Annotated in this window: 50 protein-coding genes and 1 other annotated feature (1 of these 51 only partly in view); of the genes, 24 read left to right on the top strand and 26 right to left on the bottom strand. The window is 51.7% G+C overall.

Annotated elements, in window-relative coordinates:
* The 3 genes from JOD20_RS02815 to JOD20_RS02805 form a co-directional block, all read right to left on the bottom strand.
* Positions 1–787: the 5' portion of an alpha-hydroxy acid oxidase gene (locus JOD20_RS02815; protein ID WP_204753808.1), read on the bottom strand. 308 nt of this gene lie to the left of the window's left edge; 787 of the gene's 1,095 nt are visible here — the first part of the coding sequence; it begins with the start codon at positions 785–787; the stop codon falls past the left edge of the window.
* 87 nt (positions 788–874) lie between these two features.
* Positions 875–1,978, bottom strand: coding sequence for a hypothetical protein (locus JOD20_RS02810; protein ID WP_204753807.1), 1,104 nt, complete (start codon positions 1,976–1,978; stop codon positions 875–877).
* Between the two features lie 64 nt (positions 1,979–2,042).
* Positions 2,043–2,957 carry a DMT family transporter gene (locus tag JOD20_RS02805; protein ID WP_204753806.1) on the bottom strand — a complete coding sequence of 305 codons (915 nt, stop codon included), beginning with the start codon at positions 2,955–2,957 and terminating at the stop codon, positions 2,043–2,045.
* 357 nt (positions 2,958–3,314) lie between these two features.
* Here JOD20_RS02805 and rplS point away from each other — a divergent pair, with 357 nt between their 5' ends.
* The 6 genes from rplS (at position 3,315) to JOD20_RS02775 (ending at position 8,572) form a co-directional block, all read left to right on the top strand.
* Positions 3,315–3,671 (top strand): 50S ribosomal protein L19, encoded by a 357-nt coding sequence (rplS, locus tag JOD20_RS02800; RefSeq protein ID WP_012187786.1) that lies wholly within the window; start codon positions 3,315–3,317, stop codon positions 3,669–3,671.
* 81 nt (positions 3,672–3,752) lie between these two features.
* On the top strand, positions 3,753–4,400 hold the full coding sequence (locus tag JOD20_RS02795) for a class I SAM-dependent methyltransferase (RefSeq protein WP_204753805.1): 648 nt from the start codon (positions 3,753–3,755) through the stop codon (positions 4,398–4,400).
* A gap of 67 nt (positions 4,401–4,467) precedes the next feature.
* Entirely contained in the window at positions 4,468–5,091 is a 624-nt protein-coding gene (locus JOD20_RS02790; protein WP_204753804.1) for a ribonuclease HII, read from the top strand.
* Positions 5,092–5,141: 50 nt separating this feature from the next.
* Positions 5,142–5,684, top strand: a complete 543-nt coding sequence (locus JOD20_RS02785) for an SH3 domain-containing protein (RefSeq protein ID WP_054536814.1) — start codon at positions 5,142–5,144, stop codon at positions 5,682–5,684.
* A 10-nt stretch (positions 5,685–5,694) separates the two neighbouring features.
* Positions 5,695–6,894, top strand: a complete 1,200-nt coding sequence (trpB, locus tag JOD20_RS02780; RefSeq protein WP_204753803.1) for a tryptophan synthase subunit beta — start codon at positions 5,695–5,697, stop codon at positions 6,892–6,894.
* A 40-nt stretch (positions 6,895–6,934) separates the two neighbouring features.
* A complete protein-coding gene (locus tag JOD20_RS02775) occupies positions 6,935–8,572 on the top strand; it encodes a PD40 domain-containing protein (protein ID WP_204753802.1) in 1,638 nt (545 codons plus the stop codon).
* Positions 8,573–8,824: 252 nt separating this feature from the next.
* Here the strand turns inward: JOD20_RS02775 and trpS are convergent, their stop codons facing one another.
* Entirely contained in the window at positions 8,825–9,811 is a 987-nt protein-coding gene (gene trpS, locus JOD20_RS02770) for a tryptophan--tRNA ligase (protein WP_204753801.1), read from the bottom strand.
* 44 nt (positions 9,812–9,855) lie between these two features.
* Positions 9,856–10,098, bottom strand: a binding site (T-box leader).
* A gap of 631 nt (positions 10,099–10,729) precedes the next feature.
* Between trpS and JOD20_RS02765 the strand changes: the two genes are divergently transcribed.
* The 4 genes from JOD20_RS02765 to JOD20_RS02750 all read left to right on the top strand — a co-directional run bounded on the left by JOD20_RS02765 (position 10,730) and on the right by JOD20_RS02750 (position 16,490).
* Positions 10,730–12,478 (top strand): ABC transporter ATP-binding protein, encoded by a 1,749-nt coding sequence (locus JOD20_RS02765; RefSeq protein WP_204753800.1) that lies wholly within the window; start codon positions 10,730–10,732, stop codon positions 12,476–12,478.
* Between the two features lie 314 nt (positions 12,479–12,792).
* Entirely contained in the window at positions 12,793–14,604 is a 1,812-nt protein-coding gene (locus JOD20_RS02760) for an ABC transporter ATP-binding protein (RefSeq protein WP_204753799.1), read from the top strand.
* 300 nt (positions 14,605–14,904) lie between these two features.
* Positions 14,905–15,984 (top strand): adenylate/guanylate cyclase domain-containing protein, encoded by a 1,080-nt coding sequence (locus JOD20_RS02755; protein ID WP_204753798.1) that lies wholly within the window; start codon positions 14,905–14,907, stop codon positions 15,982–15,984.
* Between the two features lie 197 nt (positions 15,985–16,181).
* The gene (locus tag JOD20_RS02750; RefSeq protein ID WP_204753797.1) at positions 16,182–16,490 is read left to right on the top strand and encodes a TolB family protein; all 309 of its coding nucleotides are present in this window, start codon (positions 16,182–16,184) and stop codon (positions 16,488–16,490) included.
* A 24-nt stretch (positions 16,491–16,514) separates the two neighbouring features.
* Here the strand turns inward: JOD20_RS02750 and JOD20_RS02745 are convergent, their stop codons facing one another.
* The 6 genes from JOD20_RS02745 to JOD20_RS02720 all read right to left on the bottom strand — a co-directional run bounded on the left by JOD20_RS02745 (position 16,515) and on the right by JOD20_RS02720 (position 22,307).
* Positions 16,515–17,039 (bottom strand): hypothetical protein, encoded by a 525-nt coding sequence (locus tag JOD20_RS02745; protein WP_204753796.1) that lies wholly within the window; start codon positions 17,037–17,039, stop codon positions 16,515–16,517.
* A gap of 13 nt (positions 17,040–17,052) precedes the next feature.
* Positions 17,053–17,661: a hypothetical protein gene (locus tag JOD20_RS02740; RefSeq protein WP_054536806.1), complete on the bottom strand. Its 609-nt coding sequence runs from the start codon at positions 17,659–17,661 to the stop codon at positions 17,053–17,055.
* A 45-nt stretch (positions 17,662–17,706) separates the two neighbouring features.
* Positions 17,707–18,885, bottom strand: coding sequence for a DNA double-strand break repair nuclease NurA (locus tag JOD20_RS02735; protein WP_204753795.1), 1,179 nt, complete (start codon positions 18,883–18,885; stop codon positions 17,707–17,709).
* 633 nt (positions 18,886–19,518) lie between these two features.
* Positions 19,519–20,838, bottom strand: coding sequence for a gluconeogenesis factor YvcK family protein (locus tag JOD20_RS02730; protein ID WP_204753794.1), 1,320 nt, complete (start codon positions 20,836–20,838; stop codon positions 19,519–19,521).
* Positions 20,839–20,866: 28 nt separating this feature from the next.
* On the bottom strand, positions 20,867–21,538 hold the full coding sequence (locus JOD20_RS02725; protein WP_204753793.1) for a hypothetical protein: 672 nt from the start codon (positions 21,536–21,538) through the stop codon (positions 20,867–20,869).
* A gap of 13 nt (positions 21,539–21,551) precedes the next feature.
* Positions 21,552–22,307 (bottom strand): class F sortase, encoded by a 756-nt coding sequence (locus tag JOD20_RS02720; RefSeq protein ID WP_204753792.1) that lies wholly within the window; start codon positions 22,305–22,307, stop codon positions 21,552–21,554.
* Between the two features lie 137 nt (positions 22,308–22,444).
* On the opposite strand from JOD20_RS02720, the gene JOD20_RS02715 reads away from it, so the two are divergent.
* The 7 genes from JOD20_RS02715 (at position 22,445) to JOD20_RS02685 (ending at position 27,700) form a co-directional block, all read left to right on the top strand.
* On the top strand, positions 22,445–23,698 hold the full coding sequence (locus JOD20_RS02715; protein ID WP_204753791.1) for a DUF3095 domain-containing protein: 1,254 nt from the start codon (positions 22,445–22,447) through the stop codon (positions 23,696–23,698).
* 34 nt (positions 23,699–23,732) lie between these two features.
* Positions 23,733–24,104 carry a response regulator transcription factor gene (locus JOD20_RS02710; RefSeq protein ID WP_204753790.1) on the top strand — a complete coding sequence of 124 codons (372 nt, stop codon included), beginning with the start codon at positions 23,733–23,735 and terminating at the stop codon, positions 24,102–24,104.
* 146 nt (positions 24,105–24,250) lie between these two features.
* Entirely contained in the window at positions 24,251–25,573 is a 1,323-nt protein-coding gene (locus tag JOD20_RS02705) for an RtcB family protein (protein WP_204753789.1), read from the top strand.
* A 171-nt stretch (positions 25,574–25,744) separates the two neighbouring features.
* Positions 25,745–26,074 carry a hypothetical protein gene (locus JOD20_RS02700; RefSeq protein ID WP_204753788.1) on the top strand — a complete coding sequence of 110 codons (330 nt, stop codon included), beginning with the start codon at positions 25,745–25,747 and terminating at the stop codon, positions 26,072–26,074.
* Between the two features lie 284 nt (positions 26,075–26,358).
* Entirely contained in the window at positions 26,359–26,835 is a 477-nt protein-coding gene (locus tag JOD20_RS02695) for a hypothetical protein (protein WP_204753787.1), read from the top strand.
* A gap of 76 nt (positions 26,836–26,911) precedes the next feature.
* Positions 26,912–27,073: a hypothetical protein gene (locus JOD20_RS02690; protein ID WP_204753786.1), complete on the top strand. Its 162-nt coding sequence runs from the start codon at positions 26,912–26,914 to the stop codon at positions 27,071–27,073.
* A 123-nt stretch (positions 27,074–27,196) separates the two neighbouring features.
* Complete coding sequence (locus JOD20_RS02685; protein ID WP_204753785.1) at positions 27,197–27,700, top strand: DinB family protein; 504 nt, start codon at positions 27,197–27,199, stop codon at positions 27,698–27,700.
* 213 nt (positions 27,701–27,913) lie between these two features.
* Here the strand turns inward: JOD20_RS02685 and JOD20_RS02680 are convergent, their stop codons facing one another.
* The 13 genes from JOD20_RS02680 to radA form a co-directional block, all read right to left on the bottom strand.
* On the bottom strand, positions 27,914–29,329 hold the full coding sequence (locus JOD20_RS02680) for a lipopolysaccharide biosynthesis protein (RefSeq protein ID WP_204753784.1): 1,416 nt from the start codon (positions 29,327–29,329) through the stop codon (positions 27,914–27,916).
* Positions 29,326–32,157 carry a DUF4012 domain-containing protein gene (locus JOD20_RS02675; protein WP_204753783.1) on the bottom strand — a complete coding sequence of 944 codons (2,832 nt, stop codon included), beginning with the start codon at positions 32,155–32,157 and terminating at the stop codon, positions 29,326–29,328. Before JOD20_RS02675 ends, JOD20_RS02680 begins: the two co-directional genes overlap by 4 nt.
* Positions 32,141–33,868 (bottom strand): tyrosine-protein kinase domain-containing protein, encoded by a 1,728-nt coding sequence (locus tag JOD20_RS02670; protein ID WP_204753782.1) that lies wholly within the window; start codon positions 33,866–33,868, stop codon positions 32,141–32,143. Before JOD20_RS02670 ends, JOD20_RS02675 begins: the two co-directional genes overlap by 17 nt.
* Positions 33,869–33,871: 3 nt before the next feature.
* The gene (locus JOD20_RS02665; protein ID WP_204753781.1) at positions 33,872–34,921 is read right to left on the bottom strand and encodes a DUF11 domain-containing protein; all 1,050 of its coding nucleotides are present in this window, start codon (positions 34,919–34,921) and stop codon (positions 33,872–33,874) included.
* A gap of 258 nt (positions 34,922–35,179) precedes the next feature.
* Positions 35,180–37,360: a glutamate mutase L gene (locus JOD20_RS02660; RefSeq protein WP_204753780.1), complete on the bottom strand. Its 2,181-nt coding sequence runs from the start codon at positions 37,358–37,360 to the stop codon at positions 35,180–35,182.
* A 19-nt stretch (positions 37,361–37,379) separates the two neighbouring features.
* Positions 37,380–38,045: a hypothetical protein gene (locus JOD20_RS02655; RefSeq protein ID WP_204753779.1), complete on the bottom strand. Its 666-nt coding sequence runs from the start codon at positions 38,043–38,045 to the stop codon at positions 37,380–37,382.
* Positions 38,042–42,568, bottom strand: a complete 4,527-nt coding sequence (locus JOD20_RS02650; RefSeq protein WP_204753778.1) for a zinc ribbon domain-containing protein — start codon at positions 42,566–42,568, stop codon at positions 38,042–38,044. Before JOD20_RS02650 ends, JOD20_RS02655 begins: the two co-directional genes overlap by 4 nt.
* 12 nt (positions 42,569–42,580) lie before the next feature.
* On the bottom strand, positions 42,581–43,246 hold the full coding sequence (locus JOD20_RS02645) for a hypothetical protein (protein ID WP_204753777.1): 666 nt from the start codon (positions 43,244–43,246) through the stop codon (positions 42,581–42,583).
* Between the two features lie 12 nt (positions 43,247–43,258).
* Positions 43,259–44,029 carry a DUF6754 domain-containing protein gene (locus JOD20_RS02640; protein WP_054536786.1) on the bottom strand — a complete coding sequence of 257 codons (771 nt, stop codon included), beginning with the start codon at positions 44,027–44,029 and terminating at the stop codon, positions 43,259–43,261.
* A gap of 110 nt (positions 44,030–44,139) precedes the next feature.
* Positions 44,140–44,397, bottom strand: coding sequence for a hypothetical protein (locus tag JOD20_RS02635; protein ID WP_204753776.1), 258 nt, complete (start codon positions 44,395–44,397; stop codon positions 44,140–44,142).
* Complete coding sequence (dtd, locus tag JOD20_RS02630; protein WP_204753775.1) at positions 44,384–44,845, bottom strand: D-aminoacyl-tRNA deacylase; 462 nt, start codon at positions 44,843–44,845, stop codon at positions 44,384–44,386. Before dtd ends, JOD20_RS02635 begins: the two co-directional genes overlap by 14 nt.
* Positions 44,817–45,968 carry a PIN/TRAM domain-containing protein gene (locus tag JOD20_RS02625; RefSeq protein ID WP_204753774.1) on the bottom strand — a complete coding sequence of 384 codons (1,152 nt, stop codon included), beginning with the start codon at positions 45,966–45,968 and terminating at the stop codon, positions 44,817–44,819. The genes dtd and JOD20_RS02625 overlap by 29 nt, the downstream gene beginning before the upstream one ends.
* Before the next feature lie 33 nt (positions 45,969–46,001).
* A complete protein-coding gene (gene radA / locus JOD20_RS02620) occupies positions 46,002–47,429 on the bottom strand; it encodes a DNA repair protein RadA (protein ID WP_204753773.1) in 1,428 nt (475 codons plus the stop codon).
* 325 nt (positions 47,430–47,754) lie between these two features.
* Between radA and lipA the strand changes: the two genes are divergently transcribed.
* The 5 genes from lipA to JOD20_RS02595 all read left to right on the top strand — a co-directional run bounded on the left by lipA (position 47,755) and on the right by JOD20_RS02595 (position 51,834).
* Positions 47,755–48,675, top strand: a complete 921-nt coding sequence (lipA, locus tag JOD20_RS02615; protein WP_204753772.1) for a lipoyl synthase — start codon at positions 47,755–47,757, stop codon at positions 48,673–48,675.
* A 22-nt stretch (positions 48,676–48,697) separates the two neighbouring features.
* The gene (locus JOD20_RS02610; RefSeq protein ID WP_204753771.1) at positions 48,698–49,378 is read left to right on the top strand and encodes a tetratricopeptide repeat protein; all 681 of its coding nucleotides are present in this window, start codon (positions 48,698–48,700) and stop codon (positions 49,376–49,378) included.
* A gap of 101 nt (positions 49,379–49,479) precedes the next feature.
* Positions 49,480–50,367 carry a zinc ribbon domain-containing protein gene (locus JOD20_RS02605; RefSeq protein ID WP_204753770.1) on the top strand — a complete coding sequence of 296 codons (888 nt, stop codon included), beginning with the start codon at positions 49,480–49,482 and terminating at the stop codon, positions 50,365–50,367.
* Positions 50,364–51,074 (top strand): 16S rRNA (guanine(527)-N(7))-methyltransferase RsmG, encoded by a 711-nt coding sequence (rsmG, locus tag JOD20_RS02600; protein WP_204753769.1) that lies wholly within the window; start codon positions 50,364–50,366, stop codon positions 51,072–51,074. The genes JOD20_RS02605 and rsmG overlap by 4 nt, the downstream gene beginning before the upstream one ends.
* A gap of 97 nt (positions 51,075–51,171) precedes the next feature.
* Positions 51,172–51,834: a PspA/IM30 family protein gene (locus tag JOD20_RS02595; protein WP_054536778.1), complete on the top strand. Its 663-nt coding sequence runs from the start codon at positions 51,172–51,174 to the stop codon at positions 51,832–51,834.
* Between the two features lie 54 nt (positions 51,835–51,888).
* Here JOD20_RS02595 and JOD20_RS02590 read toward each other — a convergent pair whose 3' ends face one another.
* Entirely contained in the window at positions 51,889–52,482 is a 594-nt protein-coding gene (locus JOD20_RS02590) for a LysE family translocator (protein WP_204753845.1), read from the bottom strand.
* 142 nt (positions 52,483–52,624) lie between these two features.
* Here JOD20_RS02590 and uppS point away from each other — a divergent pair, with 142 nt between their 5' ends.
* Both uppS and JOD20_RS02580 read left to right on the top strand, forming a co-directional pair.
* Complete coding sequence (gene uppS, locus JOD20_RS02585) at positions 52,625–53,359, top strand: polyprenyl diphosphate synthase (RefSeq protein ID WP_204753768.1); 735 nt, start codon at positions 52,625–52,627, stop codon at positions 53,357–53,359.
* Positions 53,360–53,652: 293 nt separating this feature from the next.
* On the top strand, positions 53,653–53,940 hold the full coding sequence (locus tag JOD20_RS02580) for a hypothetical protein (RefSeq protein WP_110520442.1): 288 nt from the start codon (positions 53,653–53,655) through the stop codon (positions 53,938–53,940).
* Positions 53,941–53,976: 36 nt separating this feature from the next.
* On the opposite strand, the gene JOD20_RS02575 is transcribed toward JOD20_RS02580, so the two are convergent.
* The gene (locus tag JOD20_RS02575) at positions 53,977–55,875 is read right to left on the bottom strand and encodes a hypothetical protein (protein WP_204753767.1); all 1,899 of its coding nucleotides are present in this window, start codon (positions 55,873–55,875) and stop codon (positions 53,977–53,979) included.
* 263 nt (positions 55,876–56,138) lie between these two features.
* Positions 56,139–57,509 carry an alpha/beta fold hydrolase gene (locus JOD20_RS02570; protein ID WP_204753766.1) on the bottom strand — a complete coding sequence of 457 codons (1,371 nt, stop codon included), beginning with the start codon at positions 57,507–57,509 and terminating at the stop codon, positions 56,139–56,141.
* Positions 57,510–57,671: the final 162 nt, after the last annotated feature.

Here is a 57,671-nt window from a genome sequence, read left to right as displayed (position 1 = left end):
CATCAATTTGGCGGCCACCATGATTTGAAACCACCACCGCCACCGCGCCTGCTTGCGCCGCCAAGACTGCATCCTCAGCAGTCAAAATGCCTTTGACAATAATTGGCAAACTGGTAACTGAACGCAACCATGCGAGCGATTCCCACGTCAAGCCAGCATCAAACATATCGGCTTTGGGGTCGGGCAAGGCATTTGGGCCAGCGCGGCGATAGTTTTGGGCGGCAGGCACATCGCGAAAATTAGCCATGCTTAGATGGGCTGGCACGCCAAAACCGCTGCGCAACTCGCGCTCGCGTCGCCCAAGCCAAGGCCGATCGATCGTTAGCATCAAAGCTTGGTAGCCTGCGGCCTCAGCCCGGGCAATCAAACGCTCAGAAACGCTGCGGTCGCGATAGACATACAATTGAAACCACAGCGGACACTCGGCGGCAGCAGCCACTTCTTCCAGCGAACGCGTGGCCAAGGTGCTGACGGTAAATAACGAGCCAGCTTGGGCCACACCGCGCGCAGTTTCACATTCGCCCTCAGCATGGGCCAAGCCATGATAAGCCGATGGCGCGACGAGAATTGGTGAATCAAGTGGTTTGCCAAGGAGGGTTGTTGCGGTCGAAACTTCGCGCACATCGACCAAAAAGCGCGGACGCAAGCGCACCTGCTCAAACGATTGCAGATTCGCTCGCAGCGTCACTTCATCCTCGCAGCCGCCTGCATAATAATCGCAGGTTGGGCCTTCCAACAGCGTCATTGCCTGTCGCTCATACTCGTGGAGATTAATCGGCTTGCTCATAGCGATCCTTTCGCAGCCTGCAATAATCCAGTGAGCATAGTTTAGCAGATGGCTAAGCCAATTTGAGCAGCATAATGGAGCCAATACTTAGCGCTGCGAGCGGATAAACCATAGCATTGGAATTGCAAGGATTGATAAGGTCAACATTGCTCCGGCAAAATCATAGGAGCGAATAAAACTAATATTATTATCAAGATTATCTTTATGCAATGGTTTGATTATAATGGGAATAATGCTAACTTCATTATTTTGAGTAAATAAGTACATATCAATATGAATATCATTAAATTCTCGATTACAATTAGGGTAAGTAGGAACAGAATTTAGTGCTGGCATATGCTTGAAATAAAATCGATAAAAATATCTACTATCGTTATACATATAATTATTCTCGTCATCAGAAAGATCGGTATACAACGGATAAAAATTAAGATCAATATCTTGGCTTTGAATTCCATTTGGAAACATTTTTATACCTTCGCCTAACGGCTGATATTTTTCATTAGCAACTGTAATCATGGAATAGCAATAAAGGGTCGTTTTTTGATTAAAATTATAAAAGTCAATATGGAAGATAAATATCACTAAAATAAATTTGATTAACAAGATAGTTATTACCAATTTTTTAGTATATAATTTATTTCTAAATATTGAAATCCAAATTACACTATACATAGTTAATAAAAATATCAATCCAATAGCAATAATAGCAAACATTATTAATGTTACATTTATTGATTGAGTAAATCGCAGATCATAAAAATTAAAGTCATTAATATCAGCTTGGTAGCTAACATCAAATGGTTGAGTATACGTTTTGGTGTTGGAAATAATCTCTAACACAAAAGAATAGCTTTGGGGCACAAATGTATCTTGGCATTCAAGCGTTGCAACAGGCTTTATATGAAAAAAGTTTTCTAGATCGACAAACTTAACGTGGTTATTTTTTTGATTGAAATTGAAACTGAATCGCGTTAATGGATCATTCACTAAGGCAAATTGTAACGTGATTGGTTTGGTGGGTGCTGGTTCAATCGCCAAAATCCGATCAAGCATCACCAAACGTTCACCTGTTGCCAGTTGGGTAGTGGGTGTATTTATCAGCGGGCGAAAGCATGCAAGTTGCTGTGGTGGTTGCTGGCAACCAACGAACAAGAGCAACATTCCAATCCATAATAAGCGCCGTAGCATAACCTTGCTCCTTCTAAATAGTGATAGAAGCAGCATAACAAGCATAAATGGATGTTAAATGGCTTTAGTGGCTGAGCCAACTGTGCAAAACCATGCCAATGATAATTACGCCGATGCCGACCAAGGTTAGGGCGCTTGGCGCGGGGCTGTTCAATAATACGATTTCGCCAACCAAGGCAAAAACCACTTCGCCAGCTTGGGTTGCTTCAACCGCCGCCAATTGGCCTTGGTGATGCTGAGCCAAATCGGTAGCTTTGAAAAAGAGCACGGTGGCAATTACGCCCGCCAACAAGGCCACGAGCAACGATTGGCCAATTTGGCTTGCGCTTGGCCAACCAACCGTCGTTGCTGCCACGCCCGCTAGAATCAGCCAAAACGGCAAACTGGCAATCGTCATACCCAAAACACGTTCGAAGGTTGCCAAGCGCTGACCACAGAGCTGCATCATGGCCCGATTGCCAAGCGGATAGGCAAAAGCGGCGATCACGACTGGCACAAAGCCCAAAAGCACCTCGCGCCAGCCAATTGTGGCCGCATGTTGCAATTGAATCACCGCCACGCCCGCCAAAATTAGGCCCGAAATTGCCAAACTACGCCAATGCCAAGCTGCCTGATTGGGAGCTGATTTGGCTTGGAGCAAGGGCGCAACTAGCGCTCCAGCAATAATCGTAATCTGCCATGTGCTGGCAACCAGCCAAGCAGGCGCATATTTGGCGGCAAAACAGAGCGGCGCATAAAACAAACCAAAGCCAATTGTGCTCCACCACAGCCATTGCCACGGTTGTTGACGCAGCTCGTGCAGCACCAAGCCCAACTTGCCGCGCCAAGCCACAATCGCCAACAACGGAACCAGCATAAACAGATAGCGCAGGCTCGCGCTCCACAGCCAATGGCCGCCAGCCAGCTCCATCAAGCGATTGAGCACAAAGGTCGAGGCAAAAAACAGCGAGGCCAACAAGCCCAAAAACAATGCGCGCATAGCCGTGATCCTATTCAATTAAGTGCCAGCATTGGCCAAGTATAGCACGGGGATTGCTTGGATTTATGGATTATTTATGGGTGGGCATCGCTTAACCTTCGCGCCCTTCGTGAACTTCGCGGTTGCTAATCCCCAATCCCCAAAACCCGATCCCCAGTCTCTCACGCAGTTGCCATAACTAACCAGCTATGCTATAATCGCGCGGTCAATTGATTGGCACGAAAAGAAACGGCGTGTGAAGATTCACACGCTTGTTGTTTGTCCAGCGACCGTATCCGCTGTATGCCAATGAAATTTAGCTATTCAACCAGCGCCGAGAGATACGGCTCTACGCATTAGAAATGCAAAGGCAGAGCAATGCAACAGGCTCCCGTCATTCACGAAATTGAAAACGAATATCTGCGCAAAGATGTGCCAGAATTCCGCGTTGGCGATACGGTTCGCGTTAGCGTCAAGGTTGTTGAAGGTACCCGCGAACGGATTCAAGACTTTGAAGGTGTCGTAATTCGCCGCCGCCGCATGGGTGTGAACGAAAACTTCACCGTGCGCCGGATTGCCTCACACGGTATTGGCGTTGAACGGACGTTCTTGCTGCACTCACCCCGCATCGACGGCGTGAAGCTGGTGCGGACTGGTAAAGTTCGCCAAGCTAACCTGTACTACCTGCGCGGTCGTACCGGTAAAGCCGCTCGGATCAAAGAACGCCGCGGTTAATCGTTTTCGTTATAGCTGCAAAACCCTGCGCGGGTGTGGGCCAAGCCTGCACTCGCGTTTGTATTTTTGGGAGCTTTGGCAATGCTACAACGAATGCAACGCTTGGTCATTTGGGCCTTTGAGCGCTTTTATCACGAAGGCGCATTCAGCTACGATTTGGTAGCGTGGCTCATGTCGCAGGGCTATTGGAGCCAATGGGTACTGGCAGCCTTGCTCGAAATTGCCGATCAGCCATTGCTAGAGCTTGGTTGTGGCACAGGCTACGTGCAAAAAGCCCGCCAACATCAAGCAAGCTTAACGATTGGCCTCGATGAATCGCACCAAATGCTGGCTTTAAGCCGCCGCCGTGCAACCCAAGCCAACTTGGTGCGGGCAGTTGCCCAAGCCTTGCCCTACGCCGATGGCAGTTGGTCGGCAGTGCTTTCGACCTTTCCCGCGCCCTATTTATTTGATCGCCGCAGTTTGGCCGAGATTCAGCGCGTGCTAACCAACGATGGCAAGTTATATATTGTCGATGGCGGCAATATTCCCAATGGCCTGTATGCAGTCGTGATTGGCTTGATCTATCGGCTGGTCTTTGGGCGACAAAGCAACCCCGATCTGCCAACCAGCCAGCTCGACCCACGGATTCAGCGTTTGCACGAGGCTGGCTTTCGGGTCAGCACACAAATTAAGCAGGTTGGGCGCTCACAAGTTCAACTGTTTATCGCCGAGAAATCGAACCTATAAATTGATTCTTTGGCCATAGGTTCATGCAGATCAAGCCTGATCCCTGGCCCCTGACCCCTAAGTTATTATGACAATTGGAATTTACGAAGAACAACAACTTTGGAAGCAAGGCGCGCAGCTCGTGGCGGGCGTTGATGAGGTTGGCCGTGGCTGCTGGGCTGGACCTGTCGTGGCAGCAGCAGTGATGTTTCCGCAGCATTTGCTGCGTGATCCAAGCGCACTGGCAGGCATTAACGATTCCAAAACGCTCAGCGCCGAAGCCCGCCAAGCTATGGCCTTACGCATTCGCCAATTAGCTAGCGGAATTGGGCTAGGCGTGGTTTCAGCTCACCTGATCGATTTATTTGGGATTGCGGTTGCCACCAAATGGGCGATGATGCATGCGGTTTTGAGCCTACCAGCCTTGCCCGATGGCTTAGTGATCGATTGGGTTAAACTGCCAGAATTGCCCTTATTGCAACGCTCGCTGCCCAAGGGCGATGCAGTCAGCATCTCGGTGGCGGCGGCCTCGATTGTGGCCAAAGTTTATCGTGATAATTTGATGCACGAATATGATCAGCGTGATGCACGTTATGGCTGGGCAGCGCATAAAGGCTATGGCACGGCCCAACATCAACAAGCCTTGGCAGCTCATGGCCCAACCCAGCTCCATCGACGCTCGTTCAAGCCGCTTGCGGCCTTTGTTGATTGACAAAATCGCCAGAGAATGATACTAAACCATGGCTTTTATGGAGTGTTGCTATGCCCTCGCCATATTATGATCAGGGACGGCGTGATGCTGAAGAAGGCACGCTGAATCAATTGTTTTATCATACCTACCACGATTATAAGCGTGGCTACGACGAAATTGTCAATGGACCACCCAAACCAAAGCCAAATTTCCTCTATTTTTTGATTCCGGCGCTGTTGCTGGTTGGGCTTGCTGGCGGTTGGTTTTTACGTGATCGCGGCGTTTTGAGCACCCAACCAACGCCGTTAGTTGTGATGGTAACGGTAACGCCAGTCACTGCTTCGCCAACCTTCCCGCCATTTGCAATTGCCACTCCAGCTCCACCAACGCCAACCCAATTGGTGCTAGAAATTGGCGGCGAGGCGATTACACTCGAACAAGTGCGCATCCGGCCCGACCCAAGCATCCAAGGCGAACCGATTGGGGCGCTTGATCCAGGCGAAGTGATTACGATCGTCGATGGGCCACGCTCAGGCGATGATTACACCTGGTGGCTGATCGAATCGGCAATTGGCCAAGGCTGGGTCGCTGAAGATTTTATCCAAGCACGCTAAAGGAAGATCTATGACTGATCACGTTGTTCTTGATGAGTTAAATGGCCGCTACGGCGATTTTGGTGGACGCTATGTGCCTGAAACCTTAGTCGCGGCAATTGAGGAATTGACCGAGGCTTTCTTTCGGATTCGCACCGACCCTGAGTTCCAGGCCGAATTGGCGCATTTGCATCGTACCTATACGGGCCGTCCAACTGCGCTAACCTTTGCGCGCCGCTTAACTGAGGAGCTTGGCGGAGCACAAATTTGGCTCAAACGCGAAGATCTGACCCACACCGGCGCGCATAAAATCAACAATGCGCTTGGCCAAGGCCTTTTAGCCAAACGCATGGGCAAGCAACGAATTATCGCCGAAACCGGCGCAGGCCAACATGGCGTGGCCACAGCAGCAGTTTGTGCCTTGCTTGGGCTGCAATGTGTGGTCTATATGGGCACCGAAGATATGGAGCGCCAAAAACCCAATGTCTTTCGCATGCGCTTGTTAGGAGCCGATGTGCGCGGCGTGAACACTGGGGCCAAAACGCTCAAAGATGCAGTTAACGAGGCTATGCGCGATTGGGTCAGTAACCCCGATTCGTACTATTTGCTAGGCTCAGCGCTTGGCCCGCACCCGTATCCATTGATGGTACGCGAATTTCAAAGCATCATCGGCATCGAGGCCCGCGAACAAATTTTAGCCGCAACCGGCAAACTCCCAGATACGATTATTGCCTGTGTTGGCGGCGGCTCCAACGCGATTGGCATTTTCCACCCCTTTATCAACGATGAAAGCGTGGATCTGCGCGGGGTTGAAGCTGGTGGCCATGGCATCGAGCCAGGTCGCCATGCAGCGCGGTTTGCTGGCGGGCGCTTGGGCGTTTTCCAAGGCACACGTTCGTATGTATTGCAAAATAGCGATGGCCAAATTGCCAATACCCATAGCATTTCTGCTGGCCTCGATTATGCTGCTGTAGGCCCAGAGCACGCTTGGCTCCACGACGAAGAACGGGCTTTTTATACCTATGCCACCGACGAAGAAGCGTTAAACGGTTTTCAATTGCTCTGCCGCACCGAGGGCATTATTCCAGCCTTAGAATCGTCGCATGCGATTGCCGAAGCTGTACGTTTAGCGCCAACCATGAGCAAAGAAAGCATTATTTTGGTCAATCTGTCGGGGCGGGGCGATAAAGATATTTTCACCGTTGCAGATGTTTTGGGAGTGCAAATGTAGCGTAACGGCTTCTGATGAGGCCAGTGTGTAAGGAGTAGTTATGGCTCAAGCATGTGTGGTTTGTCGAGCGGCGCTGGCCGATGGCTCGGTCTATTGTTCCGAATGTGGCTCACGCCAACCAGAAACAGGGACATCGACCCAAGCCCTTGGCAGTGGCGTTTTTGGCTCGCAGCCCTTACCGAGCAGCGATACAAGCGATGATTCGCCGTATGCGCCACGGCGTAGTGGCACCCAACCATTGAACGATCCACCAACGCAAGTGGTTAACCTGCCAAATTACCAAACCGATAGCTCGACCAGCAAGCTTGGTGGGTTTGGCAAAGAGCCATCAACCCAGCCTAATTTTGCCTTGCCGCAATATCCACCCAATAACCAAGCAAATTATCAACAGCCGAATTATCAACAGCCGAATTACCAACAACCAGTTGCCAAACCCAACAAAACAGCCCGCTGGTTGATTGGCGGTGGTTTGGCGTTGTTTTTGGTGGCTGGCGGTGCTGGCGCATATTTCCTGAGCAATAAAGATTCGAATGGTGGCGAGGGTGGCAATCTGGCCAATGCGCCAACCTGGACACCCTTGCCAACCAATTTGGCCAAGCCAACCGAGGAAACTGCTGCCAATCCCCAAGTTGAAGCAACCGCCACCAGCGAGCCAACCCAAGCCAGCGGCAATGCCACCGCTGAGCCAGTACCAACCAATGAATCAAGCGATTTGCCAACCCAAGCGGCTGGTGGCAGCGTGCCAACCAATCTCAGCGGCAATCTGATTTATCTCGAAGACTTTAGCCTTGTGCGTCAAACCTTAAACGATGGCGTGGTCTTGCCCTTCGATCTTGGCGACTACAACTACTACAGCGATCTTCTGCGCTGGTCGCCTGATGGCAAAACGATGGCTTTTTATGTGCGTGACGGGGCGAAAACAACAATTTATCTGGCTAATAGCGATGGATCGAACGTGCGCAGCGCCATGGAATTGCAAAATGTTGCGCCTCAAAGTTTAAACTGGTCGCCTGATAGCAGCAAATTTGCCTTCGTCACCAGCGACATCGATTTTGAAACCAAAGACGACCAAAATATTTATGTCTATGATGTTGCAAACAATAGCGAAAAGCAATTAACAACCGCTGGCATGATCGATTTCGACCCATTAAGTTGGGCACCAGATAGTCAAACGCTCATGTTTATGACCGGTGCAGATGCAATTGAACTGAATACAATCAAGGCTGATGGCAGCGATCAAACCAAAATCGCGACGGTCTATACCGCCGATGCTTGGTGGACCAAAGATAGCAAGATCATTTACGATGATTTTTGTGATCCTGGCACCTTTGATCGGGGAGTTTGTTTGCTCGACCCAGCCACGGGCGAGGTAGAAACCTTGCAAAAAGTTGGCGATTTTTATCTCAGCGGCATTTCGCCCGATGCCAAGTGGTATATGCTCGATAATTACAGCGATGGATCGTTGCTGATTATCAATGCAGATACTGGCGATAAAGAATTGGTTGCACCACCAAGCAGTGCAAGCTCATACGAAGTGCGGGTGTGGGGCAAATGGTCGCCCGATGGTCGTTATGTCACCTACGAGGCAATTGGCAAAGGCTCGTTTATCTACGAAATTGGCTCAGGCAAAGCCGCAGCGCCCTTTGTGAATGGCTCAATCGTCGAGTGGCTACCGTAAAATATGAAGGATGAAGGATGAAGGATGAACCGCTGGTTAGTGGCTTTTGGCTCTAGCCAGCGGTTCCAATTTAAACTAAATTCGTTCACAAAAAAGATAGGCTTAGGAGCACGATAACCGCAAAGGACGCGAAGACCGCAAAGCTTAGTTAAGTGATTTCTTGGCATACGCAGATATTCCAAGTTTCCAACAGACTCAACATTCGTGCTCTTCGTGTCCTTCTTGGTTAAAAAAATGTTAGCCCCCTGCGAATTACCGCAACCCAAGTTGCTGATAGGCGCGCAACAAGGTAGCATTGGCAACTTCGGCGGCGCGCTCGGCTCCGCGTTTGAGAATCCCATCGAGTTCAGCGGGGTCAGCAGTTAGCTCGTTGTAACGTTGTTGCAACGGCTCCAAGGTTGCTAGCACCACATCGGCGACCGCACCTTTGAGCTTGCCATAGCCTTGGCCCTCGAACTCAGCCTCAATCGTCGCTTTATCCTTGCCCGTCAAGGCTTGGTAAATGCCCAACAGGTTATGCACCCCAGGGCGCTTTTCGTCGAATTTGATTTCGCTGCCCGAATCGGTAACAGCTCGCATAATCGCTTTGCGCGTCGCCTTCAAATCGCCCAGCAAGGGAATCGAATGGTTGGCGGCTTTGTTGCTCTTGCTCATCTTTTGGGTTGGCTCATCTAGGCCCATCACCCGCGCTGCCACAGGCCGAATCAGCGGCTCGGGAATCACAAAGGTCTCGCCATAAAGATGATTAAAGCGCTCGGCAACATCGCGGGTTAGCTCAATGTGCTGGCGTTGATCATCGCCGACCGGCACGATTTGGGTATCGTACAGCAAAATATCGGCGGCCATCAAAGTTGGATAATTCATCAAGCCAGCGGCGACAGTTTCTTGCTTTTGCGATTTATCCTTGAATTGAGTCATACGATTCAACCAGCCCAAGGGTGTTTGGCAATTTAAAATCCAGCCAAGCTCAACGTGGGCGGGCACATGCGATTGCACAAAGATTGTTGCATGCTCCAAGCTAATGCCTGATGCAAGATAGAGCGCGGCCAAATCGCGCACGTTTTTGCGCAACTCTGCTGGATCTTGGGGCACGGTAATCGCATGCAAATCAACAATACAAAAGAAATTATCGTATTGTTTTTGCTCTTGCACCCAGTTATGAATCGCCCCCAAATAATTGCCAAGGTGCAAATTGCCCGATGGTTGAATGCCCGAAAAGACCCGTGGTAAAGCAGCCATGATCATCCTCCGCTAAACTAAAACAAGGCCGTCTCTCGATCCACATACGGGACGAGAGACGGCTTGATTCTCGCGGTACCACCCGAATTCGCAACTAAAGCATAGTTACGCGCTCGTAGCCCGCTAACGGAGGCAATCACGGCTCAGCCTACTACCGGGCAGCAACCCAGATTCGGTGAGCAACTCAGCGGGCCATTCAGCAAAGTCAGCTTGATTATCCTCGCAGCCAAGGGACAACTCTCTGGACAAGTGCGCTTTTGCTTACTCTTCCGCGTCAACGTCGTTTTCAATTTGTGGCGCTTATTGTATGCAGCAGCAGCATGCTTGTCAATCAGTCGAACGATTGAGCGAGGGGTCAGGATTCAGGGTTAGTTTGAAACCACGAAGAGCGCGAAGAGCACGAAGGTTAAGTTTTTTGATCCACGAAGGACACGAAGGGCACGAAGTTAAGTTTTTAGCCACAGATTCCCACAGATTGTTATGATTCGGTTCTTGCATTGCCATAGCTCTCATCCTTCCTCCTTCATCCCTTATCCCTCATCCTTTTATCTTATCGCGCTGCACCGCTGCGTTAAAATCCTCGCCCTAATTTCTAACTTTTGCCTTCTGACTTTTGCTTTCTGACTTTTGCCTTCTGCCTTTTGCCTTCTGACTTTTGCTTTCTGACTTTTGCCTTCTGCCTTTTGCCTTCTGCCTTTTGCCTTTTGACTTTTGCTTTCTGACTTCTGACTTTTGCTTTTCTTGGGTTATGTTCTATGCTCTATGCTCTATGTTCTATCGTCCCAGTCCCTAACAACTGAACCCTAATCCCTCGTCCAAAATCTATCTGCTTATGTGCAATCGGTCATAAGGCGGGGATAGCAAACCTGTTTCAATGGTAGAATATTGAGCAGATGCTTCCAACTGGAAAGGGATTTCATGGCGCTTTCGAATAGTGAATTTGTAGTTGAACGATCGTGGAAGATCAATCGTTCAACGCCAGTACGCTGGGTTTGGTCGCATGCGCGGCGCAATCTTTGGTGGATTATCGGGCTGTTTATCGGGGCATTTGGCAACGCATTATTTGCCGCGCAAGTGCCAATCGTCACTGGCCAAGCCTTCGAGGCGGTTAAAGCTGGCGATAAAGACGGCTTGTGGTGGGCGGCGTTGCTGATTGTTGGCGGGCAATTCTTGCGGGCGTTTGTGCAGCTCTTGCGCAATTTCTCCTCGGAAGTGATTGGCCAACGGCTCGAACGCGATGTGCGCGATGAACTCTACACCAGTTTGTTGGGCAAAAGCATGGCCTTTCACGATAGCCAACCAACTGGCGATGTGATGGCCCGCGCCACCAATGACGTGCGCGAAATGAACTTAATGCTCAATCCCGGGGTCAATTTGGTTGTTGGCTCAGCGATGTTCTTAATTATGCCGCTGATCGCCTCGCCACACCCGCAACTGCTGGTCGTGCCGATTCTCTATTTGATCTTTTATGGGCTGCTGGTTTGGCACTATTTACGTCAACTCAAGCCTGTAACCACCGCTGTGCGCGGCAGTTTTGGCGAATTAAACGCCACTTTGGCCGAAGCAATCGACGGCGTGGAAACCGTCAAAGCGACCGCCCAAGAAGAACGCGAACGCACCCGTTTTCGAACTGCGGTCACCAAATGGCGCAATGCTTTTGTTGCCCAAGGCAATGTGGAAGCGGTCTTTTTGCCGGTGCTGTTGTTGGGCTTGGGCCAAGGTTTGGGCTTTATCCATAGCCTCATTCTTTTCCGCAACGGCCTGATTAGCGTTGGCGATGTGGTTTCGTTCAACGGCTTATTGTTGCTATTTGGCTTCCCCACTTTTACCGCCCAATTTGCCTACTCGCAGCTTTCGAGCGGCCTTGCTGGCGGGCGGCGGATTTTGGAATTAATTACCACCGAAACTGAGTTAGACGAAAATGCCCAAGGCTATGCCGAGCCAATGCGCGGCGAAATTGTCTTTGAAAATGTGGCGTTTGGCTATCACAGCGAGGTTGATGCAATCCAAAATGTGAATTTTCGGATTGAGCCAGGCCAAACCGTAGCCTTGGTTGGCCAAACTGGTGCTGGCAAAACCACGCTGACCAAACTGCTCAACCGCACCTACGATGCCCGATCTGGCCGAATTTTGATCGATGGCGTTGATCTGCGCGATTGGAATTTAGCAGCCTTGCGCCGCCAAATCTCAATCATCGAGCAAGATATTTTTCTCTTTTCGCGCTCAATCGCCGATAACATTGGCTTTGGCGTGCCCAACGCCACCCGCGAGCAAATTATCGAAGCCGCCAAGGCCGCCCAGGCCCACGATTTTATTGGGCGCTTGGCCGATGGCTACGATACGATTATTGGCGAGCGCGGCGTAACCCTCTCTGGTGGTCAACGCCAACGTTTGGCCTTGGCGCGGGCATTCTTGACCGATCCGACAATTTTGGTGCTTGACGATTCGACCAGCGCGATCGATAGCGCGACCGAAGATCGAATTCAACAAGCAATTGAACAAGCCTCGCAAGATCGCACCACGATTTTGATTACCCATCGGCTTTCGCAAATTCGCTGGGCCGACCTGATCATCGTGATTCGCAAAGGCACAATTAGCGCCGTTGGCACGCACGAAGATCTCATGCAGCAATCCGAAGCCTATCGGGCAATCTTCGCCAAATTATGAATTATGAAGGATGAAATATGAAGCAAGGGTTTGATTTTTCATGCCTCATCCTTCATCCTTTCAAAACAAGCCTATCGGGCAATCTTCGCCAAATTATGAATTATGAAGGATGAAGGATGAACGACGGATGACCAAGGATGTATGCAAATTAAGAATCCTAAGCTTTCATCCCTCATCCTTCATCCTTTATCCTTTCAAAACAAGCCTATCGGGCAATTTTCGCGAAATTATGAATTACGAAGAATGCAATATGAAGGAGGAATTTAATATTTCATCCCTCATACTTCATCCTTCATCCTTTCAAAAGGGTGCTTATGTTTGCAGGATTAGATACCGAAAATTATGATCGCCAGTATGGCGACCGCGAATTAATGGGGCGGATGCTGAGCTATTTTCGGGCGCATCGGCGCACCGCATTGTGGACAGTGCTGCTGATTTGTGGCTTGGGCTTGCTCAACACCGTGCCGCCATTTTTGGTGGCCCAAGCGGTACAACGGATTGGCGAGGCCAACCCAGATTGGAATTTTATCTGGTTGCTGGCGAGCGGCGGGGTCGTGTTTGGCGTGCTGCAATGGGCCATGGGCTGGGTGCGCCAACGCCTAACCGCCAAAATCGTGGCCGATGTGATTAGTGCTTTGCGCAACGATGCGTTTAATGCCGCTATCAGCCATGATCTTTCGTTCTTCGATGATCTGCGCTCTGGCCGAATTATCAGCCGCATCACCTCGGATACCCAAGAGTTTGCCCAAGTTTCCCGCTTGATCATCGAAATTGTGAGCCAAGTGCTGACCGTGATTGCCTTGCTGATTTATTTGCTCAGCGTTTCGGTGCCGCTCAGTTTGGGCATTATCGGCTTTACCCCAATCGTGATTGGCTTGGCTTTGGGCTTCCGACGCTTGGCCCGCTTCGTCACGCGCAAAGGTTTTCAGGTACTGGGCGAGGTCAATAGCTCAATTCAAGAGGCCGTAACCGGCATCAGCATTGCCAAGAATTTTCGCCAAGAAGCCCGCATTTACGGCGAATTTAGCGAGATCAACCATCAATCGTATGGGGTAAACCTGCGCCGCGGCTTTGTGCTCTCGAATGTGTTTCCAACCCTGAATGTCGTTTCGGGCTTTGGCACGGCGGCGCTGATTTATTGGGGCGGTTTGTCGGTTATCGATCTCTCGATAACCTTGGCTGCTTGGTATGTGTTTGTGCGTTCGGTTGACCTTTTTTGGTTTCCTTTGCTGAATATTTCGGCCTTTTGGAGCCAATTTCAGGCTGGCTTGGCTGCTGCCGAACGCATTTTTGCCTTGATCGATGCAGAGCATAGCGTCAAACAAACCGATCAGAAAACCACCGAGCGTTTGCGCGGCGAAATTGTGTTTGATCATGTCGAATTTCGTTATGGCCGCAAAGAGCCAGTGCTGAATGATTTCAGCCTCACGATTGCGCCAGGCGAAAGTATCGCTTTGGTTGGGCATACAGGCGCTGGCAAATCGAGCATCGCCAAGTTAATTACCCGTTTTTACGAGTTTCAGGCTGGCAAAATCACGGTCGATGGCCATGATATTCGCTCGCTCGATTTGCGCAGCTATCGCCAACAATTGGGGATTGTGACCCAAACTCCGTTTTTGTTTGATGGCACAGTTGCCGACAACATTCGCTATGCAGCGCCACACCTCAGCGATGCAGAACTGGAAGCGGTGGCGACCCAAATTGGTGGCGGCGAATGGCTCGAAACCCTGCCCCAAGGCTTGCAATCGCAAGTTGGCGAGCGCGGCAACAAACTTTCGCTCGGCCAGCGCCAATTGGTGGCCTTGACGCGGGTTTTGGCAGCGCAACCAGCAATCTTCATTTTAGATGAAGCCACGGCGAGCATCGACCCATTTACTGAAACCCAAATTCAGCAAGCGATGGATCTGATTCTCTCGCGCTCGACCGCGATTCTGATTGCCCACCGACTTTCGACCGTGCGCTCAGCCGACCGCATTATTGTGCTCAACCAAGGCCAAATTATCGAAGAAGGCAGCCATGAGCAACTGATGGATCAGGGCGGGCATTATGCTGATTTATACGATACTTATTTCCGCCATCAATCGCTGAGCTACATCGAATCACGGGGTGCAGCCCGCAGCGTTTAACTGTAATGGTTCATTGAGTTGGCAACAGTCGTATTCCCGCAACCCCATCCACGGGTTGGTTTTCGCTGCCCACCACGCATCCGCAGGTTCATCAACGGCTGTGGTTCAGCCTTCAATTGTCCTTGAGGGGGTGCAGGGGGATTAAAGCCCCCTGCGTTTCCCGCTGGCGGGACGGAAGGGTGGAAAAAGACCATGGTGCTTAATATGATAAACCACTCCATATAGCAATTAGATGGCAATTCGGGCTACCATAGTAGCAAGAGCGTGCTACAATTTCATAGGTATCTAGGAGGCTATGCTATGGCTTTAGATGAAGCACAACCCACACCATCAAGTAGCACGCTGGTAGCAGAATTGGCGAATTACGGCATCGACGAAACGGTTCGCAACGCCTTAGCGAGCATGGTCGATACAGCTCCAGGCGCGATGCTCTATCGCTTTAATCCGGCTTATTTGGCCGAAGAAGTTGGGCTTTCGCGCCGCGCAGGCTTGCAACTCATGGCAGCGGCGGTTCAGGTTGGCCTATTTAACCTGAATTGGGAAGCGCGCTGTATTTATTGCGGCTACCAAGCGCATGCCTTTGATAAATTGACCCAAGCCCATTCGAAACAATATTGTGCAATGTGTCGCGACGATTTCCAAGCCAAGCTCGATGATGGCATTCATGTGACCTTCTCAGTGGCTGAGCGAGTGCGCAGTTTGCCAGCGGGTATCGACAACGAAGCATGGCGTGAAGCAACCGACCGCCGTTTGGGCGTAACGACTTCGCACGAATTGCTAACAGTCCAAGCCTTCCGCGATTTGTTTATCGACGAGCCATTGCCCGACGGCGAGAGCTTCCAGATCAAATGGGCGGCACTGATGTTCACCGACCTTGGCGGCTCGACCGCCTTGTATGCCCGCAAAGGCGACCCACGGGCCTACAGCTTGGTACGCGAACACTTCAACATCCTGTTTAATGTAGTTAATCAAGCAGGCGGTGCAGTCGTCAAAACCATTGGCGATGCAATTATGGCCGTGTTTGTTGATGGTGCGGCGGCGGTCAAGGCTGGCCAAAACGCATTAATCGCAATCGAAGCCTTCAACCGCGAGCGCGAATTAGCCGCTGACGAGCGCTTGACGCTCAAAGTTGGCGTGCATGCAGGGCCAACGCTTGCAGTCACGCTCAATGATCGGCTTGATTACTTTGGCACGACGGTTAATGCAGCGGCGCGGGTGCAATCGAGCGCCAACTATGCAGAGTTGGTGGTAACCCAGCAAGTGCTCGAAGCGCCAGGTGTGGCTGAAATTTTGCCCGCTGATTTGGCCAACGAAACCCTGATTTTGCGTGGGCTTGATGATCTGCCATTTAGCGTTGTGCGGCTCCAGCATACCAACTAAAATCAGAGTATTGTTAGGCAAACCTCCTCAGCATATGAGGAGGTTTTGTTGTTTAAAAGCCAAAATTCCCATGTGAGTGAAGATTTTATATATCACATGACATATACTTTTAGTTAGGGATACGAAATCGCACATTGTACCACCCCGCCCATGAGAGAGCAGCATCCACGCTATAAACCTACCCAACGGGAGAGCATATGGCTACCCCAATTGTTCTGGTGGAGTACAACCAGCTTCTTCAGGTTGCCCAACGTTTTCAACGCAAAGCTGATGGCCAATGGCTTGTCTTTATCGTTAATTTCGACCGTTCCTCCGACCAAGTATGGCTGTTCAAACCTGCCACGGGCGAACGCTTGGCTCTGACTCCACCTGGCCACTATCAATGGCCCGCGTGGTCGCCCGATGGCAGCCAAATCGCCGTCATTTGGTATGACCCGGGCAACACCGACGACGACGACAAGGATGCCGTGATTATGCTTGATGTGCCAGAGTTAGTGCGGCGGTAGTTGATTGCATGCTGCGTGGTGCGCTTACATCAAGAGATACCATGCCAATAAGGCTGCGCCGATCGCCACGCCGCCAACGATCAAACCAAGCAAAAATCCGTTGCTTTGTCGTGGTTGATTCCATGGCAATGCCGAACTAGCCAGCGGATCAGCGCTTGGAGTAGGAGTTTTCCAAGTGTTTGAGGAAGTTGAGGCTTGCTGGCTACTAAAGTTGCTTTGCTCTTGCATGATGTCGGGAATGCCATTGCCATCACGATCAGCAAACATCGCGTTCAACTGATCGCCGTTTGCTTCCATAATGTCGGGAATGCCATTGCCATCGCGATCAGCAAACATTGCGTTCAGCTGATCGCTGCTGCCATTGATCACATGCTGCTGGCTAACATTGGTTGTATGGGTCGTTTGGACGGTTGTATTTTTATCTAAGAGGTTAGGAAACCCGCCATTATCTGCCAATGTATCCATCGCTTGTTGATAGGCTTGGCGATCTGCGGCGGACATTTCATCGATGCTGTTGTATTTACGCCCATTAACAACATAACTCGGCATACATCCTCCCAATTTAGCTGGTCAACATACGCACCAATACGCGCAAGCGATCATAATCGTCGCGCAGCAAACGGGCTAATTCGCGGCCTGCGTACAGCTCATATTCGCGCCGATTGGCTTGTAATTCTGCCGCATTGCGAATCGCTGTGCCCAACAGTTCATCAACAATCGGCAAATTGGCGTGTAAGACCATGCGAAAGAAATCGCAGTGTTGGGTAAAACGATGCACGGTATTATCATCACACAAATGGACGCTATAGTGGACGGTTGGCGGTTGCGGTGGCAGATAATGAATAATGCGGCCAGCCCGCTCGTAGCCTATCACCAAGGCACTCCACTCGGTCTGCAACACGGCAGCAAGATCAGGATGTTCGCTATAAATTTGATCGTCGTAGAACTCGCTACCATCGTAGCGCCGCCCACCACGTACCATGGCTTTGCCACCAAGATCGCGGCTACCAGTTCGAATATCGTAGACCAAGCCATAGACACACAAATCGTTGTCGTAGCAACCAGCCTTGATCAACGAGCCAAACGGCGGCGCATTCAGCAGCTCATATGCGCCAGTTGTCCATTGCGTTGAGCTTGCTTCGATCACTTCACCAATACGTTGTTCTTGCATATATCTTGGGTATAGGCTATCGAGGATAGGCTATAGCTAAAAGAGTTAAACCCGCACTTGAGATTTGGCATCTTGTTTTAATGATGAGCCATTGCTCAAGCGAGCATGCCACAGGGCTTGCTCAATCATTTGGCGAAACACCCGACGATCGCTTTCGCGCACCACTGCTTGCTCATGCGCCCGCGCCAACGCCACCGGATAGCCACCGCCACGATGGGCTTGATCATACGCGACTGCGTGAATCAAATCAACCCATTCTGGCCGTTGCGCCACCCATTCGGGCAGTTCGATTCGCGCTAATTCGGCCCCAACATTCAGGTAGAAGAAGTAAATCGCGTGCTCGCCATATTCTTCAACATTAATTTTGGAGAGGCTTTTGAATAACGCGCTACGTTCGCCATCGCCCAACCAGCCATTGCCAAATAATTTTGTATCGTTGATCCCAGGATAGGGATCGATAATGCCTTCGGCTTTGCTGGCACTGTTCAAGGTTGGTTTGGCGATCAAACGGGCAATTCCGGTCACTTCAGGCGCTTTGGGATGGCTAATGTAGGAGCAGGTTGGCACATCAGCGGCGCGTAAAGCAGCCAAACCTTCATCAAGATAGCGTTGCAGAAAATGGCTGCGCACCCACGGATCAAGCCCGCTCAACGACCAGCGAATCAGCGTACCATCTTGCATTGCGACCAACGGTGCAGTGCTGGTAGCCAAAATCTCTTGGGCTAAGCTCGCCAGCGCAATCCCTTCGCGAGTATCACGCTCGGCATGGACCAAGGCTCCAGCCATTTTATAACTGCGGCCATCTTTATCGCGCAGCAACAATTCTTGATCGTTGTAGTGCAAAGCTGGCACCGAATGCAATTTGGAATAGGGCTGTTGGCCATATTGAATCGTCACCAAACCAAGATTAATCAAAAAACACTCGACCGCCCAATGCCGATCAAGGTCGATCTGCGAGCCATCAACTGCCGCCAAGCAATAATGTGGCGCAAATTTGGGCAAGCGATAACGATTGGTAATCGGCTCGGCGGGAGCCGCCAACAGCCATGGGCTGCGCAGATAATTTTCTTCTGCATGGCGTGCCCAATGTTCCCAGCGCGGGCTTTCTTGTTCCAGATTTGTCCAAGCTGTGGTCACCAATTGATCATGTTGATTGGCTGTTTGGCGCAAATCGCCGCCCATGCGTTTAATTTGTTGGCCAACCTGATTAAAATCGAGTGGCATCCGGTGCTCCTAACCTAGTTGGCTTAATCAACCATTCGCGTTGGCAACCTTCGCGTTCTTAGCGCCCTTCGCGGTTCCATTTTTCCTGAACGCTTATCACTGGCCTCTCGTTCGCCTCCCTTCCGTCCCTCCGCCGGAGGGAGACGCAGGGGGTTTTCATCCCCCTGCACCCCCTAATATTTGTCTGTTGGATTGTTGTTATTGTTTTAGTTGGCAACCTTCGTGATCTTCGCGTGCTGCGCGGTTCCGGTTTTCCTGATCCCTGATGGCTGATCACTGACCCCTCGTTCGCCTCCCTTCCGTCCCTCCGCCGGAGGGAGACGCAGGGGGTTTTCATCCCCCTGCACCCCCTAATATTTGCTTGTTGGATTGTTGTTATTGTTTTAGTTGGCAACCTTCGTGATCTTCGCGGTTCCATTTTTCCTGAACGCTTATCACTGGCCACTCGTTCGCCTCCCTTCCGTCCCTCCGCCGGAGGGAGACGCAGGGGGTTTTCATCCCCCTGCACCCCCTAATATTTGTCTGTTGGATTGTTGTTGTTTCAGTTGGCAACCTTCGTACGCTTCGTGGTTCCATTTTTCCTGATTCCTGCCTCTAGCCCCAAACCCTAGCATCTGCCTGTGTCAATTTCTGTCACAAGCGGCCCATTTGGCGCTCTTTTTCTAAAACGCGCATTAACTCACGCGCCAAACGCACTGGATCATGGCGCAATGGATTGGCTGGATTGATCACGTTGGCGGTACGCACGCGAATTGGCAAATCTTTGGTTTGATCAAGCGGCACAATAGTGGTGCGGCCTTGCCATTCTGGCGCAAAGCGATGGTTCTGGCGATCATCGCTATTGGCCAAAGCTACATCAAACACATCGGGGCCAACGTGCTCGACGAGCGCTTGCAAGTGGTCGCGCACCCCAAAATGGTCGGTTTCGCCTGGCTCGGTCGCTACGTTGCACACATAGACCCGCACCGCTTGGGTCGCCTCGCGAATGGCTTGGTTGACTTCGCTAATCATCAAGCTCGAAAGCAAGCTGGTGTATAAACTACCAGGCCCAACAATAATCAAATCGGCTTCTTCGATTGCTTTGATGGCGGTTCGCACCGCTAAGGCAGTTTGCGGCTGCAAATAGACCCGTTTGATGCGCTGGCCGCTTTTGGCAATCCGTGATTCGCCGCTGATATGCTCGCCATTTTCCAACTCGGCCCACAGCACCACATCATCAAGCGTGGCTGGCACAATTTGGCCGCGCACCGCCAATACTCGATTGGCCTCGCGCACGCCTTCGCCAAACGAGCCAGTTACTTCGGCCAGCGCAGTAATAAATAAATTGCCAAAGGTATGGCCTTCGAGGCTGCCAGCCTGAAAACGATGCTCAAACAAGCGGGTCATCAATGGCTCGGCTTCAGCCAAAGCTGCCAAACAGCGCCGAATATCTCCTGGCGGCAAGATGCCAAATTCTTGGCGAATGCGGCCTGATGAGCCACCATCGTCAGCAACTGCCACAATCGCCGTAATATTATCGGTATATTGTTTCAGGCCACTAAGCAAGGTTGAAAGCCCGTGACCGCCGCCAATTGCCACCACTTTGGGGCCGTGACGGGTGCGGCTACGACCAATCAAGGTTTCGGCCAAATCGATTGGGGCAGTATTGCGAGGAAGCGCTGCACTCAGCAAAACCCGATTCAGATGGCGAAACGCAATCCCAGTGGCCATAATGCCCGCCAAACACAAGATGATCATGCGAATGGTGCGCGGCCAGAATTGCAAGGTCAAATAATAGAAGATCGCTGGCAGTTCAACCGTCGTATAGAGTTCGCGCAGGCCAAATGCCAAGCCCAAGGCCGAAAACATCAGGCCCAGCAGCATGAGTACCAGCCAACGCTTGACCCCAATGCCAACTTTAAGCCAGCGGCTATCCAATAATTTGCGGGCAGATGCAGGTACAGATTGTTTCATAGTTCCCCAATTATAGACCCAAATGCGGTTATAAGGGCATTATTTGGCGACGTAAATAATAGCTAAACCACCAACTTAGGCCAAGTGGGTAGATAACGAGGATCGCTAGCAGGAAGAAGGTTAATCCAAAACCATCAAATTCATTGATTACCAGCCAATGGGTGATGCTGGCAATCACAAAACCAAGCGCCAATTGACTAAATAGCCAAACTCCTGCCCAACGGCGAGGTCGCATGACCAAGGCAATTGGCCCAGCCACACAGCCAATGGCCACCAACATAGCGCTCAGCATATGTCGATAGTAGGTTGTGTGCGGGCTATTGGTAATCCACAATAAGCTAGGCGGCCAATTAAACAGAATATAGGCCGCCCAATAGCCAACCAGCGTTGCCAAAACCACTGAGCGTACCCGACAAATTGCCACTTTGCGCAGCATCCAGCCCATCAGCCAACCAAAGCCAGCAAAAATCAGGCTCGCAAGGCCAATGCTTACAAGACTCAAGCGCTGCATGCCCAATTGCCAAATAACGGGCAAGCGCACGCTATCGTTTAAATCGTTAATCCCAACAATTGCCATCATGCCAAAGAAAACGCCCACAAAGAGCACCACAAACATATACCACCACAAGCGCCCGTTGCCATAGCGCTCGCCAAAGGTCTGAACTGATGGCACATGCAAGTCGGGCAGATGTTCAGGCATTGGCAAGTTCCTTTTAACGAATTGGCTCGGCAATCGTAATTAGGCGATGGCTCAGCTCTAAATTACCTTCAACAATCACTTGATCGCCAATGCACGAAACCAAGGTCAAACGCTCTGAGCCAACTGGCAAAATATATTGCACTTGATCAGGCGTAGCCCACACTTGTTCCGTCACGCGGTAGCGATATTCGCTGCCATCGGCACTATAGACTTTAATTGTCTCACCAATCGCCACATCTTTCACTCGGGCAAAGGGTGCAGGCACATTCGGCGCATCCTTCCAGCGCAAGACATGGCCCCAAAGCACCACATTTTCGCCTTGGCCAGGCTGCGCACTCAGATTGTACCAACCAACATCGTGTTTTGGTACAATTGGCACATTGCGTTGATCAAGGCCAACGGAAACTGGCGCAAGATCCAATCCAATCACATCAATCACCATACGCACTGGCTGACTTGGGTTGCTACTTGGGTTGGCGGTTGGTTGCGGCGCAGCAGTTGGCGGCGCGTTTTGCTCGTTCAACGTTGGCGTATCCAACTCGACTGGTTTGCTGGTAATTTCGGGCGCAACTGTTTGGGTTGGCAAACGAGTGGGGCTAGCAGCAGCAGTAGTAGTAGTAGCAACAGGCGTATTTGTTGGCACAACACTTGCCACCACCGCCTGCGTAGTTGGCTCAAGGCTCGGCAACGGAGTTGCACTCGGATTGCCGACCGTCCCACCACATCCAACTAGAATGCAACCTAATAAACCGAATAGCATCCGACGCATGCCAAAACTCCTTATCCAGCAATCCATCCACATGGCACGAATTGCGTAATCTAAATTGTAATGTCGATTAACTACACTATGAGCTTTATAGCCCTGTTCACGGTGTTTGGAAACCTTTTCACAAATCGAGGTCATCAATGACGCACAACTTCTATGCAACCTTACCTATTATCACCGATTTTGTCCAAATTACTGATGCCAGTTGCTATCAAAAAGTCCCTGCCGATTGGTATATTGTGGTGAGCGATATTGAACAATCGACCAAAGCAATTGCTGAAGGTCGCTATAAAGATGTGAACTTCATTGGGGCTAGCACGATTGTGGCCTTGCTTAATTTGCAGCCTAACCTCGATTTGCCATTTATTTTTGGTGGCGATGGTGCGACGTTGTTGTTGCCGCCATGGTTGGTCGAGCAAGCCAAGCCCGCACTGCAAGCGGTTCAACATCTGAGCCAATCAATCTACAATCTGCATCTGCGGGTTGGTATTATTCCAATTAGCGAAGTTTATGCGCATCGCTATCAGCTTGAAATTGCCAAATTTGCGGTCTCGGAGAATTATGCCCAAGCCATGATTAATGGCGATGGCTTGACCTTCGTCGAGCAAACGATTAAAGATCCAATTTTGGGAGCCAAATATTTGCTCGCAGCCCAGCCCAGCGATCAGCCAGGCTTGCTCGATGGCCTCGAATGTCGTTGGCAAGAGATTCCCAGTCGCTATGGCGAGACGGTTTCGTTGTTGGTGCGGGCCGAAGCTGACACCAACGCTGAGCGCAACCAGATCAATCGCCATGTGATCGAGCAAATCGAGGCAATTTATGGCGCAGACGCTGAGCATCATCCGGTCGATGTGCAGCAAATGAGCTTATCGTTGTGGCCCAAAGATCTCTGGGCCGAAGCTCGGTTGCGCGGTGGTTCCAGCAAATTGCAACAACTACGCTATCTGAATAATATTTGGTGGCTCAACGTGCTTGGCAAGTTCTTGTTGGCAACTGGGGCCAAAACCGAACTAACCGATTGGGCCGAATATCCCCAGATTTTGCAGGCCAGCACCGATTATCGCAAATACGATGCGATGTTGCGCATGGTGATTGCAGGCACGCCCGCCCAACGCCAACAACTTGAGCAATTTCTCGATCAAGAACGCCAAGCTGGCAATTTAAATTATGGCCTGCATGTTGCAGATAGTGCCTTGATGACCTGCATTGTCTTTGAGCGCATGGGGCGGCAAGTTCATTTTATTGATGGCAATAACGGTGGCTATGCGAAGGCCGCCGATCAACTCAAGCAACAGAGCCATGCCCACCAAGGAGCGATCACGCTGAACGCTGTGGCATCCTCGAAAACAGGACTATTGGGGGATACTTCATCACCATCATGGGGGACATGCTGAGTATAATGGCTTCATTGCACTTTTTGGAGGCCGTATGCACATTTTATTGGTTGATGATAGTCACGATATTCTGCGTTTAGTTCAACAGGTTTTAGCGCTCGAAGGGCATCGGGTTTCGGTGGCCCGCGATGGCTTGGAAGCCTTGCAAAAAGTTGCCAGCCAACGCCCAGATGCGGTGATTCTCGACGTGAATATGCCCATGATCGAAGGCACCGAAGTTTGCCGCCGGATCAAAACCAACTATAGCATTCCGGTGATGATGCTGACTGTGCGCTCGGAACAAGTCGATTTTCAACGTGGAGCCGATGCTGGCGCAGATGCCTACCTCTCCAAACCCTTTGACATCCCCGTTTTCATCGAATACCTCAATACAATGCTGCGTTTGCGCTATGGCAAAACCGTCTAGCTCGCCAGTTGTTGGCGATAGGCTGAGTCAATGCTACGGATTTAGTCTGAGCAGAGGTCAACATTGCGCCTGATATGCAAGCCTGCCTGCGTTGATTATAGTGGTTACAGCTAAACCAACATATACTAGAACTGAGTCTCACATTTATGAAACTAAATGTTTTGCTGAAGCCATGGCGTGGCGATAAACGCTTCACTGCCATTGCCAAGTATGCCGCCGCCCTGAAAAAGAGCGGCTCCAAGGATTTGCAGATTGTGGCCCAAGTTGAGGCCGAATTTGGCAAACCTGCCGAATTGGCTCGCCTCAACGAGCAGGCCCAACCCTACAAAGCGTATGGCCAAATTGGGGTCGATATTGAAGCCGCTGCCTTGGAGCAATTGCAACTTGCTTTGCGTCTGCCAATTGCCGCCCAAGGAGCCTTGATGCCCGATGCCCACCCGGGTTTTGCCTTGCCAATCGGCGGAGTTTTTGCCGCTCACAACGCCGTCTCGCCGATGATGGTTGGAGTCGATATTGGTTGCCGCATGCATCTGACGATTTTTGCTGAAGCGCCAATGGAAATTCAACGCTATCGCGAGCAATTGTTTCGCGATTTAGCTGAAGTAACGGTGTTTGGCTCGGGTGCAACCCGCAAACGTGGGCCGGATCACCCAATTTTAGGCATAAAAAACTGGAATTTGACTGCCCAAACCCGCAGCCTGCGTGAAAAGGCGATTGCCCAGCTTGGCACCAGCGGCAGCGGCAACCACTTTGCCAACATCGTTATTGGCGAGCGAATGGGCGAGAACGATTTGCCACGCGAATTTGTTGGCTTGCTGACTCATAGCGGCTCGCGCGGGGTTGGCTACGCCATCGCCAAGCACTATAGCAACATTGCAGTGCAAGAAACCGCCACCAAAGCCAACATCCCCAAAATGTATGAATGGCTCGATTTGGATAGCGAAGCAGGCCAAGAATATTGGGCAGCGATGGAATTAGCCGGAGCTTTTGCCCAAGCCAATCATGAAGTTATCCACCGCTTATTTGCCCAGCGCAGCAAGCTCAAGCCAGTCGCCACAATTCAAAATCACCATAATTTTGCTTGGCGCGAAGGCGATGTGATTGTGCATCGCAAGGGCGCAACGCCCGCTGGAGTCGGCGTGCGCGGCGTGATTCCAGGCAGTATGGCCTCGGCTTCGTATGTGGTCGAAGGCTTGGGCAACCCTGAAGCCTTGCATAGCGCCTCGCATGGTGCAGGCCGCTTATACAGCCGCTCCAAAGCGCGTGCCACCATCAGCCCCAGCGAGGCTAAAAAAATCATCAAGGCCCATGGCGTGCACGTCGAAGGCTGGAGCGTTGACGAATCGCCCTTGGCCTACAAAGACATCGAACGGGTGATGGAATTGCAAATCGAAGCCGATTTGATTAAGCCCTTGGCCCGTATGAAGCCAATCGCGGTGATTATGGCTGGCGAGGCTGGCCAAAACTAAGCAAATGGTGGCTGGTTGCTGAGAGCTGCATACCTTGAAATTATGATTTTGCGCCAGAAAAATGCCCAACAATTGGATACCAATTAATTCTTGACCACAGCCCTAAACATCTCTATAGTGGAAGTTAGCACTATCGTTAAATCGGTGATAGTGATGCAATGAGGTAGCACTATGCATGCACGAGATTTTGTTCAACCAGGCAAACGATTACTAGCACTATTTACTAATGGTCATTTATTAACCTTCAATAACGATGGCACAGGCAGTAGTGGTAATTGGATTATGGATGATCATCGGATAAATACCATTGATCAAGTATTGATTTATCTTCGTGATGATTCAAACATTAATAAATTGTATACTGCTACATACAAGTATGCTGAAAAAGTTGAAGATGGTCGCTATTGCGTTTATTTTGAACACTGCAAATATATTAAGGAAATAGAACAAAATTGGGTCCAGTTTACTGGTGCACAACAAGTCGTTCGCTACTTTGAATAGGATTGTTGGCCTACTCCCAACCTCTGACGTGAACCGTCAGAGGTTTTCGTATTTTAGGTGCGATCTTTTTTCCTCGCACATCACGCATTCACAATTTTAGCGGCGAACGCCTTAGCATCACTAATTGTCGTTTAGCGGGTGCAGGGGTGGTGAAAAGATCCAATCGATCGCCAATCTGCATTTTAGATCGATTTGCCCAAGCGGTTTTCAATTACGACAATAAATAGTTTACAATACAACATCATGCAAGGATCGGAATCATAGACCTAGAATAGGAACATGGAATGCAAGCAAAACATGTGCTAGACCGCTTTAATCTGTGGCTAGAACAATCTGACAAAGTGCTTGAATACCTTGCCATTGAAGATGCGCTCAACCTGATGCTTGGATTCTATCGCGAAATTCGGATTGACGATTGTGATCTGGCCAATGATGGTGATATGTTGCTGTTTCAATGGGGTGTTGAACAGAACGGTTTAAATTCACATTTTAGTTATAATTTGACCCGCCATTTGGTGGTTGAAAAAACCTATGTCGATGATGATGGCGAGTGGATCGACGATTCAGTTAAGCAGCTATCGCTGACCTTTCGCTATATTTCCAATTTGAAGTTAGCTAGTTTGGGCCAAGGCAATCAATGGTGTTTACATCCCGAGGAGCTGGGCGAGTTTGAGCAATTTTTGCGTGCGCATCCGGCTACCCTCGCTGTTAAACACCTGCATGCGCGCTCAATTGACCTGAGCTTCAAACATTTAGAATAATTTGACAAACAAATCAGCCATCGCTATACTTGATTAGACAGTTTCTTCCGATTAAATTGTTTTTATTGAGGCAACGATGGCTGATCTGCTCTTTGGTTGTTTGCAATTGGTGCTTGGCGGTGGCTTATTGATCGGCAGTTTCAAGCTAACCCAACAGATCAAACCACGATCGATCAAAAGCCTCAAGCAAACAGTGCTGCGCCAACAACTCCTCGCGCAACGCTCCAAACTTCGATAATTTCCCGCTTTTCAGCTTCACAGCTCACGCTGCCAATTAAAGCATGCTCCAGCCTTGGCGTTGACACAAACCTCTATTTGCAGTACATTCGTGCTAATTGATTGTTTAACTCAGGGAGAGCCTATGAACGGAGTTTTGTTCGATTCATTTCAGCACAATAGTTGGGCAACCAAGGTGCTCCTGAAGGTCTGTAGCGAGCTTAATGAGGAGCAACTTGCCACAACGGTTGTTGGCAGTTATGGCAATATCATCGCCACCTTCAATCATATTATTTTGTCGGATGCGCGCTATTTGCAACATCTTTCGGGCAAGGCACCCGATTGGCTGCTCAATCGTGATCGAAGCAATGATTTTGCTGTGCTTGAAGCGCGCGCTGACGAAGCAGCCGCCAATTGGCAGCAATTCTTCACCCAGCCAGTCGATGGCGAGCAACTATGCATCCTTGAACCAGGGGATTATGAGATTCACGCTGGGGCGCTGATTGCCCAAGCACTCCACCATAGCAACATTCACCGCGAGCAAATCTGCGCAATTCTGACATCATTGGGCATCGAGCCGCCAGATATTCAGCCATGGAGCTATGCCCATGTGACTGGGCGAGGCCGCGACCTGCCTAGCGAGCAATAAATAGTTTCAAATCAATCGTTATTTCACCACCCTTCCGTCCCGCCTCAAGGCGGGAAACGCAGGGGGTTTTCATCCCCCTGCACCCCCTAATATGTATTTTGTGGATTGTTCTCTTGTTTCCAATTCTCCATGCTTGATTTATTTCATGCGTTTATCATCGGGTTTGTTGTTGAATGCAAAGCTAGCTTAGTAATAAATTCGATAAATAAATCGTTATTTTCGCAGCAAGCTCAACAACATTTTGGGCTGGCCCCAACGCCAACAGCAGCCCAACCACACGCCAACAAGCGCCAATTTGAGGCCAATCAATGGCCAGCTAAACGCCAACGGCAGCCAACTTGCCAGCGCCACACAGGCGATAGTTAGGCCGAGCCAAGCAAGCACTGCCTTAATATCAAAATCGATCGGATAGCGCTTTTGGGCCGCCCGATAGACCAACCACGCCGCGATCAATTGATCGCCTGCGGCGGCGATGGCAGCGCCAACCAAGCCCAACCACGGCACAAGCATAATCGCCAAACCAACATTCAAAATCGCACTTAATAAGCTGGTTTGGCCTAAAACAGCTGTTGCTTTGGTAATCGTCAGGCCTGTTGCCACCACCGTCAATAAACCAATCGCCATCAAATTAACTGCATACCAACCTACTGCTGGCGCTGCTGGCAGATAATCGCCAGTCGTCAAAATTCGCAGCAGTTCGGGGGCAAATAACGCCAAGCCAGTTGTTGCAGCGCCCAGCAGCATCGTGTAGCTGGTCAGATATTGGCGATAGCTGGCGTTGGCGGTCGGGGTGTTGGCAATCGCTAGGCTATACGGCAACCACGCCTGATTGGCAGCACTAATCACAATCCAGACGATAAAGCTAATTTTGGTGGCCGCTGCATAGTGGCCAATTTGCTCCAACGAGCCAAAATGCAGCAAAATTTGGCGATTGATCAAGGTCATGGCTACAAAATAAATCGAGCGTGGCAAAAAGCCCAAGCCTTTGCCTAATAATGGGTGTAATAGCTGCCAATCGGGCTTGCCAAGTTGGCCACGCATCAGCAACGTCAAACCAAGCGCCAACAAACAATCAACCACCAACATCGCGCCAAAATAGGCGCTCAAGCGCTGGCTACTTTGCAGCATCCAGCCAATCGTTAGCAAGGCCGTCGCCGCAACCCGCAATACAGTCAGGCCAAATAAGCGTAGGGCTTTGCTCTCTTGGCGCAAGGTTGTAAACCACAGGCCGATGATGCCATTCGCCAACTGGCTCCACAAACCCAAGCGCAAGGCCAAAATCGTTTGCTGATCGCTGCGTTCGAGCAATTGTATGGCGAGCCATGGGGCAAGTGCATGGCCAATTAATCCCATGAATAAGCCCAAAAGCAAGCGCGCCAACCAGAGCGAGCCAACCAAACGCCGCCGATCAAGCGTTGCTTCATGAAAATAGAGCGCCAAGGCAAAATCGCTGCCCAGCGTCACCAATTCGATTGCAAACAAGCCAACCAAACTAATCAGATCGACGCTGCCATACAGTTCGGGGCTAAGCAAACGGGTGATAAACGGCAGCAGCAAGGCCCCAATCAGCTTGGTTGCCACCCCCGTCAAGGCATAGAGCGCAGTATCTTTGAGTAGGCGACGACTCATGGGCTGGCTTCCACCAGCCGCAAACGCTCGGCCAAGCCAGGATGGTCGGGGTTCAGCTTGGCCGCGTCTGCATACGCCTTGCGCGCCTCAGCCAGCAAATTCAATTCGCGCAACGTATCGCCCAGCACCAAATAATAATCAGCTTGTGGATCAAGTTTAATCAATTGTTCAAGCGAGGATTGCGCTGCTGGCCAATCGCCCACAGCCCGTTGCTGCAACGCCAAATAATACCAAGCCAAGCTATTAGTTGGCGAGATTATGGTAACTTGCTGCCAATCGCCAATTGCCTGTTGAGCTAGATTTTGGCGCTCGTAGCTCTCAGCGCGGCGGCTCAACCACGTCGCATCATTTGGAAAAGCGCCAATTCCCTCATTTGCCAATTGCTCAACTGCTAGCCAATCGGGCTGATCGTTGGCGTAACGCCGCAGCCAATAGCGATCGTCCCACACTGTGCGATCGCGTGGATCGAGCGTCAAGAGCAATTGATAATAGCGCTCAGCTTGGGCCAAATCACCAGTTATGCGTTGATCAAACGCCAAGCGTTGGAGCGCCAAACGCGGATTTTCCAGCTCTTGCAAGGTTGCTTGGGCAGCAGCGCTATCGCCACGTTTGAGTTGCAACAAGGCCAAGGCCAAACGCGCGGCTTGGCTGGTTGGTTCACGATCCAAGGCTGTTTGATAAGCTTGCAAGGCAGCGGCATCATCATCGTTTAGCTCGGCGAGCCAACCTGCCAAAAAGGCCGCGCGCCCAGAATCGGGCAACAATGGTTGAAGTTGGCGCAAAAGTTGGTCGGCAGTGCTTGGATCGTGCGTCCAGCGCAGACTAACCACCGAATCCAAGGCCCGATCAAGCGTGTTGCTGCGGTGCCAAAGCTCAAGGGCAGCGCTGGTTTCGCCTTGCTGCCAACTTTGCCAAGCTTGCTCGGCGGCCTGCTGATCAGTGGTTATTGGCACATCGCTTGGGGCTGGCAGAATTGCAGCATCAACAAAGCTCAGCTCGCGATCGTGTTGCAATGTGCCCCGCCATTCGACCTGTTGCCCAGCTTGACTAACACGAACATGAATCGGATGCGCCAACGTGCCAGCTTGTTTGAGCCAGCTTAATCGATAGGGCTGGCTTTGCAGATTGGGCAAATAGCTCAGCCGAATCGTGCGCGTTTGGCCCGGGTAGAGCAACATATACCAACCAACGCTGGTCAAGTGGCCTTCTTGCGCAATATCCGGCGGCGTATCAGCGCCTTGCAAGTGCAAAGGCAGCGCATTAATCGGCAAATATGCCCGCGCATAATCGCCATAACAGCCTGGAATGCGCTGCTGAATTGCCAAACCTACGTTATAGCAATAGCCATAAACCGCGTGCTTGCTCAAATCGGCGCGCCAAGCATCATAGCGATTGGTGTAGGTAATTGTCAGCGTGTTAGTCAATGGCCGCGCTTGGGCATCGAGTTGCACATCAAGCTGCATGCGTTGTTCAATAAAGTTTTGGCCATCGCTATAGGATAGATCAGCATCGACCAAGGCCAGCAGATCGTGCTCAACCTGCGGCATTGTGCCAGCCCAGCCATTGGTTAGCATCAGATTTTGGCTGGTTTGATCATTGAAATAGATGCTTAAATGGCGTTGCTGCAACGATACTTGCAAGCTCGCGCCAAGCTCTAGCCATTGGCCAAAATTGGCATGGCGCGCAGTTTCAAGGGTGCTACGAAACAAGGCCGCCAAAAATTGTTTATCGCCAGTTACGTTCTGGCCATCGTAAAACCCAAAAATGTGCTCAAGGCTTGCTGCTTGCGCCATTTGGCCGTAGCCAGCAATTTCCAACGGAGCGAGCACCTGAATCAGGCCTTGCAAGCCATACAGATCGAACGCAATCACCGCATCGACCTCAGGTTGTTGGTTTAATTGCCAAAATGTTTGTAAACTTTGGGCCGAGGTTGGCCAATCAGGCCACCAATTCGCATCGCGCAACGTCCAAATTGAAGCCCGCAAATACTGGTTGTAGGGCTTGGGCATGGCCGAGCCAGCAGGCGCAACCGCCGCAAAATTCGCGCTATTGAAGTAGGCCAGCTTGCTAATGCGGCCTTGATCAAGCGTCAAGGTCGCAATGCTGCCAATAAAGCCACCGCTTGGCCGCAATTCAAGCGGATTTTGGCCAGCAATCAATAAACGCAACGGTTTTTGCGTGCCCCAACCATCAGCAAGCAACGGCCACGCTTGATCAAGCAAGCCAAGGCTGGTTTGCGCCGCAGTCAATTGCTGGTCAAATTGGGCTAATTGGGCTTGATAGTTGGCCAACAATGGCGCTGTTTGCAAGCTGGTTGGCACGCTGCGCCATGTTTGTTGCAATTGCTGTACATCGCTTTGGAGTTGCTGCCAATGTGGTTGATTGGCAACCAGCCAATTCAGCATTTGCATGCTCCGTTGTTCAGCAGGCAGATCGAGCAGCGCAAGCAAGGGATTAAATTGGTGGCAATAACCCGCTGTTAAGCCCAAGCCCTGGTTCGCAACATCGCTAGCAGCGGGCAGCGCACCGATCCAAGCATCGCTTTGGCGCAGGATGGGGTGTAACGGCAAGCTCAATCGGCGCAGCCAAATAACGCTCTTGTGGGTTGAAGCAAGCTCATCACACAACGCTTGGGCTTGGCTGCTACCCAACGGTCGAGTTTGCAACAAATCGCGTACGTTTTGGCTTTGGATAGAGAGTTGGTAACTAAACCATGCTAGCAGCCCGAGCCAGACCCCAAGCAATCCCAAAGCATATAGGAAAAAACGCCGCAAGCGGCGTTTTGGAGGAGCTTGATTGGTTGCGATTGAGTTACTTGGTTTGCTCATGGCTAGCCATCTCATAGGCCGATTCGGAGCGCTCAAGCGTTGAATCGTGCAAATCCAACGGCGCTGGCTCGCTCATGCTTGCGACTGGCTGATGATCGTCTTTGCGATTCCAGAAGCGGCGACCACGATTCGCGTTATGATGCTGATCGTAGTAGTAAGTGTAGTAGACACCATAGCCTTCGGAGCGCGCATCAAGCTTGTTGAAAACCAAGCCAATCAGCCGACCGCCGACCGTTTGAACTGCGGCACGACATTTAGCCAGCATATCGCGGCGGGTGCGTTTGGCTTCGGCCACCAGCACAACCCCATCGACGCGCGGAATCAAGGCAATTGGGTCGGTTACGGTCAAAATTGGCGGTGTGTCGAATAAGATCCAATCGTATTCTTGCTGCAACAGCCAAATTAGCATTTCCATGCGCTTACTGCCGAGCAATTCCGATGGATTCGGCGGCAACGGGCCACTTGGAATCAGCCACAAATTTTCGGCAACTGGCAGCACCGTGCGATCGCGAATTGTTGGATCCTCATTGTTGGTCAGCAAGTTGGTCAAGCCATATTCGCTGCTGACCTCAAACACCCGATGCATCATTGGCTTGCGCAAATCGGCATCGATCAGCACGACTTTTTGGCCTGCTTGAGCCAGCACCCACGCCAAATTGGCCGCGACAGTGCTTTTGCCTTCCTCTGGTTGGCTGCTGGTTACAATCAAGGTGCGGGCTTTGGTATCGACGTTTGAAAACTGCAAATTGGTGCGCAAAGTACGAAACGTTTCGGCGGTTGGCGAACGCGGATCGAGCCGCGAAACCAAGCGCTGAGCCGCTTTGGTCACTTTGGTTTCTTGCTTGACGATGGCCGCCAGCAACGGCGCATTGACCAAATCAACGCCTTCATCAGGCGTTTGCACACTATCATCGAAATATTCGAGCAGCAAGGCCAAGCCAAAGACCAAGGCAAAGCCCAAAATTCCCGCCAAAATTGCACTACGAATTGGCCGTGGCGCAATCGGCGTAGGATTAACCAACGCCGATTCGACGACGCTAATTGAATTCGCCCGATTGCCAAGCGCCGTGCTATACAACGTGCTCAGAGTTTGGCGATTTTGATTTTGGCTCTGTTGCTTGAGTTGCAGATTGGCAATTAACGATTCGGCGGCAGGCTTATCGGCCCCGATTTGCTCAATTTCAGCTTTGAGATTTTTAATTTCCTCGTCGGTGCGGGTAATTTCCTCGTTGAGCGTCGCAATCTGGCGATTAACCTCATCGAGCAATTTGGCCTCGGCGCTTTGTGGCCCCGCCGGACTGGTCAAAATCAGCTGTTCAGCAATGGCATTGGCAATATCGGCAGCCTGTTGTGGATCGTCGGCCTCAACCGCAATATCCAAAAACTCAGTTTCCTGAACTGGCCGCGTCGTGATAATCGCCGAACTGGCAATATCGCGCACATTTAAGCGTTGCTCAACCGCCTCGATGGTTGTGCGGCTTTGGGCAATTTGGGCATAGGTCGAAACCAAGCGTTCGCTGGCAACCAAACTGCCATAATCGGGGTTGCTGTTTTGCAAAGTTTGGCCAACAATCACCCGCGTGCTGCTGGCATAGCGTGGCGTTTGGCGGCTGCTGATGGCATAGGCCGCGCCAGCAGCGACGACTGGCCCTAGCACTAACAGCCAGAGCCAGCGCCGCAACCCAGTGAGATAACGACGAAAGATATTCATTGATTAAGCTTCGCTCCGGCGGCGACTGACCATGAGCAACAGCCCGCCGCTGATTGCCAAGCCCAAACCAAGCCAGAAAATCCACGATGCTTGGCTCGGAGCGCTAGTGTCGGGCAAGCCAACTGGGGCGCTGCGATCAACCGCAATCGCAACTGGATTGCTGGGCGTGGTTGAAGAACCACCGCTGCCATCGCTGGCAACTGCTTCAGCAATGTTGATGCCTTGTTGGCCGCTGGTCGTGCCAGCTCGAATCTTGGTGGTAATCACAATCGTGACGCTTTCGCCAGCAGCCAAATCACCAACGCTGACCTTGACAGCTTGGCCAGTGGTGGTTGCGCTACCCTTGCTGGTTTGCACGCTGACAACTTCCAAGAAATCGAGAATTCGGTCGTTGACCACCACAGCGGGAGCGGTTGTGCCGCCAGTGTTGCGCACCACAATTTTAAAGCTAATCAAATCGCCAACTTTGCCACTTGCGGGGCTAGCCGACTTTTCAACCACCAATTTTGGCCCGCTTGGGGCTTGGGTTGGCAGCGGCGTAGGTGTGGCGGTCGTATCGCCGCCAACCGTGATGGTCACGACATTACTTGATGAGCTTGAACCGCTAGCAGTATTCACAATCGCCACGTTTTGGCCGATGGTGCCAGCCGCAGTGCCAGCCCGAATTCTGGTAGTAATGGTTAATGTTACCGATTCGCCGCTGGCTAAGGTGCCAACATCGGCGCGCACCTCTTGGCCGCTGAAACTGGCAGTGCCTTTGCTACTGCTTGCGCCAACAACTTCCAAGAAATTAACCACGCTATCGGTAACGACCACGTTGGTTTGGGTTTGCGGCTGATCGTTGGTGACATTGATCGAAAAAGTTACCGTATCGCCGGGCAAGCCATTGCTTGGGGTAACGGCTTTGGTAATCGGCAAATCGAAATCAGGAGTTGGGGTTGGGCCTGCGGTTTGACCATAGGCACGCCATGCGCCGTCAAAGCCAAAGAGCGCCAAACCCAAGCCGAGGACACAGAAAATAGATCCCAGTACCCGCGTGAGGCGTTTGTGCATGGCTTGCTCCTTCTAAGCTAGAGTGAAAAAGGGGGAAATGACAATACTTTACAAACAGCAATCTAGCGCTTTAGAATGGCATAAATGCCAACAATCAAGCTCTTTGCGCAATGCTGTGAACTATCGATCAGCATAACACGCGCCAGCAAACGCTGTCAAACCCTTTTGGCGCAGAAGTTTTGATCCTGTGGGGGATTTTTAGCGGGATTAAACGCAGGGCAGCCAGCTTAACCAAAAGCTGGCCGCCTTACAATTGGCTTATTTACGGCGGAAAAAGCCACGCTTGGGTTTGTTTTGTTCTTCCAACTCGCTGCGCAAGGCGCTAAAGTCGGCGGGCGCAACTGGTTGCGAAGCTTGGCGTTCCCCTAAATCCAACACTGGCTCGCTATTGACTGGTACATCAAGGCCGCTCAGCCAATCGGGCAATGGTTCTTCTACCCCAAATTCGCTTGGCGCTGGCATTGCCAGATCGTTGGCGTTCTCGCCTTCTTCGCGCAGCCAATCGGGAATCGCGTTTGGTTCCTCGCGCTCTGGCAGCATTTGGGCTGGCGCTGGCGCAGGTTCAGGAATGCGGCTAATTGCCGGAATTGGCTCAAACGCTGGCAGCGGTTGCTCATCAGATTGGGGCGCATATGGATTAAGTCCATCAACCACACCCAATTGATTGAGCCATTGCCATTGTTGATTGCGGCTTTGCGCGTCGCTGTTGCGTTGGGCTAAAGGCCGAGGCCGTGCGTCAATCACCAAGCCAAGCGTACTGCCGGTAATCGCTGCCAAGGCAGTTTCGACCACTTCGCCTGGCAAATTTGCGCCAATTTGCACTTGCTTGGTTGGGCGCAAGCGCAGGGTTGCCCGTTTGCCGTGGGCCAATGGCAAGCGCCGAATCTCGCCATGGTGAATTTGGATAATGATTGGCGCGCCACTGACTGGCACAAGCTCCACTTCAGCCACTAAGTCGCCCAAGCGCAACGAGCTATTGATCAACAAATAACTGGCCAAGGCTCCATTGCGCAAAATATCTTGTTCGAGCAAGCAAAAACTTGCATCAGGATACTTCCAGGCGGTTGCGCCAGCCAGCGCCAGCAACCCATCACGATCGAGGTAAATATCGCTAATCAACAAACTACGATCGCGATATTGTTGCAAGCGCCCGAAATCAAGCCCATCGACAAGGCTCAACAATGCTTGGGCTGGGTGAATGGTATGCGCCAAGGGGCCGCCAGTGGCAATAATCAAATCGCTGGCTAATTGCGGCTGTTCATCAAACAGATCATTTGAGACAACCCGCAACGCTTCGCGCACCAAGGCTTGTTCAATCAAGAGATCTTCACGATCGATTGGCACAATTTGCGGGCGAATCAGCCTATTGAGCATATGTTCGCGCAAGGCCGAATCGCTCATTTCAAAGGGCAGCCAACGGGTGATATTGCCAGGCCCAGCTTGATCAACCAAGCCAGCAATCCCATAAGCTGTGCCACAATTGGTTTCAACGGTGATATGCAATTGCGTGCCATCGGAAGCATAGCCAGCGCTAGTCATCGCGCCAATATCCACAATCAAGGTATTGCGGCCATGATGTTTGGCGATAAAGCGCACCAATGGCCCAAAACCATCGCTGGTAGAACGCACAAAATCGCTGCTCATAGCGCGCATGCGGTTGAAGCTTGGCAATTTTGGCAGCACCCGATCGTTGTAGGAGCGAATTAATTCCAAGCGGGCTGGCATCAATTGCTCAACCCCAATTGCTGGCAGCACATTCGAGGTTGCGGTAATCGGCGCAATCGTTGAAAGCGCATCCTCGATGCCAGGGTAGGCGGCGGTATTGCCAGCAAAAATAACGTGGGCAAACTCGCGCGAATTGATTTGTTCGAGCCGCAACACGGTAAAGCCAAGCATGTGGGCCAAACGCTCAAGCGGCGCGGAGTTGCCGCCATCGATGCCGCCAGCCATCAAGACCGTGGCAGCTGGCAAGCGCACCAAATTGGCTAATTGATAGTCAATCCAGCTTTCGCCTTCGGCCAAATCGGGGTCGCCATATTCATCGAGCGTCACCATATCGAGCACGGTGGTATAGCTCGAACGGGCCACCCGCCGCAAACTAGCGCCAGTGGTATCATTCGAAATCGCCGCCAGCACAATCGGCAAGGTTCCGGCGGCGCTAGTGCTGACCACCATGCCATCAACGCCCGAGCCATCAGGGCGATGCGGAGTCATCAAACCATCAACATGGGCAATCGCGCGAAAGGTCAGTTGCTCAATTTCGCGAATTGCGGTCAAAATTCCTTGCCAAGCATCGGCAATTGGTGGCTCTAAGGTTGAGAGTGCTTGGGCACGACCCAACAAGCGATACTCGCCAGCAACCAATTCGAGCAACGCCACATGGGTAAACAACGTGCCAATATCAACGACAAGCAGTGCAGCAGGATCAGCGGTCGTCATATCAATCCTTTCGCAACCCCTAAGAGATCACGCCTATTTGCCGCAGCAAAAACTGGATTCGATCAATCAAGGCTGATTGATAGGTGATCAACGTAGCGGCAAAGACCGCCCCCAAACTTAGCAAGAGCCACATCCGACCGACTTTTGCCACCACGCTTGGTTTGAGTGTTTCGCTATGATCAGCGGCTTCTGGCGTTGCGGCCTTGCTAAAGCGAAACGACAGCAAGACCAAGACAACCCCAATCACCAACACAAGTTTGCCAAGGGCTACGGCTAAACTGCTGCCATCGGTAAAACTCGTAACCGAGAAGAACGATGATTGTAATTGGGGCAGCAATGTACCGAGAATGGTGCCAGCAATCGCAATTGCGGCGGCAACCCCAAACAACAGCGCCAATGGCACGTTGGCCAGCCACGAAAGCTGTTGGGTGCGCAAACGGGTCAACAAGAGCAACCCAACCAGCACTGGCACAATAAACAAGGCTGTGCCAACGCTATCGGGATTATCGATCATATCGCCGCTTGGCACGATAAACACGGTTGTAACGACCACAGTTAGGGTATAGCCAAGCGCCAAACCAACAAACAAATATTGGCTGAAGCGAAAGAGTGGATTTTCGCCAAATGCCCGGCTGAGCACAATTAATGTCAAGCCAAAGGCGATCCAAGGGCCAAGCGTTGTCACAAGCTATTCCTCTTTCCACGGATACGCCGTTGCAACTGAAGCACCCCGCCCACCAGCACCACCAGAATCGTGGTGATCATGCCCAAACTCAGTGCGTTGATCGAGCCATTACTCGTCGTGTCGATCGAACGCAGCGCCGTATACTGCTGCTCGCCAACTAAACCAGCAGCAGTATAAATCGCCGCTTGGTTGCCGTTGACGTTAACATCAACATAAGGTTGAATTTGAGGCAAAACTTCGTTTGTGGTTAAAATTGCCACAGGCAAAGATGGTTCACGTGACCAGAATTGTTCCATCCAGCGCTGAACATCGCTTGGCTCATCAGCAACCACAATCAACAGATCAAGATCTCTGGTGGTGGTAATGCGCGGTCGATCAAGCTGATTATTCGAATTGAGCTTCGACATAATGCGCAACAAATTAACGTCAGCACCTTCGCGATTTTGCAAAAGATTGGCAATTGTACCGCGCAAATTACTGCCAAGCTGCGCAATCCCAACTTCGTTGCCTTTGACCCAACCAAGATTCAAATATTCGGCACCTTCGCCAGTGTAGCCTGTCGTTGGATCGATGATTGGAAATTGGGCGGCCCGTTGGCTCGCAAGCAAGCTGCCTTCAGTATCGGTCGAAAGCAACAGCATTGGCACTTTGCGATCGATCAAATGTTGGGCGATTGATTGTTCGAGTGGCCCCAACTCGGCGTTATGGCGTAAATCGCCTTCATAGGCAATTAGCACGCGGCTTTCGGGGTTGAGCGTTTCAACATAATTGTAGAGATCGCTGGTATTACCGCCAATCGTCAAGGCTTGCGTATTGATCGCAAGCAGATTCGGCACGAGCAGCCCAACAACCAAGCTGAGCAACATCAAGATTGCCACAATTCGCTGAGTGCCAATGCGTTGCCACCATGGCGGTGTTGCAACAATTGGTGCTTCAGCTGGCTCGGGCAGTGGCTTCGTAACCAAATCTTGCAGCAAGTGCATGGCCGAAACCCGCTCAGGAGTTCGGTTCAGCAAGGCAGGCGGAGCTTGATCGAGCAAGCGGCCAGTTGTTGCAGCGTTTGCCGCAACCACAGGCTCAGGCTCACCTAAGACTCGTAGCCAATCGGCTGATTCAGCGATAGTTGGAGCCGCATCTGGCTCAACAACAGGAGTTGATTCTTCTTGCTTACCTGTCTGACGCAACCAAGCAGGCAAATCAACACTACCCAACAAACCATCATCTTGCGCAGATTGAGCTGGCTCATCATCCAATAGCCACGAAGGTGTGTTGCCAGGAATACTTGGCGCAGCAGTTGCTGGCGTAGCAGGAATCTCAATATCTAAATCATCGCGCAACCAAGCAGGCACATTTGCAGCTTCAGCCTTTGCGCTGGGCGTTTGCGGAATGCTCGGCTCAGCCTTGGTTGGTGGAACGATCGGCGTTACATCGTCTTGCAACCAAGCAGGTACATTGCTAGCAGCGCTATCCAACCGAACGGTTGGCAGATCCTCTTGCAGCCAAGTTGGCAAGCCTGCTGCTTGATTATCAAGCTTGACGGTTGGCGCTTCTTCATGCATCCAATTGAGCGAATCAGTTGGTGCAGCCGCAGGCGGTGTTTCAAGATCATTGAGCCAAGCAGGCACATTCGGATCTTGCTCATTTGAGTCAAGTTTGATAGTTGGATTCACAGGCGGTAGGTCTGCAACATCGGCCTGCAACCACGACGGAACATCGCCGCTTGCTGGTGGCGCTGCATTCAAATCAGCTTGCAGCCACGCCGGTACATCCTGCTCCGTGCTCTCAAGTTTGACCGTCGGACTTGCTTGGGGAACATCAGCCAAGTCGCCGCGTAACCACGCCGGCACATCATCGCCCGCATTTGCTGCTGGTGGCGTTGCCGGAGCATCGGCCTGCATCCACGATGGCACATCGCCGCTCGCTGCTGGAGCCGTTGGCGCTGCATCAGCCAGATCGCCGCGTAACCACGCTGGCACATCATCGCCCGCACTTGCCGCTGGTGTTGGTGGCGTTGCCGGAGCATCGGCCTGCATCCATGCTGGCACATCGCCGCTTGCTGCTGGTGGCGTTGGCGCTGCATCAGCCAAATCGCCGCGCAACCACGCCGGCACATCATCGCCCGCACTTGCCGCTGGTGTTGGTGGCGTTGCCGGAGCATCGGCCTGCATCCATGCTGGCACATCGCCGCTCGCTGCTGGTGGCGTTGGCGCTGCATCAGCCAAATCGCCGCGCAACCACGCCGGCACATCATCGCCCGCACTTGCCGCTGGCGCTGGTGGTGTTGCCGGAGCATCGGCCTGCATCCACGATGGCACATCGCTGCTTGCTGCTGGAGCCGTTGGTGGCACATCAGCCAAGTCGCCGCGTAACCACGCCGGCACATCCTGCTCCGTGCTCTCAAGTTTGACCGTCGGACTTGCTTGGGGCACATCACTCAAATCGCCGCGTAACCACGCTGGCACATCATCGCCCGCACTTGCGGCTGGTGTTGGTGGCGCTGCCGGAGCATCGGCCTGCATCCATGCTGGCACATCGCCGCTCGCTGTTGGAGCCGTTGGCGCTGCATCAGCCAAATCGCCGCGCAACCACGCCGGCACATCATCGCCCGCACTTGCCGCTGGTGGCGCTGCCGGAGCATCGGCCTGCATCCATGCTGGCACATCGCTGCTTGCTGCCGGAGCCGTTGGTGGCACATCAGCCAGATCGCCTCGCAACCACGCCGGCACATCATCGCCCGCACTTGCGGCTGGTGTTGGTGGCGCTGCCGGAGCATCCGCTTGTAACCACGACGGCACATCGCCGCTCGCTGCTGGAGCCGTTGGCGCTGCATCAGCCAAATCGCCGCGCAACCACGCCGGCACATCATCGCCCGCACTTGCCGCTGGTGGCGTTGCCGGAGCATCGGCTTGTAACCACGACGGCACGTCGCTGCTCGCTGCTGGAGCCGTTGGCGCTGCATCAGCCAAATCGCCGCGTAACCACGCCGGCACATCATCGCCCGCACTTGCTGCCTGCGGTGCTGGTGACGCTGCCGGAGCATCCGCTTGCATCCACGACGGCACATCCGCGCTCGCTACTGGAGCCGTTGGCGCTGCATCAGCCAAATCGCCGCGTAACCACGCGGGCACATCATCGCCCGCACTTGCTGCCTGCGGTGCTGGTGACGCTACCGGAGCATCGGCTTGCATCCACGACGGCACATCGCCGCTCGCTGCTGGAGCCGTTGGCGCTGCATCAGCCAAATCGCCGCGTAACCACGCCGGCACATCATCGCCCGCACCTGCGGCTGGTGGTGCTGCCGGAGCATCCGCTTGTAACCACGAGGGTACGTCGCCCGCACTTGCGGCTGGAGCCGTTGGCGCTGCATCAGCCAAGTCGCCGCGTAACCACGCCGGCACATCATCGCCCGCATTCATTGCCGGCGATGCTGCTGGTGAAGGTGTATTCAATGGTGCTGTTGCTGGTTTTAGCCAAGGTGGAACATCATCGCTTGGGCCAGCAGCATTTAAATCGACATCAGATAGTTGGACAACTGGTGGCTCGGTATCAAAATCTTTAAGCCAATCGGGCAAATTGCCTGTTCCGGCGCGGCGTGCAATAACTGGTTCATCGTTATCTTCAGCAAATGATGCAATACTTGGCGGCGGTGCAGGCTCGCTCGGGCGTAATTGCTGCAACCATGCGGGCATTGGTTCTTCATCAGCACTTGCTGCTGGCGTTGGTGCTGCTGGCGGAGCTGATTCAACTGTACCTTGCAACCACGACGGAATATCATTACTTGCCGCTGGCGTTGGCGCTGCTGCCGGAGCCGATTCAACTGTGCCTTGCAACCACGATGGAATATCGTTGCTCGCCGCTGGCGTTGGCGCTGCTGCCGGAGCCGATTCAACTGTGCCTTGCAACCACGATGGAATATCGTTGCTTGCTGCTGGCGTTGGCGCTGCTGACGGAGCCGATTCAACTGTACCTTGCAACCACGATGGAATATCATTACTTGCCGCTGGCGTTGGCGCTGCTGCCGGAGCCGATTCAACTGTGCCTTGCAACCACGACGGAATATCGTTGCTCGCTGCTGGCGCTGGAGCCGCGGGAGCATTCGAAGGCGCTTGGAGATCTGAGAGCCAATTTGGCAATGGTTGCTCAGGACTTGGCGTTGCTGGCAATGGCTCATCAGCTGGAATTGCGGGTGTAGTTGCCTGCAAATCGCGCAGCCATGGCGGAAGCTCCTCGCTATTAGCAGGAGCAGCGTTTTGGGCTGGTGGTGGCGCAGCCGACTCTTGCAACCAAGCAGGAATTGCTTCGGCACTTGGAGCGGCTGGTGGCGCAGGGCTATCTTCTTGCAACCACGGTGGGAGGCTCGACGTGCCACGTTTGGCTGGCACAACGGTTTGTTGTTGATCAAGATCCTGAAGCCAAGGCGGTAAATCGTTGCTAGCAGTTGGCGCGACGGCCAAAGGTGCTTGACATTGGCTACAAAATTGGCGATCAGGAGTATTGGGCGTGCCACAGCGAGGACAATTCATTGAGGCCGCCTCCTAGCGATCCAAATATGGGAGGTCAATCCCAAGTAAGATGCGAATACTGGCAACGATAGCGCCAATTGCCGACCCAAAGATGAGGCCGCGCAGGCCAGCCATCACAATGTAGCGTTGAATCCAGCCCAAGCTTTCGCCCAAATAGGGCAGCCCAGCCAGCACTGGCAATTGCAACACCAGAAAGAGCAAGGCAACGCTCACCACAATAATAGCTTCGCGTTGGCCAGCCCCAAAGGCATGAATCGCCGCAGTTAAACCAAAAAATGTCAGCAACGCCAAGAGGCTAATGCTGATTGGGGCATAGACCCAGCGGATCACATCTTGAAACAAACCAAGTTCCAAGACATTGGCGCGGCCTTGGGTGCTATAGCCATACACGGCTAAGGCAGGCGGAATAATTACCCCCAACAGCAAGGCAATGCTATACCAGCGTTTGGGATCGGTTGAGGCTAAGCGTTTAATATGATGAATAATAACATTGGTTGAACCAGCAATTAATGCAAAGGCAGCAATTACCGTTGCCCAATTGAGCAAAATTTGGCTACCATTGGCAATACTGCCAATCCCAGGAAAAAGCCGATCAATTAAAACGAAAATACCGGCAACGCTGCCGATCAAAATAGGAATTAAGCGCTTTGGATTGCGGAGCAGGTCAATTCGACGCATCCCACCCATCCTTTATCTAGGCAGCAATGGAAAATCTTGTGGCAAGATTGCTAATTGGCCTAAAGAAACCAAAATGATTCCAAAAATAATGATCCCAATAATGACCGAACGCAGGACATCATGGGTTAAGATGCGAGCAAAGCCCAATGGTGTTGGGGCAATATAGGCCTCGGCGGCATAGATTTCCTCACCCAACAACGTGCCATTGGCAGTAAGCAAGGCTGCGGTTAGGGCTTGCTGATCAGTCGTGCCAGCAATTTGCAAAATATTATTGGCGCGGCCTGGCTCGGCAAACAACAAGTAACCTTGTTCAAATGAGCCAACCGTAATGCTGGCTTCCATTGGTTCGCTGGTAACGCGATTACTTAAGCCAACTGAAAAGGCAATTGGATCATTTGCGGCCAGCATTTGAATCAGTTCGGGCCGATAATCTTCGCTGTAGCCAGCATCGCGATAGGCGCGCCGAACCGTGCCGCGTAGCGCCAAATGGGCAATTGGATCGCCGCTTGAGGCCGAAATACCCGCTCCACGCCGCGCTGCAATGTCGGTGATGCGCTGGGCCAAAACCAAACCAGCTAAAGTTTCTGGGTTGATTGTTGAGCCATCAAGCGAGCCACTGCCAGGCGAAACGTGAATTGGCTGGCCAGTTTCAGCAGCCCGCGCCAAAGCGCTATTGATCAGGTCAATTGGGGGAAGAGGGCGGCGGTTGATCTTACGTCCACCAGTAACTAGCCGTGCATACACAAAGGGCAAGGCAATTGCTAGGGTTAAGATGAGTGACACGACAAGAATCTCAAAAGGAGACACGGGTTGGCCCTCACAACAGACACAGATTGCAGCAAGTAGGCTACTAGGCGTAATTGCGCTGAGTGTAGCCCATCGTTAATGCTTTGTCAACTTTCTAGGGCATTCAGATGCTCAATTAAGCGTTGCCAACTAGCCTCTGTTTCTAAGGCATTGGCATAGCTTGCGAGCCTCTGTCGTAGCGGGCTGGGCACAAATGCTTGGCCAAATAAACACAGCTGGCTCAAAACAATGCTGGCAACATGGCCCGATCGCAGGAACAATTGGGCTACGCCGTTGAGCCGATGGCGATGCAGGCTTTGCGCCAATTGAACCAAAACCTGCTCTGCCTCATCAGCCTCGGCCATGCTGCCACTCCGCTGTATCCAAAATAATCGTCACCGGCCCGTCGTTGATCAGGTGCACCTGCATTGCCGCGCCAAATTGGCCGCTGGCGGTTGTAATACCTTGCTCACGACAATAGGCAATAAACTGCTCGACCATCGGCTCAGCCAAGGCTGGCGCTGCTGCGCCAACAAACGATGGGCGGCGGCCTTTGCGGGTATCAGCGTAAAGTGTAAATTGCGAAACCACCAATAATTCGCCGTGACAATCGATTAACGAACGATCAAAGCGATCTTGATCATCGGGGAAGATCCGCAAATTGAGGATTTTATCAGCCAGCTTGCGCAAATCGTCAGTACTATCGCTGGGGCTAACTGCCAGCAGCACCAAAAGGCCAGCGTTAATCTGGCCAACCATCTGCTCGGCAACGGTGACGCTGGCACTAGCTACGCGCTGGATAATTGCCCGCATCGTTTTTGCCCCCGTAAAATGCCCCAGCACTGCCCATGATGCGACCAAAGACCATGCGGCCCCGATCGTTAGTCCAAACCCGACTGACGATCACCCGCACTTCATCGCCAATCCGTTCGCGCGCATCTTCGACCACAACCATTGTGCCATCTTCGAGATAGCCAATGCCTTGTTCGCGCTCGCGGCCCTCTTCACGCACTTTCACGACCAACATTTCGCCAGCGCCAACTGGTGGGCGCACCGCATCGGAAAGCACATTTAAATTGAGCACCTGCACGCCTTGCAATTCGGCAACTTGGCTCAAGTTTTTGTCGTTGGTAATCAAGGCATGGCCATCTTGCAAGGCCAAAGTGACCAATTTTTGGTCAACTCCACGTGCATTGGCAATATCTTCGTTGGGCATTTCAAGCCGCAATTGGTCATCTTTGCGAATTTCTTCGAGCATATCGAGGCCACGTCGACCACGCATACGCTTCATATCATCGCTCGAATCGGCCAACAGCTGCAATTCATTCAAGACAAAACGTGGCACCACTAAAATGCCATCAAGAAAGCCACTGCGCACAACCGCCAAGACCCGGCCATCGATAATCGCGCTGGTATCAACCAAACAGGTGCGGCGCATTGGCACAGCTTCTTTAACCGGACGCGCTTTGGCAGTTTGCAACGAAACGCTAAAGTTAGCCAAGTTTTTCTTTTGATAGTCAAAACCTAGCACACAAAAGTAGATTGCCAAAAAACTAGCAATTGCTGGCAAATAATTGCCGAGTAACCCAGGCAAATTGCTCAGTGGAATCGATAATAATGCGCCAATTACTACGCCCAAGAGCGTGCCCAAGCCCAAAGCTATCAATTCTTGAGCGCTACTCTTACGCAAGCGTTGATTCACATTGCGAATGGGGTATAAGATCATGCGATGGGTAATTAACAAGCCCAAGCCAGCCCCCGAAAGGGTGAGCAATTGCATTGCTAAAATTTCATCTTCGGTAGCGGGATTGCTAGCGGAACGTGAGCTAAAATACCAACCAACATAGCCCAACACGATCATGCCTAAAATTCGAATCCAAAAATCAATGCTAAGTAAGCGATTTCTGTTGACAGGCTTTTTTTCCGAAATCGTCATAAATCTCCTCGTGAGCACATCCACAATTTACGCTTAATCATCATGGTCAGTTGCTGCCTTCGCGGTTGGCGGCTCACCAGGTGATGGTCGCGGCGCACCAATTAAAGCAGCACGAACTGCTTCAACTAATGAACGAATGCCAGTAACCTGAAACGCGTCGATCTGCGGTAAGGCATCGATCTGCGGCACAATTGCATTATGAAAACCAAGCTTGGCAGCCTCGTTCAAACGCCGATCAAGCTGGCTTACCGAACGCAATTCGCCCGAAAGCCCAATTTCACCAATTAAGACGGTATTTGGTTCAACTCGCTGGTTACGAAATGATGAAGTAATCGCCGTGGCGACAGCAAGATCGATCGCTGGCTCGGTCACTTTCAAACCGCCTACCACATTAACATAAATATCCTGATTGAACAATGGCACACCAACCCGCTTTGAGAGCACCGCAATAATCATCGCCAACCGGTTTTGGTCAAAGCCATTGGCGGTACGCCGCGGTTGCGCATTGGCGGTATGACTTGTCAGGGCTTGCACTTCCAATAACAATGGACGCGTGCCCTCCAACATCACTGCCACCGCCGAGCCAGGCGAGTTGGTGCTGCGCTCGGCCAAGAAAATCTGCGATGGATTGGTAACTTCGACCATGCCACCTTGATTCATCTCGAAGACCCCAACTTCATTGGTGGAGCCAAAGCGATTTTTGACGCTGCGCAACAAACGATATTGATGAAAGCGCTCACCTTCAAGGTACAACACGACATCAACAATGTGCTCAAGCACCCGTGGTCCAGCAATCGCGCCTTCTTTGGTGACGTGGCCAACCAGCATAATTGAAATATTGTGTTGCTTGGCCACCCTCTGGAGCCGCAACGCGCCTTCGCGCACTTGCGAAACGCTGCCCGCCGCCGAAGTTACATCTTCGCTATACACAGTTTGAATTGAGTCGACAATCACCAAGACTGGTTTCATGCGTTCGATGGTGGCAATCGCCGTGTCGAGGCTCGTTTCGGCCAAAATATATAAACGCTCGGCAGCTAAGCCAAGCCGCGTAGCCCGCAACTTAATTTGTTGCTGCGATTCTTCAGCAGAAATATACAGCACATCGCCAGCGGTTTCGGCCAAAGCAGCACTTTGTTCAAGCAGCAAGGTCGATTTACCAATGCCTGGGTCGCCACCAATCAGCACCAACGAGCCTGGTACAATCCCGCCGCCAAGCACGCGAGCAAATTCACTGCCACGAACTGGCAAACGTTGCACATCGCCAAGTTGAATATCCGGCAAGCGTAATGGCTCGCTCACTCCTATAGGTGAACGAGTACTACCGCCTGTCGTACCTGCTGACTTCGTGACAATTTGTTCAACCAAACTATCCCAAGCGCCACATTCGGTACAGCGGCCCATCCAACGGGGAAACTGTGCATCACATTGTTGACACACGAAAATTGTACGTTGTTTGGCCATAAAAACACCAGTTCCTTGCTTGCCACATCTCGTTAAATTATAGCACAGCCGCTTGGTTCAATGAACTAAGTTCGTGCTATACTTGGCGCAGATTACCAAGCCGATCCTTGAGCTTTTTGGCTTTCGCCTGCGCTAAAAATCGCTCCGATGTCCCCCATATGGGCAGGATTGCCGTTAGGCCAAAGTGGTGCTTTTGGGTTATCGCAATCGCTTAAATAATTTTTTACAATAGCGAGTGAGGGTTATCGCTGGCTTAGGCAAGCTGGAACCACATTCGTCTGCCGTCACTTGCACTGCTGCATGTGCTGCTTAACGTGAGGTTGGTATGCCATCAACACCGCATCGTCAGCGTAAACCAGAGTGGTTACGCAAACCCGTGCTTTCACCAGAGTTGCGCAATGTCCGCCAACTGCTGCGTGATCTCAATCTCAATACTGTGTGTGAAGAAGCCTCGTGTCCTAATATCGCCGAGTGTTTTGGCCAAGGCACTGCCACATTTATGATCGGCGGCGATCGCTGTACGCGGCGTTGTCATTATTGTGACGTAACCACCGCCAAGCCCTTTCCGCTTGATCCACGTGAGCCAAATAACGTGGCTGAAGCTGCGGCACGCTTGGGCTTAAAATATGTGGTGGTAACCGCCGTGGCGCGCGATGATGTGAAGGATGGTGGCGCACGCCACTTCGCCCGCACCATCAACGCCATTCGCCAACGCTTGCCTGAGGCCGAAATCGAGGTCTTGATTCCCGATTTCAAGGGCGATGCCGATGCCCTCAAAACAGTTTTGGATGCTGAGCCACACGTGCTCAATCACAATATCGAAACCGTGCGCAGCGTCTTTAAAAGTGTCCGCGCGCAAGGCGATTACGATCGATCATTAGCCTTATTGGCTCGCAGTCGTGAATTCGCCCCCCAGATTAGCACCAAATCGGGGTTTATGGTGGGTTTGGGCGAAACAACCAGCGAAATCTACCAAACCATGGATGATCTCAAACAGGTTGGGGTAGAGCTGGTCACGATTGGCCAATATTTACAACCATCGTTGACCCATGTCGCGGTCAGCGAATATATTCCCCCTGAGCGTTATGAGTTGTACCGTAGCTATGGCCAGCAATTGGGCTTTCGTGCCACCTTTGCCGGGCCGTTCATCCGCTCGTCATTTCACGCAGGGGAGTTACACCATCAGCAATTAAGCAATGACGTGGCTAGCCCAGTGCAAGAATGGATCGCACTCGAACCACGCTAGATTATCGATAGAAGGAGTTCCTATGTCGTCCGTGCATGAAACGCATTTATTGGCTGAAGGGATTACTGCCGCCAAAGCAGGCCAACGCGCAACAGCCCGTGATTTTCTGACCCAAGTGATAGCACTCAATGCACGAAACGAACTAGCGTGGCTCTGGATGAGCGCAATTGTTGATACGCCAGAGCAACGCCGCGATTGCCTCGTGCGGGTTTTGTTGATCAATCCCAGCAACGAAGCAGCCCAACGCGGCATCGCAGCCCTCGAAGTGCAAACCAAACCTGCGCCCATGCCAGAGCCAACTCCTCCCATCTCAATGGCTGCTAGCAGTAATGGCAGATTGATTCAATGCCCATTCTGTCATTCTGATACTGATAGTAGCAAGCTCGATTGCCAAGTCTGTGGCGAAAATACGATTCTCACCTGCCCCTCATGTGATAGTACAATTAACTTATGGGAAACCACCCGCTGCCCATGCGGCGAGGGTTTACGCCACTACATTTTCTTTCCCGATGGCATCGATCACGAAGGCTTAGGCCAACGCTATGCCTTGATGGAACGCTGGGAGCCAGCCGCCCGCCAATGGGATCGCGCGCTCAAAGATGGCTCGCATGTGGTGATGTTGCACCGAAAATTGGCCCAAGCCTACGACAAGATTGGCCGCAACCAAGAGGCCGAATTTCATCGCCAAGTGGCCCAATCCTAATTCCTTAGCCAATCTTTACTTGCATCAAGCCAAATCTATGTCACAATCGGTGTATCCTTAAAAATAGCCAATGAATGTCTTTTTAGCGATGGATTACCGTTATGACAATCGATGATGAACTTGCCAAAGGCATCGCTGCTGTGCGCGCAGGCCAACGTGAGCTTGCTCGCCAGCATCTGCAAAAAGTGCTCCTGACAGATTCCAAAAACGAGTCCGCTTGGCTGTGGCTCAGCGGCGTTGTCGAAACGCGCACCCAAAAACGCGACTGTCTGCAAATTGTGCTTTCAATCAATCCCGATAATACTGCTGCTCGCCGCGGCCTCGAAGAGCTAGCCCAAAGCGAAGCAGCCGATTTTCTTTCGACCTTCGAGCCACACCGGCCACCAGCCGAGCCAAATCCGCCACCAGCACCAGCACCAATCGCTTCAGCGCCAGCTCCGGTGATCAGCACTCCAGCAAGTTTCGATGAGCCACCTGCGGAAATGTTTCAACCCCTGCCAATCGAGCTTGATCAGCCGCTACCAGGCTTTGGCTTTGCACCAATGGTCGCTGAAGTTAGCCCCGAGCCAAGCGCGGTCGCGAACAGCCCAACCAGCAATGTGCCTAAGCCACCGCAAAATCTCGAAGCCCCCTGTGCATTTTGTGGCACGCCAACCCAAAGCACTGGCGAATGTAGCAATTGTGGCACCGAACAAACCTTCGATTGCCCCAATTGTGGTCATGTGCTCGATGTGCGCGAAAATTGGATTTGCGAATGTGGTCATTCCTTCGAAAATTTTCTGACACCTGAACGCAAGCTTGATCGCGAACGTCTGGCCCAAATGTATAGCGACCGCGATTTTCCCGCCGCTGCGGTGAAGCAATGGAAGGCAGCACTACCAACCAGCCGTCGCCCACAACAGCTGCATGCATCAATCGGGCGGGTTTATGATAATCTAGGCTTATACGAGCAAGCCGAAATGCACTATAGGTTATCAAAACAAAAATGATTGATCGTGAGCTACTGCAAACCACCTTGGCTGAGTGGGAACTAACCCTTTCCGCCAGCCAAATCGACCGCCTTGAACAGTATGTGACGTTACTGACCCAATGGAGCGAGCGCATGAATTTGGTTGCGCCCTCGACCTTGCCCGAAGTAACGAAGCGGCACCTGTTGGATTCATTTTCGCTGGCGACAACCTGCCAACAAGCGCCAGCAAGCTTGGCCGATATTGGCTCTGGCGCAGGCTTACCGGGCATTCCCTTGGCAATCTTGTGGCCCGAAACCGAAGTCTTATTAATTGAATCAATTGGCAAGAAGGCCGAATTTTTGCGCCATGTGGCCCAAGAATTGCAGCTTGACCATGTGCTGGTTGAAGTTGAACGCGCTGAAGTTGTTGGCCGCGAACGGCGTTGGCGCGAGCATTTTGAGGTTGTTACCGCCCGCGCGGTGGCCAATTTGGCAACGCTCGCCGAATACTGTTTGCCCTTGTGCAAAATCGGTGGCATGTGGCTTGCACCAAAAGGCTTTGAAATTGAGCCTGAAGTGCAAGATGCAGAACAGGCCATAACCATTCTTGGAGGTCAATTACGGGCGGTCTATAATGTCAACATTCCAGCCGAACCTGTCCGTTCACTTGTCGTCGTCGACAAAATAGCTGCGACCCCATTGACCTATCCACGCACGGTTGGCACACCATCCAAAAAACCCTTGTAACTTTTTGGAAAAAGGCGCGTACTACTTGAGAACCGCCAGCGCGGTGTGCTAGAATGAAATTCACACAGTCTTTGTGTTTAGCTAAGGAGGAATTCCTATGTCGTTGTTGAGTCGAGTTCGCGATCTGGTTAGCGCTAATCTCAATACGATGTTGGATAAGGCCGAAGACCCTGAAAAAATGGTCAACGAGTACATGCGGCAATTGCAAGAACAACTGTACGAAGCCAAAACCGCTGTTGCATCCGCCATGGCCGATGAAACCAAATTGCACAACAAGATGGTGACATTCCAAACCGAAGCTGATCAATGGCAATCCAAGGCTGAAGCTGCGGTTCGCGCAAGCGACGATGAATTGGCAAAAGCTGCCTTAGGCCGCAAAACCAATGCTCAAAAAATGGCCGATACCTATCGCCAACAATACGAACAACAAGACGAGCAAGTGGAACAACTCCAAAAAGCCTTGGTCAGTCTTGAATCACGCTTGTCAGAAGCCAAAGCCAAGAAAGAATTGATTATCGCCAAGAAGAATCGCGCCGAAACTCAAGAAGCGATTCAACGCACGGTTCAAGGTTTGGGCAACCTCAATGCGATGGATAAATTGTCCCAAATGGAAGAACGGGTCGATGATCGCTTGGCCCAAGCCGATGCGATGTCAAAACTCGAAGGTGGCTCGCTCGAAGCTCGCTTTGCCGACCTCGAACGCGATACCGCTGTCGAAGATGAATTGGCTGCCCTCAAAGCAAAAATGGGCAAACAATAGTTTTTGAAATTGCGGGTGTTGGTTTTGTACCAACACCCGCTTTGTATTTAAGCGTCAGCCAAGCAACACCACCAGCGCAAAGCCCAAAATAACTAAGCCTGAAATCCGATTGATCCAAATTGTGTAGCCTTGCACTCGCTCACGCAAGAGGCTCACGCCACCGCTCAACAGCAGCCACCATAAGGCCGAGCCAAGCGTTACCCCAACCACCAACCAAACGCTATCCCAGCCGTAGGCCGTAATCCCCAAGCCTGCAAACACCGTCGCAAACGATAAAATTGTCATGGGATTGGTCAGGGTCAAAAAGAGCGTCGAGGCATACATCGCCCACAAATTATCTGCTTGGGCCGTTGCCGCAGCTCTTGCAGGCCGACTGAGCATAGTTTTAATCGCCAAGTAGCCTAAAAATAGCCCGCCCACAATTCGCAGCCCAACCAACCAACCTGAAGCTTGATTGACGTTATTAAGCGCTGCCGCCAAGCCAAACGCCGCCAGCAAACCATACAATCCATCGGCGGTCGCCGCACCCAAGCCCGATAAAAAGCCAGCCAAGCGACCATGAACTAAGCTGCGTCGAATGCACAAGACCCCAATTGGCCCAACTGGTGCGGCAATCGAAAAGCCTAAAATAAGCCCTTTGAGTAACATCGCCATGCCCTCACTTGCGAAAAAGAGTCGATCAGCCTAGTTTCGCATGGATTGCACGCGAGTGCTTGCAACAATGGTAGTATATTCGTTACCCTACAACGAATGCTAGACAAACGCTTAAATTGATGAGGTCTTTAGATCTATGACCATACAACAACTTGAAACTGCTATCGCTCCCCGCCATGTGGCAATAATTATGGATGGCAATGGCCGTTGGGCCCAAGGCCGCGGCCTTCCCCGTCTGGCAGGGCATCATGCTGGCACAGGCAATATCAAACGGATCGTGCGCGAGGCGATTGCCTTGGGCATTCCTTACCTCACGATTTATGCTTTTTCAACCGAAAATTGGAAGCGCCCATCGTGGGAAGTGCGCGGATTGATGCGGATTATGGCCGAATATCTCGACCGCGAGTTGCGCGAGTTGCACGCCGAAGGGGTGCGCTTGCACTTACTTGGCACGCTCGATGGCGTTGATTCAGCGCTGGCCAAAAAAATTCAAAATGCCATTACCATGACTGCTAAAAATACAGCCTTGACCCTTTCAGTCGCCTTCAACTATGGCGGACGCGCTGATATTGTCAATGCTGTGCGCGAAATTGTCGCCAAAGGTATCAATCCCGACGAGATTAGCGACGAGATGATTGCTGGTCACTTGTATACCTCGGGCATTCCCGACCCCGATTTGATTGTGCGCACCAGCGGCGAACAACGCCTAAGCAACTTTTTGATTTGGCAAGCAGCCTATAGCGAATATTACATGACTCCGTTGCTGTGGCCCGATTTTGGCCCCGACCAATTTCGCGAAGCGGTGAGCAACTTTGGCAATCGCGAACGCCGCTATGGTGGCCGGATTGGCGAAGGCGAAATGGCCAAATAAGCAGCGCCATGCACGCATTTCGAGTTCAATGATTAAGCATAGAGCGCTAAAAAATGAACATCTATCAACAACCCAGGCCAATATTCAAGCGGCTTGGGTTTGGTTTAATAAGCTTCAGGCCGCTATCACCCGTTGGATAAGCACGTGCCTACCCATTTGGAGTTAACCGAATCATACCAAAGTCTCTTGTTGGAACATGATATGATAGAAGCAGCAAGGTTGTTAAGTAACCTATTGCACTTTCTAAGCTTTAGCTAGTGGCACTTTCTCTACTTACCAAGAGGGTTTTCCCAATGCATATGCGATTGCCTGCTGCCCATACTCAGCTTTTGCGTCAACTCAAAGATGAGCGCAGCAAACTGCAAGATCTCGTATGGGAACTCGATGATCTTGAACATGCTGTCGTCGATTTGGAACAACAATTAGACGCTACTCACGATACAAACAAACATCAAGAATTGGAGCATCTGCGCCAACGCCATGATCATGTCGAAGATGCGGTGCTCTATCAAATGATGTATATCGATCGCTTGCAAGAGCGCTACGATTTATTGCCCTACGCAGCAACGACTGCTGCCTAAGCTTCCCCAGCGAGGCTAGGCAACACTTAGCCTCGCTTATTTCCGCAGATAAATTGCCACACTCGCATTTTCATACACCAACTCAAATTCCGGCGTATTAGCTAATTTGGCTTGATTGAAGATCTTGCCATCAATTGTCGCATAGGCATAATCATAGTCATGTTCACGCATCCACTGGGCTAGCTCACTTGGCGTTTTATCGCTGGCGTTGCGCAACCAGCCTGTTTCAGCCTCAACTGCATCAATATACTCAAAGGTTCCTTGGTTATAAACCACTGGTGGCGTGCTCAGCTGCAAACCAGCATAGGGCAAAATCCACCAGCCACCATCGCTGCCGCGCGCCACATTGTAGAGCCAGCCTTCAGTATTGATCGCAAAACGGGCATTTTTGGGAATGCGCTGCACAATCCAATTCAGGGCGGTTAAATCATCGGCTTTGGCGATAATTGTGCCATCGTTGATCACGTTATGCATTTTGCTAGCCGAAATCAGCACAGTTATTGCCAAGATTGCGGTGCGAATCGCGCGCCAACCTCGGGCCACGCCCACTTTAAGATGTTGGCTCAAGCCTTGGTCCAATGAAGCAACCCCAAAGCCAAACCACAAACTAATCGGCAGAAAGATTGCCAAAGCCACAATGTTGTTGTTGAAAAATGAGAGATAGGGCAAACCAAGCACGACTGGATTGGCAAATAGCATCACCAGCAGCGCCCAAAGGCTGTTAATCAATACCAAACGCCATTGCTTCAACAACCCAACCCAAGCCGCCAACAAACTTACTAAGAAGATCTGAAGGTTATTCCATGTCCAATACAGACCTTTAGCAGCTTCGTAGGTGTTGTAGCCGCCGCCAACCAGTTGTTTAGGCGTTCCACTGCCAGCAGGCTGAATTTCGCTAATCAACAAGGCCAGCCATGGCGACATCAACAAAATTGCCATGCCAACTGCTGCCGCTTGATTGCCCAGCACCCGCCAGCGTTGCTCGGACCAAACATCGCGCCCCAACCAGACCGCGACACACCATAATAAGGCAAAGCCTGCCGCCACAAAGTGGGTCGGCAACAGCCCACCAATGGCAATTGTCAATAAAATCAGGCCTTTGCGATCGCTGCGATCCATCGCAACCCACGCCAATAGCAAAACCACCGGAACCATTGCCAACCCAGCAAGCAAGGTATAACGGCCCCAACTGAGATAATAGGCGGGCATAATCGAGATAAAGCCCGTCATGGTCGCAGCAGCTAAACCAGCAATTGGGCTTTTGGTCAGGCCAATCGTCGCACTGCCAACTGAAATCACAATCAGTACGCCTAAAAATTGGCCATACCACAGCATAAATTGCGGAATGCTCATGCCGCTCAAATTGTAGATTGTGGCAGCAGTCGAATGAAAACCCCAGTGATAGCCAAAATTATCAACTGGCAGATAAGGCCGCAACGAATAGGGCACTTGGCCAAGCTCAGCAATCACCCGCATAATCGTGGCATGGTGAATTGAATCGACCCACGGCGGAAACGCGACGTTGCGAATATGGCTAATTCTGGTGCTAATCGCGAAGCTCACAATCAACAACGCCAAGCCAAGAATTGGCACTGGCGCTGGCAAGGCCCAAGGCTCTTCGCCCTCGCGCCATAGCCGCCAAGCGACTCCACCAACTAAGCCAAAGGCGATAAAGGTAATCATGCCAACGCTGAAGGCTAGACCAAACGTGGTTAACCAGACATAGCCCAGTGGCCAAACCGCCAAACTTAGGCCGATCCAGAGACTTGGACGCACCAATGGCGCTAGCTCCAAATCCAGCCAGCGTTCTAGCAGGTAGCCTGGGGCCAGCGTACAAACCAGCGCCGCAAACCAAAAACGGCTCTGCGGCAAGATTAAGATCAACACCGCTAGCCCAAGCAATCCAGCAAGCCCAATTATTCGTTGACGATTCATACAGCACCATGCAATCTGAGGTTCATGCCAAATGGTACACGAAAAACGCCACTGGTAAAACAGTGACGTTTATTTCGAGACGAAAAATACAGTTTCAGATACCTCGTTCGATCTATGACATCCATAAATCGTGCTTTAGGGGGTGCAGGGGGATGAAAACCCCTTGCGTTCCCCGCCTTGAGGCGGCGCGGAGGGGTGGTGATCACAATAAACGAATGAAAACATATCTGAGTCAAATCAATTGTTCAAAACATAATAGTTTATCAGCGATGAACTTCGGCGCGTTGTTCAGCTAGCTGTAATTGCCAATTTTGCACCCGCAGCCGCTGCACCAATGAACGAGCCAAATTCTGCATCAACTTCAGACCAAGCGAGGCATCATCTTCAAACAAGGCAAACAGGTAGCGGCTATCGATCGAAAGCACGGTTGCTCCCGATTTGCCAGCGCGTAAATCGGCGGTACGGCGACCACCTTTGCCTTGAATTAAGGCCATCTCGCCAGCAATTTGGCCTGCCATCAACACATTAACCCGCCGCGATTCATCAATCCCAAGTTCGTTGCTGATGCGCACTAGGACATCGACTTGGCCATCTTGCACAATAAACAGCTCGTCGCCGCTCGAATCTTCAAGCGCCAAAATATCTTGGGGCGCAAAATGATGTTGATGGCACAAACCAGCCACCCGCATGCGTTGCGATTCGCTGAGATCTTGGCCCAACTCGGTATTCGAGAGAAATTGAGCAATTTCGCCCACATCAAGGTCGCGTTGTTGCTGAACTTGGGCATTGGGCAGGCTGGGCAAAATTGGCAAGCCCAAAAACGAAGCAATATAGCGCATGGTCGTTTCGTATTGCTCAAAATGCGGCCAATGGCCAGCATTCGGAATCAAGCGCAAATCGGCTTCCGTCCATTCGTCGGCGACTGCACCAGCATCACGCAAGGGGACGGTGTTATCTTCAGCGCCCCAAATAACTTGAGCTGGCGGCTGAATTTGCTTGAGTTTGCCGCGCAAATCGCCCATTTTCATGGCTTCGTAACAGGCAGCGCGCACGGCTCCTTGGCCAGGCCGACGAGCATCAGCCCGAATCCTGTCGTAATCTTGTTGCGAAATGGCGGCACGTTCGGCAAATAAAATTGGCTTCATCAACTGATTGATATAGCTCAAGGGGGTATTTTCGAGGTAGCTTAATATTTTACCGCCCAAGCGGGTGCGCTCAAGCAAAATATGCGGAGCCACAAACAGATTGATAAAGGTCGATAAGCGGCCACTGACCACAGGATTGAGCAAAATCAAGCGTTCGACCAACATCGGGTGGCGTAGCGCCAGCGTCATGGCAATTTGGCCGCCCATCGAGTGGCCAAGCACAACCACAGGCCGATCGCTGGCCTCTTCGATCAGTTTGGCCATCAAATCAGCATACCATTCAATCGTAATTGGGTGCTTTGGGGCAGGCGACCGCCCGTAGCCAGGCAAATCGACCGCCATATACGAATAGCGCGTGCCTAAGGCTTGCAGCAGCGGTGTCCAAGTAAACCACGAGCTTGACCAGCCATGAATTAACAAGGCAACAGGGGCATTGCGACGGTTATCGCGGATATGCAGTTCCTGACCGTCGATCACATAGGTTGACATGGACTACCCTCATTGCAGGACCAATTTCCATAGCGTTATTGTAGCATAGTGAGGCAAGCAACTTCTATAGATACGAGGCTAGTTAGTAGGAGCCAGGGATCAGGGGTCAGGGGCTGGGGATCGGGCAGGACGGATAATTTGTGCTAAGAAATCTTCGCGATC

This window comes from Herpetosiphon giganteus (assembly GCF_016907925.1).
Classification (GTDB): Bacteria; Chloroflexota; Chloroflexia; order Chloroflexales; family Herpetosiphonaceae; genus Herpetosiphon; species Herpetosiphon giganteus.
Note: the sequence above shows the minus strand (reverse complement) of the source record. Positions and strands in the feature narration are given on the sequence as shown.

What these genes read in the sequence shown, in the direction of transcription:
- JOD20_RS02810 (WP_204753807.1), bottom strand. Translation starts at nt 1,978, where the DNA reads ATGCTACGGCGCTTATTATGGATTGGAATGTTGCTCTTGTTCGTTGGT.
- JOD20_RS02805 (WP_204753806.1), bottom strand. Translation starts at nt 2,957, where the DNA reads ATGCGCGCATTGTTTTTGGGCTTGTTGGCCTCGCTGTTTTTTGCCTCG.
- rplS (WP_012187786.1), top strand. Translation starts at nt 3,315, where the DNA reads ATGCAACAGGCTCCCGTCATTCACGAAATTGAAAACGAATATCTGCGC.
- JOD20_RS02795 (WP_204753805.1), top strand. Translation starts at nt 3,753, where the DNA reads ATGCTACAACGAATGCAACGCTTGGTCATTTGGGCCTTTGAGCGCTTT.
- JOD20_RS02790 (WP_204753804.1), top strand. Translation starts at nt 4,468, where the DNA reads ATGACAATTGGAATTTACGAAGAACAACAACTTTGGAAGCAAGGCGCG.
- JOD20_RS02785 (WP_054536814.1), top strand. Translation starts at nt 5,142, where the DNA reads ATGCCCTCGCCATATTATGATCAGGGACGGCGTGATGCTGAAGAAGGC.
- trpB (WP_204753803.1), top strand. Translation starts at nt 5,695, where the DNA reads ATGACTGATCACGTTGTTCTTGATGAGTTAAATGGCCGCTACGGCGAT.
- JOD20_RS02775 (WP_204753802.1), top strand. Translation starts at nt 6,935, where the DNA reads ATGGCTCAAGCATGTGTGGTTTGTCGAGCGGCGCTGGCCGATGGCTCG.
- trpS (WP_204753801.1), bottom strand. Translation starts at nt 9,811, where the DNA reads ATGGCTGCTTTACCACGGGTCTTTTCGGGCATTCAACCATCGGGCAAT.
- JOD20_RS02765 (WP_204753800.1), top strand. Translation starts at nt 10,730, where the DNA reads ATGGCGCTTTCGAATAGTGAATTTGTAGTTGAACGATCGTGGAAGATC.
- JOD20_RS02760 (WP_204753799.1), top strand. Translation starts at nt 12,793, where the DNA reads ATGTTTGCAGGATTAGATACCGAAAATTATGATCGCCAGTATGGCGAC.
- JOD20_RS02755 (WP_204753798.1), top strand. Translation starts at nt 14,905, where the DNA reads ATGGCTTTAGATGAAGCACAACCCACACCATCAAGTAGCACGCTGGTA.
- JOD20_RS02750 (WP_204753797.1), top strand. Translation starts at nt 16,182, where the DNA reads ATGGCTACCCCAATTGTTCTGGTGGAGTACAACCAGCTTCTTCAGGTT.
- JOD20_RS02745 (WP_204753796.1), bottom strand. Translation starts at nt 17,039, where the DNA reads ATGCCGAGTTATGTTGTTAATGGGCGTAAATACAACAGCATCGATGAA.
- JOD20_RS02740 (WP_054536806.1), bottom strand. Translation starts at nt 17,661, where the DNA reads ATGCAAGAACAACGTATTGGTGAAGTGATCGAAGCAAGCTCAACGCAA.
- JOD20_RS02735 (WP_204753795.1), bottom strand. Translation starts at nt 18,885, where the DNA reads ATGCCACTCGATTTTAATCAGGTTGGCCAACAAATTAAACGCATGGGC.
- JOD20_RS02730 (WP_204753794.1), bottom strand. Translation starts at nt 20,838, where the DNA reads ATGAAACAATCTGTACCTGCATCTGCCCGCAAATTATTGGATAGCCGC.
- JOD20_RS02725 (WP_204753793.1), bottom strand. Translation starts at nt 21,538, where the DNA reads ATGCCTGAACATCTGCCCGACTTGCATGTGCCATCAGTTCAGACCTTT.
- JOD20_RS02720 (WP_204753792.1), bottom strand. Translation starts at nt 22,307, where the DNA reads ATGCGTCGGATGCTATTCGGTTTATTAGGTTGCATTCTAGTTGGATGT.
- JOD20_RS02715 (WP_204753791.1), top strand. Translation starts at nt 22,445, where the DNA reads ATGACGCACAACTTCTATGCAACCTTACCTATTATCACCGATTTTGTC.
- JOD20_RS02710 (WP_204753790.1), top strand. Translation starts at nt 23,733, where the DNA reads ATGCACATTTTATTGGTTGATGATAGTCACGATATTCTGCGTTTAGTT.
- JOD20_RS02705 (WP_204753789.1), top strand. Translation starts at nt 24,251, where the DNA reads ATGAAACTAAATGTTTTGCTGAAGCCATGGCGTGGCGATAAACGCTTC.
- JOD20_RS02700 (WP_204753788.1), top strand. Translation starts at nt 25,745, where the DNA reads ATGCATGCACGAGATTTTGTTCAACCAGGCAAACGATTACTAGCACTA.
- JOD20_RS02695 (WP_204753787.1), top strand. Translation starts at nt 26,359, where the DNA reads ATGCAAGCAAAACATGTGCTAGACCGCTTTAATCTGTGGCTAGAACAA.
- JOD20_RS02690 (WP_204753786.1), top strand. Translation starts at nt 26,912, where the DNA reads ATGGCTGATCTGCTCTTTGGTTGTTTGCAATTGGTGCTTGGCGGTGGC.
- JOD20_RS02685 (WP_204753785.1), top strand. Translation starts at nt 27,197, where the DNA reads ATGAACGGAGTTTTGTTCGATTCATTTCAGCACAATAGTTGGGCAACC.
- JOD20_RS02680 (WP_204753784.1), bottom strand. Translation starts at nt 29,329, where the DNA reads ATGAGTCGTCGCCTACTCAAAGATACTGCGCTCTATGCCTTGACGGGG.
- JOD20_RS02675 (WP_204753783.1), bottom strand. Translation starts at nt 32,157, where the DNA reads ATGAGCAAACCAAGTAACTCAATCGCAACCAATCAAGCTCCTCCAAAA.
- JOD20_RS02670 (WP_204753782.1), bottom strand. Translation starts at nt 33,868, where the DNA reads ATGAATATCTTTCGTCGTTATCTCACTGGGTTGCGGCGCTGGCTCTGG.
- JOD20_RS02665 (WP_204753781.1), bottom strand. Translation starts at nt 34,921, where the DNA reads ATGCACAAACGCCTCACGCGGGTACTGGGATCTATTTTCTGTGTCCTC.
- JOD20_RS02660 (WP_204753780.1), bottom strand. Translation starts at nt 37,360, where the DNA reads ATGACGACCGCTGATCCTGCTGCACTGCTTGTCGTTGATATTGGCACG.
- JOD20_RS02650 (WP_204753778.1), bottom strand. Translation starts at nt 42,568, where the DNA reads ATGAATTGTCCTCGCTGTGGCACGCCCAATACTCCTGATCGCCAATTT.
- JOD20_RS02645 (WP_204753777.1), bottom strand. Translation starts at nt 43,246, where the DNA reads ATGCGTCGAATTGACCTGCTCCGCAATCCAAAGCGCTTAATTCCTATT.
- JOD20_RS02635 (WP_204753776.1), bottom strand. Translation starts at nt 44,397, where the DNA reads ATGGCCGAGGCTGATGAGGCAGAGCAGGTTTTGGTTCAATTGGCGCAA.
- dtd (WP_204753775.1), bottom strand. Translation starts at nt 44,845, where the DNA reads ATGCGGGCAATTATCCAGCGCGTAGCTAGTGCCAGCGTCACCGTTGCC.
- JOD20_RS02625 (WP_204753774.1), bottom strand. Translation starts at nt 45,968, where the DNA reads ATGACGATTTCGGAAAAAAAGCCTGTCAACAGAAATCGCTTACTTAGC.
- radA (WP_204753773.1), bottom strand. Translation starts at nt 47,429, where the DNA reads ATGGCCAAACAACGTACAATTTTCGTGTGTCAACAATGTGATGCACAG.
- lipA (WP_204753772.1), top strand. Translation starts at nt 47,755, where the DNA reads ATGCCATCAACACCGCATCGTCAGCGTAAACCAGAGTGGTTACGCAAA.
- JOD20_RS02610 (WP_204753771.1), top strand. Translation starts at nt 48,698, where the DNA reads ATGTCGTCCGTGCATGAAACGCATTTATTGGCTGAAGGGATTACTGCC.
- JOD20_RS02605 (WP_204753770.1), top strand. Translation starts at nt 49,480, where the DNA reads ATGACAATCGATGATGAACTTGCCAAAGGCATCGCTGCTGTGCGCGCA.
- rsmG (WP_204753769.1), top strand. Translation starts at nt 50,364, where the DNA reads ATGATTGATCGTGAGCTACTGCAAACCACCTTGGCTGAGTGGGAACTA.
- JOD20_RS02595 (WP_054536778.1), top strand. Translation starts at nt 51,172, where the DNA reads ATGTCGTTGTTGAGTCGAGTTCGCGATCTGGTTAGCGCTAATCTCAAT.
- JOD20_RS02590 (WP_204753845.1), bottom strand. Translation starts at nt 52,482, where the DNA reads ATGTTACTCAAAGGGCTTATTTTAGGCTTTTCGATTGCCGCACCAGTT.
- uppS (WP_204753768.1), top strand. Translation starts at nt 52,625, where the DNA reads ATGACCATACAACAACTTGAAACTGCTATCGCTCCCCGCCATGTGGCA.
- JOD20_RS02580 (WP_110520442.1), top strand. Translation starts at nt 53,653, where the DNA reads ATGCATATGCGATTGCCTGCTGCCCATACTCAGCTTTTGCGTCAACTC.
- JOD20_RS02575 (WP_204753767.1), bottom strand. Translation starts at nt 55,875, where the DNA reads ATGAATCGTCAACGAATAATTGGGCTTGCTGGATTGCTTGGGCTAGCG.
- JOD20_RS02570 (WP_204753766.1), bottom strand. Translation starts at nt 57,509, where the DNA reads ATGTCAACCTATGTGATCGACGGTCAGGAACTGCATATCCGCGATAAC.